We start from the raw sequence: 57,671 nt of genomic DNA, 5'->3' as shown, positions 1-57,671 counted from the left end.
CACGCTGGCAGAACTCCAAGCAGAATTGCTTCGGGTTGATAGCCGTGACGCGACGCGGCAACTTGTCTGGCCTCTTGTGCTGTCTGTTGTCGGTCTCGGGTTTATTATCGGCTGTTTTCCGTTGGCAGTATTCGGGATTTCTTGGTGGCTGGCTGCGGTGACTGAACTGTCACTTGCTGGCGCCTCGCTAATTGTTGCTACGGCGGGCTTGATTGTCGCAGCGATCGTCTTCTACGGCGCATGGCGAAGCCTGACTCAAGTATGGCAGTACTTCAATCGCTCGCGTGAAGAATTCAAGCAAAATGTCAATTGGTTCAAACGCACTCTGGCGGATCGCAGTTAATCACTGCGAGGCTGGTGAGTAGCCAATCTTTCAAGATCGCTACAATTTATTGATTTGATATCTCTATCCACCGACAAAAAGGAATTTTCCATGGTAAGTCATGCCACTGCAACAGAGCGAACGCAATCCTCGGACCTGCCAAGACCAGGCGAGTCACTTAACCCCACCGATGACGTTCTTGCCTACGTGAAAACTTACGCAAGACAAAACCCGGGAACGGCTGCACTGTGGTGCTTTGGCGTTGGTTTCATTGTTGGCTGGAAGCTAAAACCGTGGTAAGCGAATCTAAATGACGTTAACGGCCTGAAAGCGTTCCAGCAACAACTGCTCAGTAACGCCGACCCGCTGTGAAGGTAGTCGGCAACCATGGGACTGGTGTCTCTCTTTGATTTGGGGACGCCAGTCCTAATGTCGTATGCAGAGTCGATCAGTAAACTCAACGATTGCTAATCGAGCCCCTAGTGTCGACTGTGCATATAACTGTACTCGGTGTCACACAAAGAAATAGACCTTCACTCGAGTTGGTCTCGTCCGGTCTCCGATCTAATTCTCGTATGAGTCACCTCCCAGATGAATTCCACAACACCGACGATTAAGGACCATGATGTTGAATCGTCTAAGGACGAGTCTCAAACAGGCGAGCAGGACAAGACTCTGATCGGTGGGGCCGAGCCTCACCCGGAGAAAGGCTGGGAGTGGAAACCGGGTCAGCTAAGCTTAGTGATTCTGACCGGTCTGGCGATTCTGCATACTCTTTATTTTGCCAAAGCGGTGCTGTTCCCTGTTACGCTTGCGTTCGTGCTGTTCTTTCTATTTTCGCCAATCGTTCGTTTTCTAACTCGTCTCCATCTACCGGAAATTGTCTCTGCCACAATCGTTGTTTTATCCGCTTCTCTTTGTATCGGCTTGGTCGCCGCTGCACTGTTTGGACCCGCCTCAGATTGGGTCGAACAAGCTCCAGAGACACTCCAAAAAGCCCGTGAACGTCTCAGCTTTTTGATCAAGCCGATCAGCCAAATGAATGAGGCGACTGATAAGGCCGCTGCGATTGCATCGGAGAAAGAGGATGTCGAAAAGGTGGTGCTTGAACAACCTGGCGTCTCAAACGCGATTGTCAACACCACGGCTAACATTGTGGCTGGAGCAGCGATCACAATTGTGATGCTATTTATGATGCTGGCGATGAGTCACCGGACATTGAATACAATCGTTGAGTTGATGCCGAATGTGCATGACAAGCGAGGCGTTGTCGAATTGGTCCGTGATGTCGAGCAAGGCATCTCCAGTTATCTGATCACCGTGACTACCATCAATCTCGTCCTCGGCATTGTTATCGGGATCGCGATGGCACTCCTTGGACTTCCTGACACTGTGCTGATCGGTATCATGGCAGGGACCTTGAACTTTGTGCCCTTCGTCGGTTGCTTTGCCGGAGCCGGCATCACGTTCCTGATCGCAGTCGTCACACTGAATTCGACCGGCATGGCGGTACTAGCACCGATAATCTATATCTCTATCAACTCCCTTGAAGGCAATGTCATCACACCCATGCTGCTAGGAAGACGTATGGAGTTGAATCCAGCGATCGTGTTTCTAGGGATTGTTATCTGGGGATGGGTCTGGGGAATCGGAGGGGCACTGATCTCCGTGCCGCTATTAGGAATCCTCAAAATCACGTGTGACCACTTCGTGAAACTCAAACCAATCGCCCGATTTCTCAATGGCTAGCGTCCGGAGGATTCGAATCCTGGTCTTGATTGAAGGGATGCAGATCGGCAGCAATTATAAGGCGGATCAGAGCACCGGACTACTTTATAAACGTTAAAAGTTGTTTAGCCGAGGCTTTGGACTAAGAGTTGTGGACTTGATGTTCTTAGTCGTTTTGTCCGCTCGAAGAATCTCGGTATCGTCGGGTCTGTGTCATGACAAGAGTTTGCCGGAGTTTGTTGATGTTCAGTGGCTTCAGAATGTGCTGATCGAACCCGGCCTCAAAGGCTCGTTGCTGGTCATCGGGTTGCCCATATCCGGTCAGAGCGATCAGAAATAGAGACTCAAACTCCATGTTGGATCGCAACCGACGTGCAACCTCATAGCCAGAGATGACTGGCAGACCGATATCGATGATCGCCAAGTCTGGTTTTTTCTCTGCAATCAGACTAAGTCCCTCTTCACCATCGCCGGCAATAAACACTTCATGACCGTCCAGGCGAAGGAGATCGGCGAGCATTTCTCGATTGTCGGGAAGATCGTCCACCAATGCGATTCGACAGGGAACCACTTTGTCCCATTCGTCGTCGTCTGTCGGCGTCTCCGTCACATGTGTTTCTTGGCATAGCGGGATGCGGACTTCAAACGTGCTCCCGTGCCCCAATCCTTCACTATGTACATTGACCGTTCCGCCATGCAAATTCACAACGGATTTGACAAGTAAAAGACCAATTCCCAGTCCCCCACCCGCACTCTCTTTGACCCGTCCTGCTTGGACGAACAAATCGAAGATTCGATTACGGTCTTGCGGTTCAATTCCGATTCCATTGTCTTGAACTTGGATGACAGCATGATCGTCTTCAGACGTCAGTCGGAGTTTGACTTGCCCTCCTTTCGGGGTGAACCGGTTCGCGTTGGTCAGCAGATTCATGACCACTTGCTGGAGCCGCATCGGATCGCCATTGACAATTTGGGGGCTCTCAGGAATCTCAGTGCGGAATTCCACGTCTTTCAACAGATGGGTCGCCGCCTCGGCCCAATCCCTAGTTTTCTCGGCTAAATCAAATATCTGTGAATCAAGAACAAGTTTCTGACTAGTAATCCGGGAGACATCAAGTAGGTCGTCCAAAAGACGGCTCATCTGCTGAACTTGACGCGAAATGATTTTGAGCGGCCGGTTACTTGGCTCCGAGGGATCAAACGCGCGTTCTGCCAATTCCAATGCATTGACAAGTGCTCCAAGAGGGTTTCGCAGTTCATGCGAGACCATCGCAATAAATTGATCTCGTCGAGCAAGTGCATCTCGCAGTTCGTGCTGAATTTGGGAGAGTACCGACACGTCATATAGAGTAATGATGACGCCATCAATCCGGCCGTCCATTTGATACGGGAGCGTTCGCAGCAGAATAGTTTGATTATTCTCGTTCGCAAATTCGTACTCGCCGACTTCGCCGCCGTTGAAAACAGTTTTCGCATCTTCAACGAGTCGGGGAACTGCGATATCTCTCGAAAACTGCTCGATGGAAATATGCATACCATCGGGTTCGGTTCCGAGCATCTTGCCGATCAGCGGGGTCCATTTGCGAATCCGCAGATCGGAATCGAGCAATAGCATTGCGACTCCGGTGCTCTCGAGCAAATGGTCCATGTCGTTCGTCAGCACGGTCAATTCATCAATGCGATTCTGATATTCCGCATTGACTGTGTGGAGCTCTTCGTTGACCGACTGCAGTTCTTCGTTAGTGCTTTGCAACTCCTCATTCGAAGCGTGGAGTTCTTCGTTCGAAGCCTGCAATTCCTCATTGCTGGCTTCAAGTTCCTCATTACTGGCTTGGAGATTTTCTTGACTCTCGCGAAGATTGTGTTGGAGTGTTTCGATGCGTTCGTCAGAAATATTATCGAGGTTGTAGTTTACGCTCCGTTCGGCGTCCGGCCGCGTATCCGCTGTTGCTTCAAACTTGATAAGGTAACATTTTTGGTCATTATGGTTTTGTTCGAGCGGGACGACTCTTAACGTCAGAAAGGTCTCGTTGTCGTAGGGAATGTCCTGGTATTGCACCGTTGACTCTTCGCGGATCGCACGTTGCACGGCAGCGGCGACCGGAATTCGGAGTTGGTCGCAAATCAAGTCGTCCACATTCGATGAAAAATTGCCTTTCCGGATCCGCATGTATGATTCGACATCGCCGAACAAATGCAGCACCTTGAGAGATTCGTCGATGAGCAGGCTCGGTGGCATATGGTCCGTGAGCAACTGGTTGAACAACGCCGACTGCGTGCGTTCACGTTGCCGAGAGTTGTCTGCGTGCGCGACGATTTGGGTCGGCTGGCGGAGTTCCCGTGTGAATCGAAAGTCCACGGGGATTTGGACGTTTCGACGTTTTTGGAACATTCGCCAACGACCGTTGACGGTGCTGAATTCTTGCTCGAGGTCCGCAAGTGTTTCACTGGGACCGAGCCAAAGATAGCCTTTGTGTTTCAGGCCAAAATGGAAGAACGATAAAACACGACGTTGTGCGTTCGTGTCGAGATAGATCAGCAAATTGCGACAAGTGATGAGATCAAGTTTTGTGAACGGGGCGTTCTTGAGCAAATCGTGACGAGTGAATACGACGTTCTGCCGAAGTTCTTCTGAGACGCGATAGCCTTCGACAGTTTTCGTAAAATACCGTTTTCGCCGTTCTTCGGAGACACCATCAAGGGCCGCCTCGGAGTACAGGCCGCGACTGGCCCGGGCGACGCTATCTTCATGAGCATCCGTTGCAAGCACAACAAATCCGCCGCGTCGACGGTGAGCCTCAGTGAGTTCCGACAACAAAATTGCGACGGAGTACGCTTCTTCACCCGACGCGCAACCCGCCACCCAAACACGAATCGGCTCGTTGGAAGCCGCATTTTCGAAGATTCGTGGCAAGACATACTGGGCGAGTTGTTCAAACGCGTTTCGGTCACGAAAAAACTGGGTGACGCCAATCAACAAGTCCCGATAGAGCGCATTTCGTTCTTCCGCGTCATTCTCCAAATTCGCGACATACTCATCGAGGGTGGCGAAGTTCCTCATCGAGATGCGTCTTTCGATCCTCCGCAACACCGTGCCAGGCTTGTAATTATTAAAGTCGATGTTGTGGTCTTGCTGCAGTAGCTCGAAGATTCGCTCGACCCCCTCACGTTGCACAACCGGACCGTGTCCCGGTTTCATTATGGAGGAGTTACGCATGCTTGCGTTTGACACTTCTTGCCCCACGATCGCTTCGATGAGGTCTTCGGCACTGTGAACGCTCTCAATGCAACCTGTGTCGACGGCAGCCTCGGGCATACCAGAAAACTGAGCGGATTCAACGGACTCGGCGAAAACCTGCCCTCCAGCCGCACGGATGGCGCGAACGCCTCGAGCACCATCGGATCCAGTTCCCGAGAGTACGACACCAACCGCCTGCGGCCCGTAAGCTTTCGCCAGCGATTCAAAGAGATGGTCGATCGCATGGGGCGGTTCGTTCCGACGATGAATCGGTTCGACACGAAAACGACCTTGCTCGACAGTTAACTTGGTGCCCGGCGACGCGAGGTAAATCGTGTCGACTTCCAACGGGTCGCCATTCTGGGGTGTGCGAATTGGTAGCGACGTATTCCTCGCGAGCAACTCGTCCATGTAGCTCTTGTGGTTGGGCGACAAGTGCTGCATGATCACGTAGGACAGCCCGGTATTGGCTGATGCATAATTCAGAAAGCGTCCCAGTGATTGAAGACCGCCGGCGGACGCGCCGATTCCAACAATTCGGTGAGGAGTTGTTGGGTTACTCCGTTTGTCCGAAGGTGAGTGTTCAAGTAGGCTCATGTTCGATGATGCCAAGAGATGAAGATGCGACAATTCGGTATCGACACGATGTGAGCCAATCGAGGGTCATCGGTACGTATTTACAGTTTCCCAATGCGCAGGGTGGCATCTCCGGCTTTCATAGGCGGATCATACCTACCATATTCTGACCGGATACATTGGTCAACCGGCTAATTTGAAAGGTGTACTTGTCGTATTGGGATGAAGGAATACATGTGGTCGAAACTCGTCGTTCGTATCCGTACATTTTTCACCAGTCCTTCGAAATTGCCAGTGGCGATGGATATAATTTTGAAAATTCATTTCGATGACTTTCCGCGACGCCAACCGATGTGGGAAACCAAAATGAAAGTGCGGCTACGAAGTATTGCGTTTTGGACGATCTTCGTTGTCGAATCGATTACGCAATTTTCGACGTCCGCCGTTTCGGCAGCGGATCGGGTCGAGTTTGACCGGGATATCCGCCCGATTCTCTCCGATGCTTGTTTCACCTGTCACGGTCCCGATGCTGAGCAACGTGAGGCCGATCTGCGGTTGGATCTTTCAGCCGATGTGTTCGCTGAGCGGGATCCGCGAATCGTTGTTCGGGGGGCTCCTGACAAGAGTGAGCTGCTCCGAAGAATCACTTCGAAGCACGACTACGAACAGATGCCACCGCCCGAAGCGGTTCGACAGTTGAGTGATCGCGAGAGGCAACTGATCCGGACATGGATTGCCGAGGGGGCAGAATGGTCTGGTCATTGGGCTTTTCAGTCGGTCCAGGAGCCGTCGATCCCAATGGTTTCCGAAGAAGTTCGTATCGAAAACCCGATTGATCGCTTCATCCAAAGCAAGTTGGCGACTTCGCCTCTTTCACCGAGTCCAACGGCTTCCCGAGAAACGTTGATCCGCCGTTTGACGCTGGATTTGACCGGTCTGCCACCGACAACGAGCGAAGTCGACGCATTCCTGGCAGATGATTCGCCGAATGCCTACGAGAAAGTCGTGGATCGGTTGTTAGCTTCGCCACGGTACGGCGAGCGGATGGCGACGGCGTGGCTCGATGCGGCTCGGTATTCCGACTCCAACGGCTACCAACAGGAGAAGACACGGACTTCCTGGCCTTGGCGTGATTGGTTGGTGTCGGCGATCAATGCGAATATGCCATATGACCAATTTACGATCGAGATGCTCGCTGGCGATCTCCTTCCCAACGCGACAAGGGATCAGCAAGTCGCGACGGGCTTCAACCGTAATCACATGCTCAACGGGGAAGGCGGACGGATCGCGGAAGAGTCCCGGGTGGAATATGTTGTCGATCGTGTCGAGACCACTGCCACCGTATGGTTGGGCCTGACGTTGGGGTGTGCACGCTGTCACGATCACAAATACGATCCGCTCACGCAAAACGAGTTTTATCAGTTTTACGCCCATTTCAATAGCATCGACGAACGTGGCAATGTCGATCGCGGCGGAAACGCGAATCCTGTGATCGACTTGCCGAATTCCAGCCAAATCCGACGTGAACGCGAATTGCTAAAGCAAATCACGCTCGATGAACAAGCCGTCCGCGTCGCGACTTCCGAGGAAAACGTTGCAGCCTGGGCTCGTTCCGTCGAGCAACAGGCGGGGGTTCCAGTCGGGCAGAAATGGCCCGCGATTGCTGGTCTTCCGGAAGCTGTGATGAAGTCTCTGCAAGTTCCCGAAGCGAAACGAACTCGCGATCAACGAGGGGCGTTACGCGAGCATTTTCAGAAGACGAACCCGGCGGTTCAAAAAGCCCAACAGAAATTGAACCAACGCCGGGCTGCTTTGGATCGGCATCGGAAATCCTATTTGGAAACCATGGTGATGCGGGACCGAAAGGAACCGCGGAAAACGTATCGCCTTATCCGTGGCCAATGGGACAAACCTGATACCAGCGTGGAATTGTCGCCCAGCACCCCGGCAATTTTGCCACCGCTTGCCGAGAACTCACCCGCGAATCGGTTAACGTTGGCTCGCTGGTTGGTGCGGAAAGACCATCCATTGACGGCGCGGGTTGCGGTCAACAGAGAATGGCAACGGTTCTTCGGCCAAGGCTTGGTGACCACCACCGAGGACTTCGGCACGCAGGGGGAACGGCCAACGCATCCGAAGTTGCTGGATTGGCTCGCATGGCAATTCATGGAGAATGGTTGGAGCTTGAAACGTTTGCATCGACTAATTGTGATGTCAGCGACCTATCAGCAGTCGTCAGAAGTTTCACCGTTACATCTCGAACACGACCCGTACAACCGCCTACTTGCCCGTGGTCCGCGGTTTCGCCGGACTGCCCAAGTCATCCGGGATCAAGCTCTCGCCGTTAGCGGATTGTTGGTCGAACAGATCGGGGGCCCGCCGGTTTATCCCTATCAGCCGGCCGGAGTTTGGCAAGAGATGACACTTGGGAAAATCACGTATCGGCAGGATCACGGCCCGAAGCTGTACCGTCGGAGTCTCTACACATTTTGGCGACGCAGCGTTGGTCCGACGATGTTGTTCGACACACCCGCCCGCCAAGTTTGTAGTGTGCGACCAAGCCGAACAAACACTCCGCTGCACGCATTGACCTTGCTCAACGAGACCGCGTTTGTCGAAGCTGCACGGGTTTTCGCAGAGCGAATCATGGCAGAACAATCTCAGCCTTCCGATCGGCTCCGCATCGCGTTTCGACGCGTCACTTCCCGTTGGCCGACAGACGCCGAGTTGAAAACATTGATGGAGATTCTCGTCACGACTCGGAACCAATACCAGTCCGATCCCGTCGCTGCCAATGAATTGATCGCCATCGGTGAGTTCCCGCTTAGCGGGCAATTTGAACCAATGGAACTCTCGGCGTACACCGGCGTGATGAATGTGATCTTCAATCTCGATGAAGCGATCACGAAAGAGTAGAATACACACCGAACTCAAATTTATGCGTGTGAATTGATGAATCCGTTGCAGGAACATTTTCGGAATATCACCCGTCGCGAGATCCTGGGGTGGGGCGGCTACGGACTCGGTACGGCTGCTTTGGCGACGTTGCTTTCGGATCGCTCAGCGGTGGCGGATTCGTCATTGAATCGCAATGCGCTGCCGGGCTTGCCACATTTCAAGCCGCGTGCGAAGCGGGTCATCATGCTACTGCAGTCTGGTGCACCGTCACACGTCGATCTTTTCGATCACAAACCCCTGCTGGCGAAACAGCGGGGAAAGGAAATCCCCGAATCTGTCCATCAAGGGCAAAAACTTTCCACAATGACTGCCGGTCGGGGGAAACCTTGTCTCGGTGCGATCGCTCCCTTTCGGCAACACGGTGAAACAGGCACCTGGATTTCCGATTTCCTGCCCCACACAGCGAATGTTGTGGATCGTCTGTGCCTCGTAAAAAGCGTGAAAGCCGAGGCCGTCAACCATGCTCCGGCGATGACATTTCTTCTCACCGGAGCTGAACAACCTGGCCGTCCTAGCATGGGCGGGTGGTTAGCGTACGGGCTTGGTTCGGACAACGACGATCTTCCCACATTCTGCGTGATGACGTCGCGGGATCAGGAAGGAAGTTGTGGGCAACTCTTTTACGATTTCTATTGGGGAAGTGGTTTCCTGCCGACACGCTATCAGGGAGTGAAATTTCGGGGCGGCGGTGATCCCGTACTCTATCTGTCGAATCCCAAAGGCATGAGTCGCGCCGTGCGACGAAACTTGCTCGACGGGTTGCAGCGGATGAATCAACACCGTCTCGACGCCGTCGGTGATCCGGAAATCGCGACGCGAATCAGTCAATACGAGATGGCGTTTCGCATGCAACAGAGTGTCCCGGAACTTACAGACCTCTCACGCGAAACCAAAGCCACGCTGGACTTGTACGGTCCCGACGTCGAGCGACGTGGTTCGTACGCATACAATTGCTTGATGGCTCGGAAACTCGCGGAGAGTGGAGTTCGGTTTGTGCAGTTGATGCACTCCGGTTGGGATCAGCATCAGAATTTGCCGACGCAACTCATCCACCAGTGTCGCGATACCGACCAACCCTCGGCCGGTTTGGTTCAAGATTTGGCCAATCGCGGATTGCTCGAAGATACGCTTGTCGTTTGGGCCGGCGAATTCGGACGAACTCCTTTCGGTCAAGGGGATATCAATAACCCCAAAAAGCACGGTCGCGATCACCATCCCTACGCCTATACTGTTTGGATGACCGGAGGTGGCGTGCGTGAGGGGTTGTCATATGGACGCACGGACGACTATGGTTACAACGTCGTTGAGAACCCTGTTACGGTTCACGACCTGCAAGCTACGATTCTTCACTTGCTCGGAATCGATCACGAACGCCTCACCTATAAATTCCAAGGACGACGATTTCGTCTAACTGACGTGCATGGACACGCGGTGAAAGACCTGTTCACTATATGAGTACATCCGATTCGACTACCGAACTCCCCTGCCTCGTTCGTCGGGAAGTGGTGGAAACCGCTCAGACGTTGATTGTGAAAATTGGGACGAACGTCCTGTCTAACGCCGACGACACGTTGAATGTGGAACGCATTCGGCACATCGCGGAGCAAATCCATCTCGTTCGAGAAACCGGGCGGAAGGTGGTGATTGTCACAAGCGGTTCCGTCGGTGCCGGGATGGGGTTGTTGGGACTGACCGAACGCCCTAAAGATTTGCCACACCTGCAAGCCGCTGCCGCAACCGGCCAAGCGCACCTGATTCGTCTGTACGACGACTGCCTGCGCCCGCACGGTTATCACGCAGCTCAACTCTTGCTGACTACTAGCGACTTCAAAGAGCGTTCTCGCTATTTGAATGTTCGCAACACATTGCACACGCTGTTCGAATACGGTGCTGTCCCGATTATCAACGAGAACGATACGATCAGCGTGCACGAGATCAAGTTCGGAGACAACGACCACCTCGCAGCGATGGTCACTCATTTGTTTGCTCAACCACTGTTGGTGATTCTTTCGGTGGTCGACGGACTGTTTGACGGGGACCCGTCACAACCGGATAGCCATCGAATCTCACTAGTTGATCGCTGGGACAATCAACTGCTCAATTGCACGGTCGCGACCGGTAGCACGCGAGGCACCGGAGGCATGCGATCGAAGCTTCACGCCGTTCACAAGGCAACCGCCGTTGGGGAAAATGTCGTCATTGCGGACGGCACACGTCCCAACGTGCTTCAGCAAATTCTGGCTGGCGACGATATCGGCACCCTGTTCATGGCTGAAGGCATGAACGTGCCGGCTTGGAAACGCTGGATCGGCTATACCGTGGCTCCCAAGGGGCGAGTCGTCGTGGATGCCGGTGCACGACGAGCGATCGTCGAGTCGGGACGATCGCTCCTAGCCATCGGGGTCACTCGGGTGGAAGGAGAGTATGCACGCGGTGAAGCGGTTGCGATCGTCGATGAGTCCGGTCAGGAATTCGCCCGCGGACTGTCGAACTACGATGCCGCCGATACTAGAAAGATCCAAGGTTGCCACACCGAAGATTTCACGATGATTCTCGGATGTCTGCCCTACTCCGAACTCGTGCATCGAGATAATTTGGTCGTCACCGACCATTGAGAAAATTTCAGAAAAAATGAAGATTCAATTTGCTCAGGATGCAACGGCGAGCTAGGTTTCTCTCAAGTTGAACTCTCTGACAATGTTCAGCAACTAAAGCGATTCATAGGACACCGGGGCGGCCAGCCTCTCGCGGTGGACCCAGATGCGGGCTTGGCTTGTGTTTGCCAAAAAAACGTTGCATCCCATCCGGCAAAGATTTCGGTGTTTTCATGCTTGATAGCATACTTTACACACTCTCCTACTATGTTCGCTATTACGGCAACTTTCTTGCCAAGCAATGGCACAACATGACACCAATGGGTTACGGTTCGCTGCTGATCAGCATCGGTCTGTTCGGCTATATCTTGATGAAAAGCGGTACCAAGAAGCCGGGACAATAATGGGAACGACGGCGGACCTTCGACAATTCCGATCGTGTGACGGAACGACTCAAAAATGACGGCCAGAGTTTGGCATGTTCACGTTGAACATTCCGGTTAGGCAAAGCTCTCGAGATTTTGGATTTTCTGGCGTATCATCACGCCACGAATGCCGATGAATGGTCTACCGCTGAGTTCGTTCGGTTTCATATGGTGAGCAATACACCGGACAAAACTCAGTGGCATAAATTGACGATGACCGTGGTCTGGCTTGCAACGATTCCGTCGGAGGTGCCAGAAACAACTTATCGACCTGGCTTCGTCCCCCAATACGTCCGGCATTGTTCGAGACGGTTGGTAGTCAGGCGTTCTTAAAGCGACCCCACCGTCGCAATCACAAACCGGACCACGACCGCAACACCTCCATCGAGGTGTTGCGGTTTTTTTGTGTCCATCATCCACCCTGCTCCAGTGGATCGTCCGACGCCAGGTTGAAAATCCAGGCATCAGGAATGCATTGCTCGATGACCGCCCGTGCCAGATTGACCCAACGATCAGAAGTATCGAGGATGGCACTGTCGGCACTCACGACGACTTCTTTCTCGACTTTGAGCAATGCGTCTGGATCGTTGACCAATTCGGCTGACCAACACCACCGGTTCGCGGCGGCAACCTCTCGAATTAACCGTGCCAATCGACCGCTATTGGAGACGGGCCGATCGAGCAACCAGTGACAGTCCGTTATTTGGTGTTGGGACAGAAACTCTCCCAGCAACAATAGCGCCGGACGGGTTTCCTCGACCTTTCGGTAACTTCCATGCATGCTCGCCATATCGCGAGCCACATGGTCTCGCCCCATAAGCACGACTCCACCGGCCAGTGCGGCTTCTAATGTGGTGATGAGATTGAATCCATCAATCGCAAGCACCTGCCCCGGTAAATCTCTGAGTTCCACTTGGTGTCTCGCTCGGCGGTGAAGAGACCAATCGCTGCAACTAGAACGAATGACAGCGGTTCTCTGTCGATCGGTCAATTGGAATCGGTCACCGACCAGTTTGAGAGCCGAGCGAACACTGTATTCACGCGAGAGCAGCCATGAGAGATGCTCGACCGCGACTCTGTGAGTGTCCTGATGCGTTTCGCAAAAGAAGGAAGCATCGTGAGGATGCGGTCCACGGTGCTTTCTTAAGTCCGCCATAGAAATTTCAGACCTAACCAAGATTACCTGAAAAACTCCTCATCAGAACCCGAATTCTTTGCCAGGTCTTCTGAAGTCGCTGTATCTTGCGAGTTTTTCTCAACTGACTCAGTTTGACAGCCGAAATCAGTAGCTAGTGGAAAGTGAGTTCTGATCGAAATGATAGCGAGGGAGAGACGAATGGTCTGCGCATCAGATAATGACCGAGTTCGATTGGAGAATGCAATCGGCCGACTGGAGCAACTGGCAAGCCGTCTGAACGGAGGCAGCGAAGAATCACAATACAATGCCCAAACGCTCAACTCAGAATGGCATCAGGAATGGCAGGGCCGAGAAAACGAACTGATCGAAAAGCTGATGCGACTTGATATGACCCAACCGACAACGTCCACGCAAGACGGTTGGCGAGTGATTCATTGTGATGAATAGAATCTGAGAGATGGTCTTTGCCAGCGAAGTGCTGCCCGTGTGACGGATAGAAGAAAAGCCTCCGAGAAAAGAACACCAAGTTTGTTGCAAATGGGAAATGGGGAACTGGTTGCAGAGTGGGTCGAGCTGCAATCAGGGGTGAGTTTGCAACAGGTTAGGTGTTTTGGTCTTTCTCGAAGGCTTAGCTGGGCAGAATTTTGAGTTGTCCATATTGGACACCAGAAGTATGAGAGCAGGTTGTGTGCCAAAATCTTTGTTTTCTACTTGTCGAAGAAATGTGTAGATGCAGGATTAGTTGGTTTTATTCTGTAAGTTGTTGTTTTTAAAGTGTTTGTGGCATTTGGTTTGTCTGTTGTCGTTTCGTGCATCGAGCCGTCACGTATCCGGCCGATATTTTATTGGCGCGTTTTGTCGGCGCCGAGAATTGTAGTTTCGGCGCTGGGCAATTACACTGGGATCGATTGAAACTATTCTTCGGCGCAGTGAACTTTGTCCATGTTTCGATTCCGCAGTCGAATTACCCTCCTTGTCGGCGCGTTGACCTTTATCTATGCCGTCTTGGCAATCGGATTCGTCGCAACGAGTCCAGATTTGGGGGTTCGAACGGTTCTGGTTGATCGGGATCTCCAGGATGCGGTCGGGGAACCTTTGGGAGTGGAGATTCGGACCACTTCAAACATTGTTTCTAGCGGGCCACGATTGGCCTCTGGTGCCCGATTGTTGAGGATTGGCGATCAACCGATCTACAGTTCGGTTGACTTCGTCCAAAGCATCGATCGACTGAGATCAAGTAAAATCCCCGTCGGAGGGCATCTGCCGGCAGGTTTCGAACCAGGCTTGCTCCAGGAGATGGATCGATTAGGTCTCCCCACGCTGATCGATGTCACGGATAGCGGACGATGGGTGGAAGTCGAGTTTGCGTCGTCCATACTTGGGGCAGAACCGGAGAGCTGGCAAACGCAAACGACCTGGCTGAAAGTTCAGTCACTGCCATTTCAAGAGCTGGCGTTGTCGCTCGTATGGTTTGTGTTGCAGGTCGGGTTCTGTGTCTTATCAGGATGGGCATTGTGGCAGCGGCCGTTTGATCGTACGGTCCGAATCTTCTTTCTGATGTGCACGATCACGCTCGGCGCGTATGTCGCCGGGCAACACTGGTGGATTGTCTCGGCGAATTGGTGGCTGCTGTTGCCGCTCGTTATTTGTTTGGCAATGACTCCACCCATCGGATTGCACTTCTTCTTGCTATTTCCTCGCCCGAAGCGGTTTTTTCAACATTTTCCCGTCTCGACACTGACCGCGATCTATGCCATTCCCGTTGGAATGATCTTCCTCGCTGTCTATCAGTTGGCTCGAATCGGTTCGCTTCACGAGGCGGGATCAGAGAAAACCGGTGAGTTGCTGCTTCAACTCCATGCTTTGCGGTCGTTGGTGCGAATCTATTCGGCGGCAGCAGCGGCCTACTTGGTGTTGAATTTGGCGACCGTGTTTCTGAGTTACCGGAACGTTCGCGATGCGTCTGAGAAGAGCCAACTGCGTTGGATTTGTTTGGGAGGCGGAGTGGCTGGCTTGTTGCTCTTCGCGACATTGGTCATTGGGCTGACGCGAGAAAGCGATTTTGCCACCGGAGCGGCCAGGTGGCCTTTGTTCTTGGCGAGTCTGGCGTTCATGTTCGCGTACTCGGTCACGATTGTCCGTCACAAGTTGATGTTCGTCCGGCAGTCGGTTAGTCGCGACGTTCTCTACTATCTAGCGAGCAACCTGTTGACGGCGGTGATTAGTCTCACGATTGGGGCGAGCATTCTGCTGCCGCAATGGTTGCGAATCACGATTTCCGTGCAGCAAGCACTCATTATCGCAATGGTTTGCTCGGTCTGTGTTCTGCTTCTGCTGTGGCTGCGCGACTTGGTGCAACATCTGATCGACCAACGCTTTTTTCGTGAAAATTCGAGATTGGATACCGTCGTCAGTCAGATCAACGCTGCCAAAGGACGGCTTGGCGATACGCAGTCCGTCAGTGAGATGGTTCTTCAGTTTTGCCATGATGGTTTGGGGGTCGAACGTGGGCTGTTGTATTTGCAAACAGAACCGGATGGCCCGTTCTATCTGAGTGCTTCACGAGGTGTCTCTAGCGCTGACCCAAATATTCGGCCGCAAGTTTCGTTCTTGGAGCATGTTCGAGAGGAGGGCGCGATCCAGCGTGTGCCCGCTTCTGGAACAATCCTCCCACCCGAGCAACGGGTCATCGACGAATTGAAGATGGATCTCGTCTATCGCTTGCGAGCGGGAGCACAAACGGAGGGACTGATATTCCTGGGCGGCAAGCGGTTGACCGGGTTCAGTTCCGAAGACCTGGCGTTTCTCAATTCGGTCGCGCAGATTGCCACGTTGGCATTGCAAAATGCTCGCATTGTGGATCAGAACATCACGCGGCTCAATGATGAATTGAACGCAAGATTCTTGAAACTCAAAGAGCAACAGCAGTTAATTCATGTGCTCGAAGGAGAACTCGCGCGGGTTCATCAACCGGATATTGAAGTGAAGGAGTCTGCGGGGGCACCAGCGTTCCGCCGCGATTCGTTCAAGGGAAGTAGCCCGCGTATTCGATCCGTTCTTGACACCGCTCAGAAGGTTGCTGCGAGTGAATCGTCAGTGTTGATTCGCGGTGAAAGCGGCACGGGTAAGGAAATTCTCGCGCGGCTTCTGCACGACAATAGTCCGCGAAAAGATGGCCCATTGGTCCGTGTGCACTGTGCGGCACTTTCACCGGGATTGTTGGAAAGTGAACTCTTTGGCCACGTCAAAGGGGCATTCACCGGCGCGAGCGACAACCGAACTGGGCGGTTCGAGTTGGCCAACGGAGGCACGTTGTTCCTTGATGAAATCGGCGACATTTCTCTGGAAACGCAAATCAAATTGCTGCGGGTCTTGCAGGAACGGTGCTTCGAGCCAGTGGGGGGAAATCGCACGGTGCATGTCGATGTCCGCCTGATTACAGCGACCCACCAAAACTTGGAACGACTAATTTCTCAAGGGAAGTTTCGGGAAGATTTGTTCTATCGGCTGAACGTGATCAGCTTGACGCTCCCGCCGCTTCGAGAACGCCGGGGAGACATTCCGGAATTGGCTATGCACTTTCTGACGCAGGTGGCCAATCGGCAGAAGCTCCCGCGTCGCAATTTGCAATCGGAAGCGATGGCGGCCTTGGAACGATATGATTGGCCAGGGAATATTCGGGAACTGGAAAACGTCATCGAACGGGCCAGTGTGCTCGCCGAAGATGGTCGGATCACCTTGAAAGAGCTTCCGCTACCGATATCGAAAGCGAACCCGCGACGCGAGCGGTTAGAAACACTCCCGACGGAGATTCCAGAGCATCAGGAAGCCGTTGCGGAGTCCGAATCCAGTGACGAGGAGTCGCGGAAGATCGTGAAGCGTCCACCAAGGCGTAGTCGGCGGGGACGTCCGGAATCGAAGAGTGCTCAAGAGCGGGAGTCACTTGAGCAAGCATTGAATCAATGTGACGGCAACAAAGCCGAGGCTGCTCGCATGCTGGGTATTCCGCGAAGCACGTTTTACAGCAAGTTGAAAAAATACGAGTTGTCGTAAGACCACGCGAAGCTCACGGGCTCGCTTCTTGTTCCCGCTGTTTGACGAATTCGATGATGGCTTCGGCTCCTTCTTTGAGCGGCCGCAAATCGTGACCGTGTCCACGAAGTTGGTGTGCCGCCATTCGACATCGTCCACCCGCTCGGCAGAATAGGTAGGCAATCTTCCCCTGTGGCAAAAGGTCGTGGATGTTCGGCGACGAAGGGGCATCGAGAATTTGGCTCAGAGGGATTCGTTCGGCTCCTGGCACCGTCGATTCCTCCCATTCCGATGACTCGCGGACATCGACAAGCACCGCGTGACCAGCTTGAACGTGTTGGAAGACGGTTTGCAACGAATCTTCGGTATGGGGCGGCGCTTGGAACCAACTCCCGCGACAAGCCGCTTTAACGAGACGAGCAAGAAATCGGAGCGAGACCATTTTCATCCTAAGGAATGGTTAAGAATTCACCGTATGGTAGATTCTTGCGGCAGCCGCTGGAATAATCTGGATTCGCACAGTTCCCGCCAATCAGGACTTTCTACCATGCACCTTCATCAATGCTGCTTGATTTTGTTTGCGATCATGCTGAATTGGTCCAAGGCGATTGCATCGGACTGGCCTCAATTTCGAGGGCCGAATGGAAACGCAACGGCCGCGGATGCGAAGATTCCTACCGAGTGGTCAGCGACTCAGAATATTCGCTGGAAGACGGCACTTCCCGGTCGCGGTTCGTCGAGTCCCATCATTGAGGGAGATCGGGTCTTCTTGACAGCATACTCGGGATATGGTGAGTCGGTCGAGAAACCGGGTCGAAAGAAAGATCTCAAGTTGCATGTCTTGTGCTTTCGATTGTCGTCCGGTGAGCTGATCTGGGATCGGTCCACCCCTGGCAGCCTCGAGACTCAACGTGTGACCAATCGCGTGGTTGACCACGGATTCGCAACGGGAACGCCGACGGCTGACGGTCAGGCCGTGTACGCATTCTTTGGCGTTTCCGGCGTGGTCGCCTACGATTACGACGGCAACAAGCTTTGGCAGACTTCGGTCGGAACCGGCACCGCCGGGTTTGGTTCAGCGTCTTCGCCGGTGGTCTTTGAGGACCTTGTGTTCGTCAATGCAAGCATTGAGAGCCAAACGCTTTATGCATTGAGTAAGTCCACTGGCGAGGTTGTTTGGAAAGCCGACTCGATTATTCGATCGTGGACAACGCCATGTGTTGCTGCCGTTCCTGGAGGCGGTTATGAAGTTGTGCTGAATCAGACCGATCAGATTCTCGCGTTCGATCCAAAGACCGGCGAGAAACTTTGGACGTGCGAAGCCATTGATGACTATGTCGTGCCGGTTCCTATTTCCCATGACGGTGTCGTGTATTGTCTGGGGGGACGAAGTAACCGGGCGGTCGCCGTCAAGTTGGGTGGACGCGGTGATGTTACCGAGACGCATCGGCTTTGGCGGGTCAACACGGGAGCGAATGTGACCAGCCCGGTTTACTTCGACGGGCGGATTTATTGGGCGAGTGATAAAGCGATCGCGAACTGTCTAGACGCGAAAACCGGTGAGATTGTGTATCGCGAACGGTTACCGACGCGGGCACGAATTTATGCCTCGATCGTGCGTGCGGGCGAGTGGTTCTATATCACCACGCGGGATGCTGGTGTCGTCGTGGCGAAGGCCGAACCGACTTTCAAAGAGCATACACGAAACGTCATCGAAACCGACTCCGGTCTCCTGAATGCCAGCCCCGCGATTGGCGATGATGTCATGTTGTTGCGGACCGACTCATACCTTTACGCGATCGGTCACGATTCAAAATAGTTTGGACTCCTTTTGTTTCTGGGGAATGTTGGAAGAATGCGGAAATTTTTTGTTTGGATGTCTGTCATGGTCGTCATGAGCAACTCTGCTTTCGCGGAGCGACCGTTGATCATTGCTCACCGTGGGGCGTCGCACGCTGCCCCGGAAAATACGTTGTCCGCTTTTGAGTTGGCGTGGAAGCAGAACGCCGATGGAATCGAAGGCGATTTCTATCTCAGTGCTGATGGCGAGATCGTCTGCATTCATGACCGAACAACGAAACGAACGGGCGATCGGAATTTGAAAGTCGATCAATCGACACTCGCGGAACTGCGTGCGGTCGATGTTGGAAAGTGGAAGGACTCGCAATACGCCGGAGAGAAAATTCCAACTCTCAAGGAAGTTCTCAAAACAGTGCCGGATGGCAAGCTCATCTACATCGAAATCAAATGCGGTCCGGAAATCGTCCCCGTGTTAAAGCGTCAACTCACCGAAACGCAATTTCCGCTGGAGCAAGTCCGCGTGATTTCGTTCAACGAGGACGTGGTAAAAGCAATCCGAACTCAGATTCCGACCGTCACGATCAATTGGCTGACCGGGTTCAAACGCAAAATTGGACGCTGGCAGCCGTCCCCAAAATCTCTTCCAACAAAGCTCGAGCAACTTGATGCCAGCGGGATTGGAACGCAGAACAAGCTGGACGCGGTTTCCGCGGAACTCGTGCAAGAAATCCACGAAGCCGATCGGCAGTTTCATGTCTGGACCGTGGATGACGTGGCGGAGGCGAGTCAGTGGGTGCAATTGGGAGTCGATTCCATTACCACCAACAAACCGAAACTGTTGCTCGACGCCCTTGCACGATAAGAACGGAACCCACGCACGCTGTCGCAACGCAGTTTCTTGAGACTCAACCGGCCTCGGTCTTCAACTGACGCAGTAAGCGACTCGTCGGTTTCAAGGTTCGACTTCGAAATTGCACTGAGACGCAACTCATCAAAAAACGGACCTGTGTGAAATCGCCTTGCTGGCAATTTCTCACAGGTCCGCGTTGTTTGAACGACAGACTACTGGAACGGCTGGTTCAGTTGATAGAATTCATCTGCAGACCCGCCTTGAGAACTTGTTGGATTCGCTGCTGACTATCCATCAAGTGGGCTCGCGAGTAATCGTCGAGTTTTACCTTGTCATTCTTCAGCAACTCGGTCAGTTTGGCATCGAGATTTGTCAGATGCATCCGCGCGAGTGCGCGAGCATCTTCGGGATAACCGTAGCCCCGAGTGACCAGTGCTGCAAAGTCTTTGAGAGCCATTCGCTGCAATCCTCGGCGAAAACTCGAAACATACGGTTTGCGAACGGTGTAGTCGCCAGCGGTCGGTGTGGTCCACTCCGAGAAGATGCTATCTGAGAGCGTTCGCAAGTGCTCTGCAAGAGTGTATGCCTCGGTGTCCGCTGAGACCTTGAGTTCACCATCATGCAGTCGGCTGAGAGTTGTGGAACTGAGCAACTCACCCAGAATTCTTGACTGCATCATTTCGACGTAGTCATGAATCGGGTAGTCAATTCGACTGGAGAAGTTCATTCCCCAGTGGTTCCAGCGTGATGCGGCCAAGTGATTCAGTAATTCGGGGTCGTACTTCGGAGTTCCGAACGTAGTTTCGGTGAGGAGTTTCATCGCCTCACGCTGTTTGGCGGCTTCAACCACCTGGAATGGTGGGCGAGCGTTCTTGTCGCCTTTGTGGTCGCGATGCACGTACAGTCCGCCCGGGAAACGCGCGGCAAACAAGGCCGTCCGCCAGTACTCGCTGAACAGCATCCCGAATGCTTGTCGAACCTTCTGGTACCCTTCACCGTCTTTGCCGACACGCTCCAAGACCTTCGACAACAACTTCGTCGAATGATCCATTCGTGCGCGAGCAAATTCAATTGGGTTTTCACCCAGGTCGAATCGGTTTGTCAGTGGATCGGAATCGTACGAACGGGTGTCTTCGTCCGTCAGGTAATCCAAGCCATCTTCCGCACCACGGCTGGCGATTTTGTTGAGTTCTTCATCATTCGCATCGACTTTGTAACCATATTCGATAGCCCATTCATCGTATGGACCAATCGTCGGCGTGTAGTACGGCCCTTGTTTGCTTCCTTTGGGAGCGATGTTCGCAGGCGTATAATCCATAACACTGGCGACCGTCGGCTGATCCGAGTCGACCGGCAAACTGTTAATCTCTTTCAGGGATTTCCAGCTTGAAGCTTTGAAGTTGTGTCGCAAGCCGAGTGTATGACCAACTTCGTGCATCACCACTTCTTTCAACGCCTGATGGATGAACTCATCGGGAAGTTTTCCCTCAGAGTCGGCCTTCTGCATTGCGATGAGCGCCGTCGCCGCAAAGCCCATTTGTTGTTGCATACCGTGACCAAGGGAGCAATCTCTCGCGGCGATTTCTGCTCGCTTGGATTCCGGGAGAATCTGCGGAATGCCGCCACGACCGTCTTGAACGGGAAGCGATGACGGATTCTTCTGCGTGGGCAACACGCCATTCGTGATGCGTGCGACTTGTTCCGGGCTGAACACTTCCCAGTCTTCCGTCCAGTAGCGGAGAAAACTTGCGTCGAAAATGATATCCGCATCGAGGATTTGCCCGGTCATAGGATTAACGCGACTCGGTCCCATTGCGAAACCCGCTTCGGCAGTGATCCAGCGGAAGGTGTTGTAGCGAACGTCTTCCGGATCCCAATCGTCTTCTTCACGTTGTTGGCGAACTTCGATTGCTCCGTCGAAGCCAAGTTTTCGGAATGCCTTGTTCCACTCCAGAATTCCGGCTTTCACATACGGACGCAGCTCAATCGGCACAGTCTTTTCGATGTAGAACACGATCGGTTCTTTGGGTGGCGAGAGTTCCGCGTCGGGGGCGGCCTTCTCAAGCTTCCAGCGATTGATGTATCGCACGAAGTGTTCTTCGTCATCGTTTTGCGAGAAGTCTTTGACGGCCGTCAGGAAGTAACCGACACGGTCGTCGGCCAAACGTGTGTGATATCCGTTTTCAGGGAGTACGCTGATCGAATAGTGAACATTGATTTGCACGCCACGAGGATCGGCGACGGTCTCGAGATTTCGACTCCCGGTGTAAACGGCGGCGACTTGCAGTTCGACATTCTTCGGGAACGCTTTCAGCTTGGCCCATGTGGATCGATCCGAAGCGAATCGCAAACCGTGCGACGAACCGATTTGTTGGTCGTCACTCATGAAGATGCGTGTCATGTCGACCAGTACGCCGCCTTTTTCCTCAGCGATGATCGGCAAGGAATACAACACGCTGTCGGAATACGCCAGCTTGACGGCATCTGCTTCGGGCGTCCCAGCTTTGGCTTTGAACCGAACATTCCGACGGAGAACGTGCAGTTTGTCACCGACTTTCTTGAACGTCCAAATCGCATCGTCGCCAAAACCCCAACTGTACCCGCCCAGCAGCGAACCACTACTGATCCCGCGGGCAATTGAAGTGGCGACAAAATAATTCTTCTTCAGATCGCTGTTCTTAATCAGGACCAGCAGTTTTTGCTCGTTGTGATAGAGCGTGAACATGCCGTCCACGGTCTTGAGATCCTTGGTGGCCTTGGTGAACTTCGATTCCGTCTTGGCGTCTTCAGCGTGCAACTGCGACGCGAAGACAAAGCTCGCCGTCACAGCGACGCACGCCATGGAAGCGAGCCACCTTGTGTGTGTTCTCATCGCAATCTCCTCTGAATCAATGAGTATGTAAGCCGAAGGCGGGGATAGGAGTGTCGGAAGTGCCAGCGGATCATCCTAACCGGGGTGGTCCGACACCGTTGTTCAATACGTAGGAATCTGAAAAATTGTGGAGGAATTCCCCAAAATAACAAGCGGTTTTATGGGGAAAACCAAATTTGATGGTAGCCGATTTTACCCAGATTACTCAAGTTCGGCGAGTTTCTCCGCAACTTCGGCCACATGCCCTTTCACACGCACTTTGGGCCAAATCGCAGCGATTTTGCCGGTTTTGTCGATGAGGAAAGTTGCTCTCTGCACCCCCATGGATTTCTTGCCATACATGTTTTTCTCAACCCAAACGCCGTATTTCTCACAAATCTTGTGGTCTTCGTCGGAAAGCAGCGGAAATGGCAGGTCGAATTTCTCGGCGAATTTTTTATGCGAAGTCAAAGAATCCGTGCTCACACCGAGCACGACAGTTTCGTCCGACTCGACACTCGCGAGATGGTCGCGAAAGTCGCACGCTTCGGTGGTGCATCCAGGCGTGTTGTCCCGAGGGTAAAAGTAGAGAACCACGTTCTTTCCCTTGAGCTTACTCAGCATGATTTTGCCCTCGGGGTGGGCGGGCAGCGTGAAGGCGGGGGCTCGCTTGCCAACTTCGGGAAGGGTGTTGCTCATGGTGTGAACTTTCTAGAATGCTTGGTTGTTTCCACGATTTGATCAGACATCTGCGTCACAATTTATAGACGCAGCCGAATGCTTTCCATCTCGATTGAGGATGTCGAATGCCAGAAACCAGCGAATTATACAATGAGATGGTGCGGGAACTTCAGGCGGGGAAGCTTCTGCAATCTTGTGGCGCGGTCTTGGAGTGGGATGAACGCACCAAGATGCCTCCCGGAGGTGCATCGCATCGTGCCAAGCAACTGAGCACGCTGTCCGGATTGGCTCATGAGCGGTTGACGGCTCCTCGACTGGGAGAGTTGCTTCAAGAATTGCAGTCCCGAGACGATCTCGGTGATGCCGATTCGCCGCAAGTTGCCAATGTGCGTGAAGCACTTCGAGACTACGAGCGAGCAACGAAACTGCCACGTCGGCTCGTTGAAGAACTCACGGAAGCGGAATCCGCGGGTCAACAAAATTGGGTGATCGCACGAAAAAACGAAGACTACGCACACTTCTTGCCGTTTCTCGAGCACATCCTGAAATTGAAACGCGAGCAAGCTCAAGCCTACGGTAGCGAGAGTGGTGTGCTTTACGATGCGCTCTTGGAAACCTACGAACCCGGAGGTCGGCAGGCGGAAATTCAGGCGGCCTTTTCGGCGTTGCGTGACGAACTGGTGCCCTTGGTGCAGTCCATTCGCGACGCCTCGAAACAACCGGACGAAACCATTATCACCCGGAGTTACCCGATTGAGGCTCAACGCCGATTTGGAGTGGACGCCGCGACGAAGATTGGATTTCGATTCGAAGATGGCCGTCTTGATGAATCGGCTCACCCGTTCTGTTCCGGGACAGGGCCGGGCGATTGTCGCTTGACGACCCGTTACGACGAACATCATTTCCCCGGAGCATTCTTCGGCACGTTGCACGAGGCCGGACATGGAATGTACGAGCAAGGTTTGGACAAAGCCCAGTTCGGTCTGCCAATGGGGGAATCCGTTTCACTGGGAATCCACGAATCGCAGTCGCGGATGTGGGAAAACTTCGTTGGTCGTAGCCCGGCGTTCTGGAATCACTTTTTCGAACCGGCGAAACTGGCTTTTCCGGAAGCTCTGAGCAATGTCGGACGCGATGATTTCGTCTTTGCAATCAATGATGTTCGACCAAGCTACATCCGAGTGGAAGCGGATGAAGTGACGTACAATTTGCATATCATGCTGCGATTCGAATTGGAACCCGCCCTGCTCTCCGGTGACTTGCCACCCGCGGATTTGCCAAGCGTGTGGGACGAAACCTTCGAGCGGTTTTTCGGAATGCGTCCGCGGAGTGTCTCGGAAGGCTGCCTACAAGATATCCATTGGAGTGCCGGTTTGCTCGGCTACTTCCCGACGTATGCACTCGGTAATATGTACGCCGCCCAGTTCTTCGAATCCGCAACGGAGCAACTTGGTGATCTTGCTCCGCAATTTGCCAATGGGGAGTTCACGCCGTTACGAGAGTGGCTGAATCGTGAGATTCACCAACGCGGTCGACAGTTTCCGGCTCCTAAGTTGGTCGAAGTTGTGACCGGCAAACCGCTCTCGCACGAACCACTCATGCGGCATTTGAAAACGAAATACGAGGCATTGTATGAACTCTGAAACCACTGGGCTCGAGCAACCGGTGCCTCCGTCGCGATCGAGTTTCTGGGTGTTGGTTATATTGACGGTTGGCGCAGCCGTTGGGTTCTCCTTTTGGCTGCGTGCGAGAAACACATCAAATGTTGGTGGTTTGGATGTTGGAAAACCAACGCCACCGCTGGTTGCGTCCGGTTGGATTCAGGGAGAACCGCCGTCGGCTGAATCTCTCGACGGCGAGGTTCTTGTCGTCCACGCTTGGTCTCCTGAGTGCGTTCACTGTTTCCGAGAAGCTCCGGAACTTATTGAACTTCAGCGGAAGTACCAAGACCGTGTGAAGTTCATCGGGCTGACGTTTCGTGATGTCGATCGCATTGAAGCGATCCGCGGGTTTCTTGAAACCACGGGAATCGACTGGCTCAACGGCTACGGTGCCCTCGACACACTTCGTGGGTTTGAGGCGGAGTATCTGCCGACGGTCTGGGTCGTGGGGCGTGACGGCACGGTCGTCTGGAACAAGGACGAGTCGGCTAGCTTGGAAGACGGCATTGAGCGGGCGTTGGCCCAGAAATAGCCGACGGAAAGACATCAGGGTGACCCGCTTAACGGAGCGAGTCACCCTGATTGACTCAATGCGACTAAGCACTTGGCGAGCTTTCGTCTCCCAGATTCCAATGGAGATAACTCTCCAAGAACGAATCAAGGTCGCCATCGAGAACGGCATCCGGTTGGCCGGTCTTGTGACCGGTTCGGGCATCCTTGACGTACTGCTCAGGGTGAAGCACATAGTGACGGGTTGTTTCGCCGCCAAAACCGATTTTTGACTTCTCTCCCCGTCGGGCTGCCACTTCATCGAGTCGGCGTTCGAGTTCCAACTGATAGAGTTTCGACAGCAGCATTTTTCGCGCGGTGGCTCGGTTCTGGTGCTGACTCCGTTCGCTTTGACATAACGCGAACACACCGGTTTCCAAGTGCGTGACCCGCACGGCCGATTCGGTCTTGTTCACGTGCTGCCCGCCCGCACCGCTCGAACGCAGCGTATCTTCACGCACGTCTTTGTCCCAATCGATATCGATATCAATGTTATCGTCGACCTCGGGAGTGACATCGATCGCTGCAAACGACGTTTGTCGCCGACCGGCTGCATCGAAGGGACTAATGCGAATCAGTCGGTGATTTCCATTTTCGCCCTTGAGCCAACCGTATGCGTACTCGCCACTGATGAGGATAGTCGCGTTGCGAATTCCTGCTTCTTCCGCATCGGATCGGTCGATCATCTCGACTTTGAAGCCACGTTGCTCCGCCCATCGCAGATACATCCGCAGCAACATCTCCGCCCAGTCGGACGCATCGGTTCCGCCTTCCCCCGCTTGGACTTTGAGAAACGCATTTGACGCATCCGCGGGATCGCTCATCATCGCTTGCAGCTCGACCGCTTCGAGTTTGGGCATCAACTGCGGTACGGTTTCGGCAAGCTCTTTCTCGGATGACGGATCATCCTCCGCGAACTCCAAGAGCACACCGATATCTTCGGCGGATTGAATCAATTCACCGAGCGGTTTCACATTGGCGTTCAACCGGCTCAATTGTCCGACGGTCTGTTGAGCGCGTTCCTGATCGTCCCAGAAATCCGGGGCGGCCATCTTTTGGTTGATCTCATCGACATCCTGCAATTTGGCATCGTAGTCAAAGAGAGTCCCGTAGATGCACAATGCGCTGGATCATCTGTTGAGCTTGATCGCGAAGTTCTGGGTTCATAGCCATGATTTAGTACTCTCTATCCATGCGGTCGATTTGTGACCGAGTTATTCGTCTTTGCCACCGCCGAAGGTGACAGTGATTCCGTAGTCTTTTTGAAGTCGTGCGTGGGCTTGGCTTGCGTAGCCATCCTTCGGGTATTTCTTGCAGACTTGCTGGAAGGCACGAATCGCGGCTTCCTTGTTGCCAGACTTTTCGTAGCAGTCGCCAATCTGAAGCAACGCCCAAGCCGCCCGGTTTTGATTTTCTGCGCTTCCGACAACCTGAGCGTACGACTGGATCGCCGATTTCCACTTCTTTTGTCGACGATAGCAGTCCGCAATCTCGATCACATTCTGCGGGAAGTCGCTGGTGGATTGATACTGGCGGATCGCGTCATCATAACGGGCTGCATCACGCAGGGTGCGACCGATCTCCATTTGCCAACGTGTCGGATTGTTGGCGTCATCGACAATCAGTTCGCGGTAAACCGCAATTGCGGGATCCGGTTTGCTCGCGCGACGATAGTTGCTCGCGATAGCGGGCTTCCACTTGAGCGGATTTTCCGGGTCGAGTGCGAGTACCTGTTGATAGGCGTTAGCCGCTTTCGCGTACTCACGTTGTTGATAGTAACTCTCGGCAATCCGCGATTGCCCTTTGATCTGGTCTTCAAATTGATTGTAGGTCTGACGAGCCGCATCGAATTTGTCTTGCGACTTTTGCCAGCCAGCCAAGTGATCAAGGATTTCGTCGTCCTTGCCAAACCGATCCTGCATTTGCTTATACAGATCGACGATTTCCTGATCACGTTCGATTGCGCGGTTGAGATCGACGATTGCAAACCAGCGTTTCTTCGCGGCCTGCTTGAGTTCATCATCCGCAAGATCGGTTGGCGTCTCTCGTTTCAACCATTGGATTCCGTCGTCAACGAGTTTTTCTGCCTCGGTTTGTTTCTTCGGATCTTTGTGAAGCGTCGTCGCGGCGGACTTCGTGTACTCGAAGACTCGATTCGGCAAGTCTGCGTCGGTGTAGCTCGTTTCCAGGGCTTTGACACCGTCGTTGAAGGCCGCTTCGTGAAAGTAATAGGACGCCAACTCTTGCGATGCCTTCACGCAGAAATTGCTGGAATCTTTCGTGCGGGGAGTGTCGAAGGTCAACCGCTTCCAAAGCTCAACACGCCCGTCGAGATCGCCTTCCACTTTGCTGATGTCAATGAGATCATGCAACGCATAGACAGCAACAAGATGTTTGGGATGATTCTTGAGAACTGCGGCGTAAGCTTGTTTCGCTTTCTTCGGTTCGCCGATGTTCTTGTAGGTTTGGCCGATGAAGTACGCCGACGAAGTCGCTTCCACAGATTCCGGCCAATAATCAATGACGGATTGGAATCCTTCGCTGATTGCTGTGTTCTGTTTCCGCAGTTGGAGTTGGCACAATCCCCACTTCAGTAGTGAATAGGGAGCGGCTTCGCTGGTTTCGTAAAGGGTCAGAAATTTTTCGTATTCGTCGGCTGCGATCTTCCATTTCTTGTCGCGGTAGTACTCCTCGCAAATTTTCAGTTGGTATCGTTCCACTTCCCGAAGTTGCTTCCAGCGATCCAACGACAACTCATCCAACTTGGCGGCGTTACCAAGAGTTGGGACGAGTATGAGCCAGAGAAGACTGAGCAAGATGCCGGCTCGACTGATTGCGTTCTGCATGGGAACCTCCAAGTGACAAATCGCGATTTGCTCGTCCAACTTTATCGTTTGGAACGGCGATTTACAACGTGCGATCTCGGAGGTGAATGGGAACCTTCGCTTTGAAAACTCGTGTGGGTCAACGAAAATCGACGACTATTCCCGACGACCGTGCGATGCATTGACGGGCTGGTTTGACGGTGTCTCGGCTGTCGACTCGATTCACGCGTGCCGACGATGAACCAACGCGTAAACACACGGTACAAGGATCAACGTGAGAACCGTCGAAGCCAGCATTCCCCCCAGTAGTGCTCGCGCGAGCGGAATCATGGCTTCGTTGCCGGGAGCAAGTTGAAACGATAACGGCAACATCGATGCAACTAGGGTTAGCGAGGTCATCAAGATGGGACGCAACCGCACCTGAGCTGCCGACAGAGCCGCCTCAGATGGGGAGACGCCATCCAAACGGCGACGATTGGCGAACTCGACCAGCAAAATCGAATTGTTCACAACCACGCCGATCATCATCAGGATTCCCATCAACGATTGGATGTTGAGCGTTGTGCCCGTGAGGAACAGAACAACCAACACTCCGCCCAATCCGAGTGGCACGGCGAGCATGATGATCAGCGGATCAACGAACGAACGGAACTGGGCCATCAACACCAAGTAGACAAGGATTCCCGCCACCAGCAAGCCGACACCCAACAGGTTCATTCCCGATTTCATCGTTTCCACCGGCCCGCGAAGTGTGGTGGAGACTCCGCTGGCAAATTCCATCTTCGCCAACGCATCTTCGACATCCCGAGCCACGGAACCGACGTCTCGTCCTGATACGTTCACATGCACGTCGTTCACGCGAGCGATGTTGTAGTGTGCAATTTCTCCGGGAATCGTCACGCGATCGACAGTGGCGATATTCGACAAGGGAATGGTGACGGGACCAGTTGGGGTTTCGAGCGAAATCGGAATGTTGCGGACTTCATCGAGCGACTGAAAATGGTTGTCTTTGTATTGCACCCCCATGAAGAAATCGACGCCAGTTTTGGGGTCGATCCAAATTGTCGGCGAGTAACCCACACTCGATCCAAGAGCCGTCAGAACGGTTTGAGCCACCTCTTCCTGGTCCACACCAAGATACTTCGCGCGAGTTCGATCCACCTGCACGTCGAACTGTGGATAGTCGAGTGACTGCGCGATTTGCACGTCCTCCGTGCCAGCGATTTGCTCGACGACTTCCACAATTTCTTCGGCAGCGTCCCGACATTGACCAATCGTCCCAGCGGATACTTGCACACTGATCGGGGTCGGCACGCCTTCGTTGAGGGCCATGTTCACGATGCCACCGGAGACGAACAAGAACTGCTCGAGTGGGTAGTCTTCAGCGAACTTTTCACGGAGTCGGTTAATATACGTCTTCGAACTTGTTGTCCGGCCAGATTGCTTGAGGTTGACGATTAGATACGCGGTGTCCGGTCCGGAATTCGAACTGAGAACCGTCGAGAACCCCGCCCCTTTGCCGACCGGCAATCCGATGTTGGCGATCAGCGTTTCGATTTCATCTTCCGGAATGACCTCTTTGATTGTGTCCTCGATACGCGCAACCAATTGCTCGGTTTCCGCGAGTTCATTTCCGGGAACCGTTTTCAGACGAATCTCGAACGTTCCGGCATCCACATCGGGAAAGAGTTCCGAACCAATGAACGGCCAAAGTAGGAAGGTCGCACCAACGCCGATCACAACGATCAATACACTCAACGCAGGCAATTTCAGGGCGGTCTGAAGGAACCGTCCGTAGAACCCTCGAGGTGCGTCTTTCTTAGGTTCCGAATCGGACGTTCGAGCGTCATCGTTCGGCTGGAATTTCTCACGAACAAACGTGGCACAGAATGCAGGGACAACCGTCAGGGCTAGGACGTAAGACGCGCCAATGGTGAAGGTGGCCGCCAATGAGAGCGGTTCGAAAAGGTATTTGATCATCCCGGTCAAAAACACAGCAGGCAAGAACACCGCGAGCGTGGTGATCGTACCCGCGAGGATCGCACCGGAGACTTCCTGCGTGCCTTCGCGAGCGGCATCAAGTGTGGACTTGCCCATTCGCTGATGCCGAATCACATTTTCGACGACCACGATTCCGGCATCCACAACCGTACCGATCGCGAGCGCGATACCGCCCAGTGTCATCACGTTGATCGTTTGTCCGGTAAACGCAAACCCCAAGCCTCCGATCAAAATCGCGAGCAGAATTGTCGACACGATGATCAAGGTCGGAAGGAACCGACGGAGAAACACCAACACGACAACCGCTACCAACGCCGCCCCCAAACCGATTTGGTTTAACAGGTTCGACATCGCGTTACGAATGTAATGGGATTGGTCGGAAACGAGTGTTACTTCGGTCGCTTCGGGGATGTCCCCGCGTTCTTTCATCTTGGGAATTTCGGTGGCGATTCCTTCGGTGATTCGGTCGACGACGGCAATCGTGTTCTCGCCGGGTTCACGCAATAAAGGACAGTAAACGCTGCGTTTTCCGTTGACGCGGACGATGTTGTATTGCAAGGCGGCATCGTCTTCGACCACACCGACGTCGCGAATGAAAATCGGTCGTCCATCACGCACGGCTACGGGAATCGCTTCGATCTCCTCGATGGTAGGCAACGTATTTCGCGGATGGATTTGGTAGTCCGTGCCACCCAATCGGGCTGTTCCCGCCGCCAAGACCAAGTTGGATTTCCGAAGGGCCTCAACGACATCGGTCGCGCTAACGTGGTACGCCTGAAGTTTTGCAGGATCGACGTAGACCATCATCTGACGAAATTTTCCGCCAAACGGATGCGGAATCTGCACGCCTTTCAATCCACCCATTTTGTTGCGGACTGCGTAGTAGCCGATGCTGTAGAGTTCCGACTCACTCAATCCCTCACCGGAAATCGCGGCGAGCACCACCGGCAAATTCGACGGTTCGCTTCGCAATGTGAACGGCCATTCGATTCCAGGCGGCAAATGGAACATATCACTCGCTTCGAGGTTGACGATGTCGTTCATCGCCGAACTGGAGTCGGCACCAGGTTGGAAGAACACTTTGATGACGGCCGCACCGGGAACCGTCCGCGATTCCTGGTGTTCGATTTTTCCCGCCAACGTCAATGCTCGTTCGACCCGAGAGGTGACAGACTTCTCCATGTCGAGCGTGGGCAGACCGGGATATGAGAAGAAGCTGACCACCACGGGTTTTTTGAAATCCGGCAAGATGTCGACTGTGATGCCCGGAATGACGGCTGCACCGAGCAGGCACAACGCAATCGCGGCCGCGAGAACGGCGTAGCGGTTCTTCAGCGAAAAATTGATTAGACCCATAGCGGTTTCTTTGTTTTCAACTCACGCGGTGAATGCAGGGCGTATTTTTCAACGACAGTGGGGGCTCAATTGGCGGGCAATGGCTGGACTGTTTGGCCGTCCGTGAAGCGTTGCAAATGGGCGTCGATCACCATTTGACCCGCTACAACCCCCGATAGAATTTCAATCGAATGGCCCATATCGATGCCGGTCTGAACTTCCTGAACGCTGACGGTTTGGTCATCCCCGACCACGTAGACGTAGGCTTCTCCGGTTTCGGCAAATCGAACTGCCCTTGCAGGCAACATGTTGGCGGCGACTTTTGTCGACAGGGTAATGGTCGCTTCGCCAAACATGCCGGGCAGGAACTTTCCGTCGGGATTTTGCAATTCCGCCTCGACCAACATTGTGCGTGTGTTGGGATCGAGGTCACCGGCCAATCGACTCACTTCGGCTGTGATCGACTCTTCACCAGCAAACGAAGGAAAACGCAACGTCATCTTGTCACCACGATTGACAAATGCCGCATCGACTTCGGGCACCGGAACACGCACGCGGACCGGATCAACCTGAGTAACCACGAACAGCGGCGATCCTTCGCCGACTTCACTCGACTCCCGAACCAAGTCACCGGGATCAATTGCTCGATGAGTGACCAAACCCGCGAACGGAGCCTTCAAAGTGGCATAGTCGATGAGAACCTGAATCTCTTCGAGTTGTTTCTCTGCGATGGTTGTCTCCGCCTTCGCGGCTTCCAAGTCAGCTTCTGCCGAAGTCAATTCCGCCTGAGAAACCGTCACCTTCGCGCGGGCGGAGTTGATCGCCGAATTGACGGCGTCTCGGTTGGCTAATTCGGAATCGCGTCTCTTGCGGACTTCGTCCAGCACTCGGTTTTGTAACGACTGTCGTTCGACCAAATCTTGTGTTCGACTGAATTCCGCTTCGGCAGCAGCGAGACTTGCGTCCGCACGTTTGAGTTCGGATTGAGCCTGCACCAGTCCCGCTTCCGCCGATTCCACGTTCGCCTTCGCCAATGCGATTCCGGCTGTTGCTCGCGTTTCTTCCGCTTTCGCTCGAACCAGTCGGGCTTCGATGATCTGCAACTGCTTTTGCATTTCGGGGACGGCAATTTCCGCCAACGGTGTTCCCTCTTCGACGACATCGCCAATATCCGCATGAATTGCCGCGATATATCCACTAACTTTCGCCCGAATTTCGGCACGATAGTAACCGTGAATCGTTGCCGGTTGTGTGCTGGTCCGGCGGACGTCTTGCGTCGCAACGGCGACCGTTTTGACCGGCACAGTTTTCGTTGTTTTCTCCGGCGGTTCACCAACGGCCTTGGCACCACAACCAGAGGAAATCGTTACCCAACTCATCAGTGCTGCGAACATCAAGCAGCGGCAGTTCGGAAAGCGAACCATCGAACAGCATCCTACTCAGACAAACTTGGAAGAATGAGACGAGTTTACCGGTCAGGTTAAGAGAAACATAGGAAGACTTTCACTTTCGCCAGTGGTCTTTCGCGAATTGATCTGTCCACAGATGATTTGACCTGTTTTACCTAAGTCACCAAGTCCACATGACCGGTACGATCTGAACGGAGAACCCGCAAAACTCGCACCATCCGTCCATTCGGCACTGTTTATCGGCGTTGGCTGACCGATCCCTCTATTGTGGAACCGTTGCGGTGATCCGTTCGGACGAGACCCTGCGAGAGGCGACCTGGTATGCGACGTAAATGGATTTCGACTGGCGTTCTCTTTGCGACACTGGGGGGATTTTCCGGCTGTGCGAACACGAGCCGAGTCGAGCCATTGGCAACACCGGAAAGTCGCGGCGGAACGTCGAGCCACGGGGAGTCCGCAACGGGATTGTCATCGACACCAAATTCCCTACCCGCCTGCCGTCCGATTCGCAGCGTCAAGGAAAGCCAAAACACATCCATTCAACTTGTAGACGATCGTAGCCGCGGGACCGAGGATGCAATGCCGTTGGTCCCGGCACCGAACGCAGTGCTGGATGCGAAGACCGAGAACCTTTCCGTCGAAATGGTTCCAGAAGCCGTTCCGTCCGATGCGATTCAGATGAATTTGCCGACGGTGCTCTCGATGATTGGCGGTCAACATCCGGTTGTGGGGTTTGCTCGGTGGCGAGTGCAAGAAGCTTATGCGGAGTTGGATCGGGCTCGGGTTCTTTGGTTGCCTTCGATTCAACCAGGATTCAGTTATCACAAGCACGACGGGAACTACCAGGCGAGCGACGGTGATATTGTCGACGTCAACCGAAACTCGTTGCAGTATGGTCTCGGTGCCGGTGCAACGGGGGCGGGCACGACGAATACCAGACCCGGCCTGATTGCTCAATTCCATCTGGCCGATGCAATCTTCCAACCCGAAATTGCCGAGAAAACCGCCTGGGCTCGTGGACACGCCGCGAGCGGTGTCCTCAATGATCAACTCCGTGATGCCGCCCTCGCCTATCAAAACCTTCTGGATGCCGAACAAGATTTGCGGATTATCGAAGACACCCGCAGCCGAACGGCCGATCTTGCGAAGATCACAAACGATTACGCGGAAGCCGGTGAGGGTCTGCAAGCGGACGCCGATCGACTGAAAACAGAGCTCATGCTGGTCGACAACCGTTTGGTCTCCGCACGGGAGCGGATCGAAGTTGCGTCGGCGAACTTGGCGCAGACTCTCAGTATTGACGCCGGTCGTCCGATTGTCCCTCTAGATCCCACTGTGATGCCGTTGGAATTGGCAACGCTCGACGCGGAACCTTCAGCATTGATTCCGATTGGGCTATCCAACCGGCCGGAATTGAAGGAAGCCCAAGCCCTTGTCGCGGCCGCTTGCGAGCGATATCAACGCGAAAAATACGCACCGCTCGTGCCCAGCTTGCTGATGGGGTTCAGTACCGGCGACTTCGGCGGCGGATTAGGCACCGAAGTCGACGACGTGGCGAGTCGTTACGACTTCGATGCCGTAGTGACGTGGGAAATTCGACAACTTGGCTTTGGTGAGTCAGCGGCTCGACGGGAATCACAGGCACTCGTCGAGCAAGCGAAATACGCGAAACTTCGCACGATGGATCGGGTGGCGCGTGAGATCGTCGAAGCCCATTCGCAGGTTCGTCATCGTCGTCATCGCATCGAAATCACTCGGCAGGCCATCGAAACCGCCGAAGATTCCTACGAACGCAATCTGAGTCGAATTGAGGATGGGCAAGGTCTTCCGCTGGAAGTTTTGCAGTCTGTGCAAGCTTTGGAAGACGCACGGCGGGCGTACCTTCGTGCCGTCATCGAGTACAACGAAGCCCAATTTCGCTTGCAATGGGCACTTGGTTGGCCCGTGGACTCGACGAATCACTTTTGAAGTCCGGTGGCAACTCGGTTAAAATCGACAAAAGAATAATTCGTACTTCACCGAAACGTCATTCCGAAGGGAACGTGCTTAATGTCTCAATTGAATCGGCCATCGCGTCGTCAGTTTTTGCAAGGTCTTGCGGCCGCCGGAGCCGCGGGCATGGTTCTGCCGGCAAGTGAACGTGCCTTCGGTTATGAGTCGCCCAACGAACGCCCTGTGTTTGCAACTATCGGGCTTCGCAATCAGGGGTGGGGAATCACGAACAAATCGTTTAAATTCGCGGATTTCGCCGCCTTGGCCGACGTCGATGCCAATGTCCTCGAACAGAATGTCGCCAAGACCGAACAGCGACAAAAGAAGAAACCCGACGCTTATAAAGACTATCGCAAAATTCTCGATCGCAAGGATATTGATGCGGTCATGATCGCCACGCCGGACCACTGGCACACAAAAATTGCCGTGGAAGCCATGCTCGCTGGCAAAGATGTGTACTGTGAGAAACCGCTGACACTCACGATCGACGAAGGCAAATTGATCGAAAAAATGGTCAAAATGACCGGCCGCGTCTTCCAAGTCGGCACGATGCAACGGACTGAGTCCGGCCAACGCTTTTTGAAAGCGATTGCTCTGATTCGTGCGGGACGGATCGGCAAAGTCAAGAAAGTGACGTGTGGCATCAACGGGATGATTGGTTCGCCAGAAATTCCCGAAGCCCCCGTGCCAGCCGGGTTGGATTGGGATTTCTGGTTGGGACCAGCCGAGAAAGTTGCTTATCGCGCTCTGCCGGAAATGCGAAAAGGCTACGGCGGCGGCGTGCCACTTTACAGCAACTGTCACTACTCATTCCGCAACTGGCATGAGTATTCCGGCGGAAAGCTGACCGACTGGGGGGCCCATCACGTCGACATCGCCTGCTGGGCGCTCGGGGCCAGCGACACGGGACCAAGCAAAATTACTCCCATCGAGTACAACCTGCCCGTCGAATACAAAGACGGCAACCCGGTTGTGCACGACCGATACAATGCGGCGACCAGTTTCCGCATTCAGGTCGATATGCCCGACGACGTGGAAATGATCATCACCAGCGAAGGCGATAACGGCATCCTCTTCGAAGGTACGAAGGGCCGGTTCTTCGTCAATCGTGGCAAGATCGTCGGCAAACCTGTCGAAGAACTCGCCGACAACCCGCTTCCCGATGGTGCCATCGAAGAAGTTTATGGCGGCAAAGTCAGTGCCAACCACACGGCGAATTTCATCGAAGCGATGGAGTCACGCAAGCAACCGATTTCCGATGTTTGGTCGCACAACCGAATGCTCGAAATCTGTCACTTGTCTAACATCGCCATGCGACTCGGACGCCCATTGAAATGGGATCCGGTGAAACGCCAAGTCATCGATGACGAGCAAGCGAACTCATTCCTTTCGCGGGAAAATCGCAAAGGTTTTGAGATTAATATCTAATCAGCATCGTCACGGTGCTAGCAGATGCCGAGTGAGAAACTCCATGCGGATTCGATTTCCGTATGGAGTTTCTGCTGCGCCATGCCCGGCTCCGATGATCGGCATGAACTCGAACCGCTTCCCGGCTTTTTGGAGTGCGCCGACGACCTGCATTGTACTCGCGGGATCGACATTCCGATCGAGTTCACCAACAATCAATAGCAATTCGCCTTCGAGCTTGTGTGCATCGACGGCGTTTGAGTTTTGCTGATAACTCTCGTCGATCGGCCAACCCATCCACTGTTCGTTCCACCAAATCTTGTCCATGCGATTATCGTGACACCCGCAGTCCGCGACCGCGACTTTGTAGAAGTCGTGATGATCGAGCAATGCTCGCATCGCATTTTGTCCGCCTGCACTTCCGCCATAGATTCCAACTCGCGATAAGTCCATCCAAGGACGACTCTCGGCGGCGGTTTTGATCCAGGCGATGCGGTCGGGAAACCCGGCATCCTTGAGGTTCTTCCAGCACACGTCATGGAACGTCTTGCCCCGATGATTTGTGCCCATACCATCGATTTTCACGACCACAAAGCCAAGTTCGGCAACGCGGTACAAGCCGGTCATTCGACCAAAATCTTTTGGCACATGAGCTGAGTGCGGACCGGCGTAGATATTCTCGACCACCGGATACGATTGGCTCGGGTCAAAGTTCGATGGCTTGATCAGCAAACCGTGAATCTCGGTTTTGCCATCACGCCCGGCGGCCACGAACCGTTCCGGCATTGACCAACCAGTGTTTAACAGCGGTTCGATGTCGGCTTCTTCAAGTTGGCAGACGAGACTTCCATCGGCCGAACGTCGCAATTCGTGCACCGGCGGATGATCAACCCGCGACCAACGGGCGATGAAGAATTTGCGGTCTGGTGAAAACTCGATGTGATGATTGCCGTCTGCAGTCGTGAGTTGTCGAAACTGACTGCCATCGAAATTCACTCGGCAAAGATGCAAGTGATAGGGGTCTTCGTCCGTCCTAAGTCCACTCGCCATGAACCAAATTTCTTGCCGGTCTTCGTCCACGTGCAGCACTTCTCGAACCGGCCAGGTGCCCTGTGTAATTCGGTTTTTGACCTTCGCAGTGTCGACATCATATCGCCAGAGATGACACCAGCCGTCGCGTTCGCTCATCCAAATGAGTTCGCCGGAATCATGTAGCCAACGCCGCCACCCCTTCCCACTGTAGTTGATGAATGTGTCCGAGGTTTCTTCAACGATTATTCGCACATCACCCGTCTCGACATTCGCGGCGAGAACTCGATATCGTTGATGACCTCGCTCGTTGTAATTGAAGTAGAACTCACGGCTATCCGGCGACCAAATCACCGGCAAAGAATCCGATTGCGTGAATGGATTCGGAAACAATTTGGTGGATATGGCCTGCCATTGATGGTCCGCGTCATTAACTCGAAACAAGACCGGGACAGGCTTCGGCAGTGGATCACCGGGTTTGGTGTATTTGAACTCGACCCGTTTGGGTTGAAGTTGATCGGTCGGGGATGACTCGACGATCGTCACTTCACGGCGGGAGACCGGGGCCGTATTACTGACAACGAAAGCAGACGAGTTCGGTGCCCAAAAGATGCGGCCACGGTACGGCGATTTTCCATCGAAGTCCGTTTTGAGTTGGGTCGTCTCTCCCGTTTCTCGATCTTCGAGCATGACAATCCCGTCATCGACCCACGCAGACCATCGACCATTGGCGGAAGGCGTTCCACGGGGTTTTCGTCGTTTCTCTGTCTGTTCCCGCGACCGCATTTTGCCGTCGATTTCCACAATTCGGGAAGTCTCGCTGGCCTCGATGGTCGCGAGTTCTTCACCGGTGGAACTCTCGATCAACCAGACGTGCCCGGCGAACGTGTGTTGAGGACGCGTGTCGCTTGGTTTGATCAACCCGTAGGGAATGCGGCGGCCGTCGTGATTAAGCCAATAGATGCGAACATCCATTTTGAGTTGATTGACGAAAATGATTTCCGATTCATTTCCATTTCGTCGGGTCCGTCGGTGCCGAGCCGTCAACTGAGACGTGCGTTCCGGATTGGCCTTCGGAAGTTCGAGTTCCGGCAAACGCTTCGCGGTCTTGCGTTCGCCTGTTTTCGCGTCGATCAGTACGAACTCATGCGATTGCGAGCCAGTTTGCACTCGGTACCAGAATGCCTCATTTCCCGGTAGCCAATTCGGAGAGACGCGATCGCGGAAGACCGTGTTCGCCGTTCGACTTCCAAATGAGAGCGCGCGTTCAATGCGATCCTCAGCAACAATTCCTGAGACGCTGCCGAGTAGAATTCCAAGGACGATAACACAACGCATTGTTTGCAGACTCATTGAGGAAGGGCACGGAACCGGTGTTGTTGGAAGATCAGCTTGATTCGTCGTGCCGTCTAAGGAAGTTCTCTGACGATTCGAAAACCAGTGTAGACAGTTGCGTCAGCCGCTTCGGCGAACGTGCGGATCGAGCACCGAACGGCCGCGGGCGCACATGTCCAACCACCGCCGCGAATCGAACGCCAATCACCGAATTCGTGTTGTTCTGTTTTTTCCAGAAACACTGGATCGGTGACGACGACATCTTTCCGCTTCTGACGAGGGACCCCGTCGAAATAGCGTTCATATTCATCGGAAGCCCAGCGGTCTTGGCACCATTCCCAGACGTTGCCATGCATATCGAAAAGCCCCCACGGGTTCGGTCGGTAACTTCCAACCTTTGCCGTGAAGACGACACCGTCCCCCTCGTCTGCTCCGAGTCGAACGGCACGTTGGTATTGTGTAGTCTTAGGCTGTGCGGCTTCCAATGCTCCATCCGCAACGTTGCCATGTTCGTAGGCCAAATCGGGATCTTCTCCCCAGGAATACCAAGTCGATTTTCCGGCACGGCACGCGTATTCCCATTCCGCTTCACTCGGCAAGCGGTATTTCTGACCGTCCTCTTTCGAGAGCCACTGACAAAATGCGTTTGCATCGTTCCAGCTCACACAGACGACGGGATGTTCGTCCGATTGTTCAAACCCCGGAGTTCGCCAAGTGATCTCCGGAGATTTATGGAAGCGATCAACGTAATCCCGTTCATCTGGAAAGCAGCCGAGTGCTCCGCCGTTCTTTTCCGCGTCCGTTTTGTGATTCGTTGCTTCGACGAACTTGCGAAATTGAGCCACAGTGACTTCGGTCGCGGCGATGGCAAACCCCTTGCTGATCTTCACACGATGCGAGGGCTTCTCGTTTCCGAAGTTTTGCGAGTTACTGTATTGGTGGACGATCGCGAAATGTCGTTCACGTTGGTTTGAGGACTCAAACCCCCGCACGTATTCACCCGACGCGACCGAAACGAATTTCATGTCCGGAAGCGTCTTCGATGACTCGTTCGGTCCATCAGCGGCACTGATCCTGTTGTTCTCCGGGCCGCAAATTCCAGCAACGAGGAGAGACAGTAACAAGGTGATCAGTCGATGTCGTCCTGGTTTCGATTGGCCACTCATCCGACGAGTTCTCCGATCACGCCCGTGCTGTCTTGGTACTTCGTCTCGGTGGGGACGCCCATTTTGTCGATCATGGTATGCCACACCGAAGCCAACGGTGTTTGCTCTTTGAGTTCCAAATGCGTTTGATGATTGATCCCCAAACGGCCACCACCGGAAAGGACTGTCGGCAGAAGATCTTTGCTGTGACCAATCCCCATGCCACTGGAGAAACCGAGCATCGTGTGGTCGAGCAACGATCCGTCACCGTCTTGAATGGAAGCGAGACGGTCGAGGAAATAGCTCCAATGTTTCATGTAGATGGTATCAACCTTAGCGAGCTCTTCGAGATTCTTCGGATCATTGCCGTGATGCGTGAGTTCGTGATACCCCTTCGACACGCCAAACTCAGGATAAACCCCACCGGCGAGTTCGGTCCGTACGACATAGGAGATCACGCGGGTGGAATCCGTTTGGAAGGCCAACGCGATTAAGTCGTACATCAGTTTCGCGTAGGTGTCGTAGACGAATTTACCGTTGCCCTCTGGAGTCGGGGCATTTTCATAATCGCCGTACCCCTTGAGGTTCGGCGTCGGTTTCGGACGGTCGGCCCAATCGATTTCCCGTTTGAGGGTTTGCTCAACTTCACGGATCGAGTTGAAATACTGATCGAGTTGCCGACGATCGGCTTGGCCGAGTTTGCCTTCGAGTTGTTTTGCGTCGGTCAGAATGGCATCAAGCACACTACCGCGTTGGCGGAATTCGTCCCCTTGACGGGCTTGCTGCTCCTCACTATTCGGCTTGAACAACCGATTGAAGATGGTTTGCGGATCGTTCTCGGCGGCCAACGGAACACCTTGCCGATTCCAGGAAATGGTCGCCAATACTTGGCTTCCAAATCCCGTGCCACGTTTGACGGAAAACTGAAGCGAAGGAAACCGCGTGTGCTTTCCGTGAATCTCAGCAGCGAGCTGATCCGGTGAGATCGTTTGCTTCTCGCCGCGTGCAATCGAAGTCGCAAACGGATAGGCACCATCGTGTCCGCCGCCTTCGTTGAGCCACGTATTGGACAGCACGGTGAAGTTGCCCCGATGGTTTTCCATCGGCTTGAGAATTCGGGACATCTTCGCGTCGGGACCGAATCCTTCTGGATAGAACTGTCGCATGTTCATTCCCGTGCCGAAGTAGAACATCCCCATGCGTGGCACGACCTCTGGTGACGAGGCGGCGAACGCACCACGGGGCATCATCGCTTCGAGCCAAGGCAACGCGAGACACGCACCGGTTCCGCGGAGGAAGGTACGTCGATCAATCGGTTTTGCATTTAGAAAGTTCATTTGGTCACGAACGCCTTGCTATTCACGAGTGATTGAATGAGTGAACGAAACGTATCGCCGTTGGCCTTCAAGTCGGAAACGGCTTTTGAGATTGCGGGGTCGTCAGTTGGTTCGATTGCCCGCCCGAGAGCATAGACGAAGAGTTTCTCCGCGAGTGCCCGGCGGAAACGGTCGTCTTGTGAACGCAGCAATTGACGGAATTCCTCGAAGTTGCCGAAATCGGTTCCGTTGGGTAGGCGACCGCTGGCATCAATGGTGGGGCGGTTGTTTCCGCGAAAGTTCTCGCCATCTTGAGATTCCCGCCATGCTCCGATGACGTTGAAGTTCTCAAGTGCTAAACCGTAAGGGTCGAGCGACCGATGACATGCGGCACAAGCTTCGATTTCTTGATGCTGCAAGAGCCGCTCTCGCACCGTAAGCCGTTCGCCCTTGATGTTCGGTTCGACTTCACCAGCATTTGGCGGCGGTGGATCGGGCGGATCGTTGAAGAGGACTTCCCGTACGTAGACGGCTCGCGAGACGGGTTTCGTGCGAATGCCATCCGATCCCGCTTGATGCACACCCGCCATCGCCAGCAAGCCGCCACGACGCGAATTCGCCGGCAGATTCACGGTTCGGAATTCCTCACCTTCGACACCTTCAATCCCATAATGTTCAGCCAACCGATCATTGATAACAAGAAAATCGGAATCGAGGAAATTCAGCGCGCTCAGGTCGTTCTGCATAATGGTGCGGAAGAACTCAAGCGGTTCCTGAACGACGGCGTCCGCGAGTCGGTCGTCGTATTCTCGGTACAGATATTGGTCGGGAGTAAAGTTGAGAAAGGTCTCGGTTCGCAGCCACTGTCGGGCGAAACCTTCGACGAACCGATTCGCTTTGGGATCGGCCAACATGCGATCGACTTGAGCGGTGCGTTTGGCGGGGTCCGTCAGATCACCTGCTTTTGCCGCCTTGAATAGTTCCTTATCCGGCATTGAACTCCACAAGAAGTACGATAATCGCGAGGCAATCTCGTAGTCGTTGAGTTCACGAAATTGACGAGCGTCGGTCGATTGTGGCTCGACGAGATAGAGGAACTTCGGTGAGGTCAGTGCTGCCGCCAGACCGACGCGAATGGCTTCATGGAAGGTTTCCTCATGCTCCAACTCGGTTTTCACGACACGCAGGATCGGTTCAATTTCCGCTTCGCGAATCGGTCGTCGCCATGCGCGGGGTAGAAAGCGACGGAAGATTTCGCGAGCGTATTCCATATCTTCGCGAGCATCTTCGCCACGGAATAGAAGCGTGGTGTGACTTTTGGGCGGCCACTGATCATAGAGTGGCCCTTCAACTTCGAGGTAGTCTAAGAACACCCGTGGAAATTGGGTGATGTCTAGTTTTTCGGGATCGGGGGTCGAGCGATCCCCTCCCCAACCTTCCGCGATTTTGCGCCCCTTCAGTCGCAGTGTCTCGGCAAAATTGCCTTGCTTGCCAATCTCGCCATTGCGACGCATAAAGTTTTCGCCCGGCCGCTGCCCCATGTACAACTTGGTTTCGTTCAGAATCCGAATGTTGAGTTCGCCACCAAGTGTGTCTCGCGGAACAACAACCGTGTACTCCTTCGGTTTGTCCCAGGGGGCTTTCACATCGAATTCCATAATCGTCCGCATGTTGTCATCGGGATGACTGTGGCTGAGTCGCAATCGTGGAACCGTGCCGTCCGCCCCCGGGTGAGCAGCTGCACGAATGGTGAAGCGATAGTATCCGTTGACCGGCGCGACGTTGTTGTCTCGTCGTCCGGGATAACGCAACATGCCGAATGAGCGTGTGGAACCCTCGATGAGTTGCAGCCCACCGGGAACTGTCTTCATGCCCAACCGTGTCACGAGATAACCAATGGCGACGCTGTCGGCCATCTCTTCGTATTCCAACCGCATGGTTGCGGTGGGGAACTTGGGCGGTCCATCCACAATGGCTCGGTCTGCGATCCGGCGTGCAACTTCGTAATAATGCGACATCAACGATGGATCGAGCAGCAACGCCGTACTGACTTTATCGAAGCCTTCCGCTGTCCCATCCGGTGGCAGCACATCGAGCGGACTCTCGCCGGTGGGGAACTTCATCGCTAGCAAGTCGGCGATCGTATTTGTGTATTCGTGTCGATTCATCCGCCGCAGCAAAATTCGCCCATCGGTGCTCGTGCGATTTCGCTCCGCTTCTCGCAAGCCAGCGGCAATCCACTTCGAAGTCGATTCCACCCACTTCACCGATGGCTTTGGCTCACCATCGGGCGGCATCTGGCCCAGATTGATTTGGTTTCGCACCTCAATCCAAGCCAACGCGTTGTCTCGATCGGAGAAATCCTGAGTGAGCTGATCCACTCGAAGATTTCCCTCGGCCAGATCGGGGCCATGGCAGTCGAGACAGTACTGCTTTAGGATCGGTGAGATTTCCGCCGGGTACGAATCGGCCCAGGCAGGAGTCGCGAGCGATGCAAAGAATACGAGAAGGACGCGTGTGGTCATGTTGTCGAAAGGGTCGGAGGACTTTTCAAAGTTTTGTCGGCGTCGAGCGAAACCGATCCCAACGGAATTTGCACAGAGGAATGGAGAGCGTTTCGCTCAATCTGCTGATTCTACCCAATTTCGTTGAAGAATTCATCAAACGCGACATTGGCGGACCAACGTGTCTGACGCCTCCGGACTGTGAAACTGGGGTGTTTTGGCCGTTGATTTCGGTTTTGCTCTCGGAAACGACCGCATAACCGATAAATTCTTCCTGACAGGTCAAACTCGAATGCCCCCAACAGCCGATACAACCTGCACAGCCCTCCGAAACGCCGGATGCGGTTGATAGGTCGCCGCATGGATTGATTCACGCGGCGTCGGCAACTGAGCCGGACAACATGGTTTTCGCTGATTGACGAGGAGCAAAAATGGTCCGTTCTGACCTTTGGACGAATCTACGTCGTTGGGCCTGGTCGGGTGTCGGTCTCGCTGGAATGGCTGTCTTATCCACCGGACCAATGACCTCGTCGGCACTTGGTGGCGATACCAAGTCCTGTGCGGCGACATGCATCCCGCAATCGGCTGTGCAAAACGGGAAAGTCTCGTGTGCGACAACGGCCATCCCGTACGTTGGCACGACGGCACCGGGAAAGAATTCATGTGCGGACGTCTGCGTTCCGCCGGCGAGAGTCACAGTCGGGACGAAAGGCTCTTGCACGGACGTGTGCATTCCGTCGAGTTGCGTAACGCATGCAGCCATTGCGAATCCGAGTCTTCTGCCGGTTTCGACAATCAAACAAACAGCCGCGGTTAAACCTCAACAGCCTTTCCAACCAAAATCGACCGCACCTGCCGTGACGGAAACGAAGGTCAAGACCGCTGCAGCCGTCGATGTCGATCCATTCGCCGACTGGCTACCCGCGGGGGCAAAAAGTCACAAACCGGCACCGCCGAAGACTGCGGACTTGTTCGATCTTCCGACAAAGTCTGTGCCGGAAAAAACGGCCGCTACGAACGCACCGAGCAAGCCGGTTGAAGTCAAACAACCGCAGAAAACGGTGAAGCCGTTGAATGTGTGCTTGGTCGCCCTTCGTCTTGAAAAACGACTGGTTCCGACCAACAAAGCCTATTCGACGGATCATGGCTCGAAGACGTATCACTTCTCTTCGGCACAGGCGTTGGCCGAGTTCAAATCCAATCCCGAGGCATACGTTCCCGTCGCGGATGGACACGATGTCGTGACGCAAGCCGGTCACCAGACCGCAACACCGGGATCGGTCGAGCACGCCCTTTGGTTCCGAAACCGACTGTATCTGTTCGCCAACGCAGCGAATGCAACACGATTCTTTAACAACCCTGCCCAGTACGCGGTCACACGCTAACTGCGAATGAGTGCAGGAACTTAGCATTCTCGACAACGCCCTGGTCCAATTCGACCAGGGCGTTGTTTCGTTGATCAGGCCGAGTTGATACGATGATCGAGCAGGGACCGCAGCCACTTTGAATTTCTCGCAGAGAAGGCCCACGTTCATGGCGACCTATCAATTTCCACGTTGCATCGTGACTCCCTTGCCGGATCACCGGACCGAAGTTTCCATCGACGGCAGAACGCGTGTGTGCTGGCGGTTCGGCAAAGACTATCCCCGGCCATTTCTGTTCCCCGTTAATGGACCCTCGGGGACGAGTCTCACGCGGATGGGCCACCCGGGAGCCGAGAACCACGATCATCATCAATCGGTTTGGTTCGCGCATCACAAGGTGTTGGGCATTGATTTTTGGGGCAACGGGAGTGATGCCGTCATTCGCCAGAAGAATTGGTTGGTCTACGAAGACGGGGATACCGAAGCCGTCGTAGCGGTGTCACTCGGTTGGTACGACGGTCATGATCCCAAAGAACTACTGACCCAAGAATTGATCATGACAATCCGCCCCGGATTGACCGATTCCGCCGAAACGATGATCGACTTGCAAAGCCGATTTGTCCCGACCGCTGAGTCATTAGAGTTTCAAAAAACGAACTTCGGGTTTTTAGCAGTCCGTGTGGCCAAGAATATTTCCGCGTATTTCGGTGGCGGACAGCTAACAAACAGTGAGGGGCAGGTCGACGAAAAGAATATCTTTGGCCAGCGAGCCAAGTGGGTCGACTACAGCGGACCCGTTCCGGGGACGATCGCAACCGGTGACCTGAATACGGATCAACCTTGGGAGGGGATCACATATTTGGATCACCCAGAGAACCCCACCTTCCCGACCCGTTGGCACGTTCGCGAAGACGGTTGGATGGGGGCTTCGTTGTGCTTCGACGAACCGATCGTCACCACGCAAGCGGAACCGTTACTCACTCGATATCGATTGCACATTCATTCCGGCCCAGTGGACGCGGCCGAAGCGACCGCTGTACTCAAGGATTTCGGCAGTCGTCCGGCTTATCGCATCGAAAAAGCCACTGGGGTCAAACACACCCAATGGCTCGTAAAGAAGTCGTAGGGGCGATACGTTCGACGTAGGTGCTAGGAGCGAACTGTCGCCGCAGAAGTTCCGAGTGCCAAACGATTCGATATGATGTTCAAAACCATGGGCCAACGACATCAAACACAGGATGTTATCGAGAGTGTGCGAATTCCCTTTGCCGTGCTCGTTGGTTGAAACGAAGGTGGCGTCGTCCAGCATGCTGCCGCTACGGTCCGGTTTGCGGGACAACTTGTGCTGACCCTCTTGAATTCCCACTCAACGCAATCTTTCGGTGACCCATCCGACATGGTTGACCGACTGAGTGGAGAGAATGGCTGATGTCTGCCCGACATCGCCATCAAGGTGGACTACGTTCAATCATGTGGTCAAATTTCGGTGTAATTTGCGCTGAACGTTCGCTGTTTGATAAAACACGCATTTCCGATCACGATTAAACGGAATCCGTTGCAATCCGAAGGCTTGCGGACGGGGAGAAGTTGACGAGACCAGTTTGAACGGTGTAAATTGGATCAACACCAAATTATGCTTCATGAACCCATCAACAGAATTGACATGATGCAGCAATCAAAGCGTTTCCTCGCCGGGTTCCTACTCGCAGCCCTCCTCACCCCGAATTTCCTCTACGCTCAGGCCTATCCCGCGTGGGCGGAAACCACCGACGCTACCCATCAAGATGCCTTGCTTCACGATTCTCCAGATCTCTTCTGGGACTTCAGTGGGGCGAAAACCGCGGTCGACCGCATTGGGAAATTGGAAGCGAAGCCATCCGGAGCCGTTCGGTTCGGGGAATCTGGTCCGCGACCCCCGCACTTCCCGAAGTTCTCATTGAACTCGTCAGCCATCGGAATTGATGGCAACGGAGTGCTGAAGGTCAGCGACCCAGGTGATGAAAGTATTCTTGATTTCCAGAACGGCGATACCATTACCATCGAGGCTTGGGTCAATCCGACGTCGATTGCCGAAGGTCAACATGCTCACATCGTGTGCAAGGGCCGCACCAATCGGAAAGGGTTTCCACGCGATAACCTGAACTACGCTCTGCGGTTAACTCGCGCTGGTGGTACCGCTCGACTGAGTTTCCTCTTCCGCTCCGCAGGCAAAGGCTCGCAGTTTCACCGTTGGACGTCCGACGACGGCTTCATCCTCGGCAGCGGTTGGCATCAAGTGGCCTGCACATACACATTTGGCGAACCTGACAGCCTCTCTGGAATGATTGACGGCCGCAAAGTCAAAGGGAAATGGGACTTAGGTGGAAAGACCACAAAACCACCGGTGGTCGATAACGATGAACTTTGGATCGGTTCGGCGATGGGACCGACATCGTCGAGCACTTTCCACGGAAAGATGGCCCAATTGGCGATTTACCGCCGCAGGTTAGAAACTCAGCAAATCGCTCGACGGTATTCCAAGTTGTCGCTGGAGCGGTTTGTCCCGCCCGTTACGATTCCCGACGGCAAAGTGCTTGTCGAAATTACTGAAGGGATCCCCGATCGAGCGAGTTGGGATGGTTTGGAGTCCAAGCCGCAGGAAAGTTATGTCACAAATTCCTTTGCTTTCAGAGAAGTTCCTCGGAAATACAATCGGCAAGGACTGATCACCGATCGCACAAGTCCATTGCTGCTGAAGGCAACGGGACGCGTTGTGATTCCAGAAGGTGAGCATCGATTGCTGCTGCGAGCACGAAACGGAGCAAGGTTGTGGATTGACGGTCAACAAGTCACGCAGGCTCCGTTCCACCGAATCAACACTGGGGGGCACGGTCGGATTCGTGACGTATCGGTTCTCAAGGAGCCAGGCGTTCGACCGCTGCAGGTAGGTGACAACGAGGTTGTGACCACGATCAAAGGCGACGGAAAGTCGCATACCCTCCGTCTTGAAATGTATCTCGGCGGCCGAAAGCGACGACCGGAACTCGGCGAAACATCCGTGAGTCTGGAAAGCGCACCGGGCACGTTCATCGTCTTGAGTCCTACGAAAACTCACGAGTTTCCGCTGACTGACGAAGGCTGGACGGCCTTCCGTCGGGCTAATCAAATGGAGATGATTGCACTCAACGCGGAACGGCGTCAATCGGCCAGTGAGGCGGAAGACGAGTATTGGCGGCAGCGTCATGAACATGCCAAATTCGTCTGGCAGTCCAAACCGTCTCCCAAAGTCCCGGAAATCGTCTGGCCTGGGCAAACGACAAACGAAATCGACCAATTCATCAATCATGCTCTGCACGAAGCGGGGAAAACGGCGTCGGAATCGATCGACGACATGGCCTTCCTCCGACGCGTCACGTTGGACGTGATTGGAACCATTCCCACGCTTGAGCAAATCGAAGAGTTTCAAGCAGACCAGTCTCCCGAACGACGTGCCAACGCGGTCGATCGATTGTTGCAGCACCCGGGTTGGGCCGATCATTGGGTTGGATATTGGCAAGATGTGCTCGCCGAGAACCCGAGTTTGCTTAAACCCACTCTGAACAACACCGGGCCGTTCCGTTTCTGGATTCACGAAGCGTTCTACGACAACAAATCGTTCGACCGCTTCGCCACCGAGCTAATCCGCATGGAGGGGAGCCAATATGGTGGAGGCCCGAAAGGGTTTGAAATGGCCTCGCAAAACGATGTGCCCATGGCCGCCAAGGCTCATGTGATCGGTAAAGCGTTCCTTGGGTTGGAAATGAAGTGTGCTCGATGTCACGACGCACCTTTCCACGATTTCGAACAGCGTGACTTGTTTAGCTTGGCAGCCATGCTGGCACGCAAGTCGCAATCGGTTCCCTCCACAAGTCGTATTCCCGGTACACCGGACGAACTTGAAAACTTGATCGTGCAAGTCACGATTGCCCCTGGCGAAAAGATCAAACCGGAATGGCCGTTCGATGAACTTAGTCAGCACGGTTTGGACGGAGAATTGTCGCGGGCCGGTTCCGACACGCGTGGGCAAGTTGCGGAATTTCTGACATCACCCGAGAACGAGCGTTTCGCTCAGGTGATTGTCAATCGGCTCTGGCAACGTTATCTCGGACGTGGGTTGGTCGATCCTGTCGACGATTGGCAAGATGTCGAACCCTCTCACCCTGAGTTGCTTGATTTCCTGGCTCGTGAACTCGTCCTTGCCGATTACGACTTGAAGCACGTGGCCCGACTCATTTTGAATTCGCACACCTATCAGCGGTCTGCGTATGGTGGAGTCGTTGACGAACCATATTTGTTTGCCGGTCCCGTGCGTCGGCAAATGTCGGCAGAGCAAATTCTCGACTCGCTGTTCGTTGCGTGTGGCAAGGATCTTCATGCAGGGCTTTTGACCCTTGATCCCGACGGTGCTCAGAACGGCAGAACATTCGTCAATTTGGGATCGCCTCGACGGGCATGGGAGTTCGCATCTCTTTCCAATGAACGGGACCGCCCTAGTCTGTCGCTTCCGATGGCTCAGGACTTCACCGACCTGTTGAAGACGTTCGGTTGGCGACCGTCCCGTGCGGAACCGATCACCGTTCGCGACGTGCAACCGACGGTGCTGCAACCAGGAATCTTGGCGAATGGGGTGATTGGTCGTCGATTTACTCGAATGTCCTCTGATAGTGCATTCACCGAACTCGCCCTGAAAGACGTGGCAGTGGATGAGTTTATCGACTCGGTCTACTTACGAACTCTGACCCGTGAACCGACCCCCGAAGAGCGAATCGCGTTTCGCGAGCTGCTCAGTGACGGATTTGAGAAACGTGTCCGAGAGCTGCCGGCAAATGCGATTGCCACTCCCCGTCCTTACAACCGTGGGGTGTCGTGGTCCAATCACCTGAGTGAAGACGCGAACTCCGTGATGATCGACCTTCAAAAAGCGGTTGTTGCCGGTGATCCGCCGACAAAACGATTGGACGATAATTGGCGAGCACGGGCGGAAGACCTACTTTGGTCCATGATCAACACGCCGGAATTTATCTTCGTTCCGTAGTCGCCACCGTAACGCTTTCGACACGGCACAATGCATTCAACTTTCGAGATCATCTAACTAGGAAAACGCGAATTGATGTCCACACGCCGCGAATTTCTTCAATCTTCCACCGCTGGAATTGCTGCCGCCTCCACAATTCCGGGCGTTTTGGGAGCGATGGAAACACCATCCGTCGAATTGCCACTAGGCCAAGCCGAGCATTGCATCATGGTTTGGCTCGGTGGAGGCGCTTGCCAAGTCGATACGTGGGACCCAAAACGACTGGGCGATGCAAAGACGAAGAAGCCAGGTTCCTATTACAAGAGCATCGAGACGGCAATTCCCGGTGTCGAAGTTTGTGAGCACCTTTCGAAATGTGCTCCCATTCTCGATCGATTCAATCCGATTCGTTCCGTTCATCACGATGTGATTGACGAACACGCGGCCGCGACCAATCGCATGCACACCGGACGACGGACAAGTGGTACGATTGTGTACCCGTCGATCGGTTCGATCATCGCCCACAAACGCGGGGCGGCCGGTGAAGGTGTTCCGGCTTATGTGTTGATCGGCTACCCCAACATCACACGTGGCCCAGGTTTTCTGGGGGCTTCAGCCGGGTATGTATATCTCACGGACACGTCCCAAGGTCCCGCGGGGCTCTCGCGACCGGTGGGGATCGGTGATGCCCGTCAGCAACGGCGAGAACGTCTGTTGGAAACCGTCCGGAATGCGAATCGCCGCAAATCTGCGAGTGATCGAAAGGTCTCGGGCTACGATGAAACCGTCTCCGAGGCTCTGCGGCTATCGGGGCCGGATTTCATGAAGGTCTTCGACTTGGATCGGGAAGATAGTTCGCTGCGGACCGAGTACGGCGGAGAATTTGGTCAACGGTGCTTGCTGGCCCGTCGCCTCATCGAAGCCGGAACTCGGTTTGTGGAAGTCTCGCACAACCTGAACTTCGTCAATGGCACCGGATGGGACACCCACAACGACGGTCAATTGAAGCAACACCTGCTGATTCAAGAACTCGATTCCGCTCTGTCGACGTTGGTTCTTGATCTAGAGAAGCGAAAACTGCTCGATAAGACTTTGATTGTCGTCAATACCGAGTTTGGACGCCCCTCTAAATTCGATGGTGGCGGCGGACGGGGGCATCAGGGGAAGGCATTCACCGTGACCTTGGCAGGCGGTGGGCTCAAAACAGGGCAAGCCATCGGTACCACAGACGAGCTTTGCACGGAAATCGTCGATCGCCCCGTGTCCGTACCGGATCTGTTCGCAACGATGTGTCACGCTCTGCAAATCGACACCAAAGAACAACTCTACACCCCCAGCAATCGGCCAGTCCCAATTACGGACGGCGGGGTACCGATCCAAGAATTGTTCATCTGAGCTGTCACTAAAATAAAAAAGCGGAGCGAAGACCATATCAGTCTCGCTCCGCTTTTTTAGTAGACACTTGTCAGCAATGGCCGAGGCGGGACTTGAACCCGCACGAGGTTTACCCTCACCGGATTTTAAGTCCGACGCGTCTGCCTATTCCGCCACTCGGCCGTTGGTTTGCTCATTTGATCACTGGGAGGCGTTTGCCTGATCCACGTTGAGTATGGCGAATTGATCGCTGGGGTGGTCAGATTCTAGCTAGAAACGCCGTTGGGAGCAAAGGTTCGCGGCAATTTGCGGAGGAAGTTCTGGAATCCGGGATTGGCACATTCCTCTTGACCCGATGCTCTTGTTGGATTAACAGGCCCGCTGAATCACCACGAATCACCGTTGCCGCTGTGAGTGTCTGCTCATGATCGGTCAAATGTTCGTGTCTCGAAGGGCATCCTCATGCGAGTTCTCTACACGTCCGACATTTTTGCACGGCAAGCTGTGGGTGGGATTTCACGGTACTTTGTGGAGCTTATTCGCGAATTGCTACGGAACGAGCGAGTCGATGTTGATTTGTCTGTCCGATGGCATATCAACGAACACTTGCGGGAACTTCAAGAGACGGAGAAAGTCGCTGGTCGATTCTTGCCGAAGTTGAGATCGATCCGTCATTTCCTGCCAGCTGTGAACGCACTTCCGTATTGGAGTTCAAGTGCGGGCACGGATTCGCCGCAGATTATCCACCATACCTATTATTCTTGGTTTCAACCGTCGACCGTTGGGGGTTTGGTTGTCACGGCCCATGACGTGATGCCAGAGTTGTTCTGGAACCGGTCACATCCACGCACCAAAGGGCTTCTGTTGGCGAAGCGACGATCGCTGGAAGCAGCGGACCGCATTATTGCCGTTTCGCAACACACAAAGAATGACATCATTGACATCTACGACCTTGAGCCAGATGTGATCGATGTGATTCCCCATGGAAATCCGATGGCTGAATTCTCGAAACTCTCGACAGTCTCACTTGAAGTGGACGATGTTTCTCGGAAAGGCCAGCGGCCATATCTGCTGTATGTGGGGGCACGGGGCGGATACAAAAACTGGGAAGCGTTCATCGACGCATTCGCGGCGTCGGAGTTCTTGCGAAAGGAATTCCGGATCGTGTGTTTTGGTGGCGGGCCGTTGGGACGTGCTGAACGTGAGTTGCTAGAAAAGCTGCGAATCTCCTCGTCGGTCACACAGGAGTCTGGAGACGATCACGCACTTGCCAAGGCGTATTGTCAGGCGACTGCGATTGTTTATCCATCGCGATACGAAGGATTCGGGCTGCCACCATTGGAGGCGATGAGTTGCGGTTGTCCGGTGATCTGTTCGGATGCAGCCTCGATTCCCGAAGTTGTGGGTGGAGCGGGTGTGTACTTCGATGCTGACGACCTCGATTCAATTCGCTCAGCGATGGAATCCACGCTTGGAGATTCCGCGAAACTCAAACGGCTTCGCCAAGCGGGGCTGGAACGCGAGAAGCAATTTCGTTGGCGAACTACCGCGGAACTGACACTCGCGAGTTACGAGCAAGCCATCGGATTGGCCGCTCCGATTCCTTCCGATTCGAAGCGGGCTGCCGCGTAAGCCGACAGGAAAGCGAAGTTACCATGCGTGTTTTCATGGAATGCACCGCCACCTATCAGCAGGATTGGCACACGGGGATTCAACGGGTCGTGCGGAATCTCGTGAACGCCTCGCGGACAATCGGTCCCGAAATGGAAATCGACTGTCAACCAGTTGTGTACGATGCACGTCGGGGGATGATTACTATTGATGGTCTGCAAGTCCACGGTGGTCATTCACCCGCAGATACCGCTGTGCCTCGCAATACCATTCGGCGTGTCAAATCCACGTTGAAACGTCTCGGTTTGTTGCGACTTGCGCAGCGGGCGGATCTGATTCGACGGCGGGCAGTGGATTGGGGGTTTTCGTCCCTGCGGAGTGACGCAAAGACACAAATTGACTTTCAGTCCGGCGATGTCGTGGTGATGCTCGACGGCACTTGGCAAGCACCGTATTGGCGAGATCTGGAACAAGCTCGCCGGCAGGGCGCGAAAGTCGGGGTTCTCATTCACGACGTTTTCCCACTGACAATTCCGCAGTTCTATCCGGCACACACCACCAACGTCTTCCGCAATTGGTGGTTACGGGCGTGTCAGTCTGCCGACTTCTTAGTCTGTGCGACGCGAGCGGTGGCGGCGGATGTGCAGTCTGTCTTGCCGACGGGCACGAATCCGCAGATCGGATTTTTTCGCCTGGGCATGGAACTCGATGGAGTTCAAACAGGTTCCGCTGTTCGATCTGAGTTGAGTGAATTCTTTCAGCGGGACACACCTACGTATCTTGCGGTGGGAACACTCTCTCCGCGTAAGAATGTTTCGTTGTTGCTCGACGCATTCGACCGAATGGATCAGCAAACGGATGGCAGTCAGCTGGTGATTGTCGGCGGAGAAGGTTGGGACGCGGAAGCGTTGGTTCGTCGAATTCAGTCGCATCCGGAGTACGGTCAGCGACTACGTTGGTTCGATGACCTCAACGATGGCGAACTCGATTTCTGCTACAAACACGCTACCGCGATGGTGACAGCTTCGAACGCTGAGGGCTTTAACTTGCCGATTGTGGAAGCTTTGAGCCGAGGATGTCCCGTCCTTGCGAGTGATGTCCCGGTCCATCGGGAAGTGGGTGGTCGATGGGCGAAATTCTTTCCAGCAAACGATGCAGACGCGCTCACCAACGTGCTTTCCGATCCTGCGACATTGGCTGCGATGCGGTCCAGTCTCGACGGATACCATTGGCCGAATTGGCAAGAGAGCTGCCGCGAACTCCTGACAACGCTCTACCAGATGGAAGCTCCCGCATCGAAAGCCGCGTAGCAATCGCTTTGAGAATCACTGATCTCGTGGAAACGGTCTGAGATTTTCGAGAGTCACCGTGGACATCGAGGACCCAAATGCGGTCTAATTCGCTGTCATGAGTGATTCGAAAATTCCAGTGAACCGGACCCTCGTCGGGTTGCTTGCTCTCGCGTGTCTGCTGGCAGCGGGTTATCTATTTTTCTTTTCCGAAGCTGAGCAATCTTCGCGGACGATGATGTGGTCCGGGGCGTTTGTGCGTGTCGGACTGCTGACCGGAGCGTTTTGGTTGGCGTTGCCGACGAAAACTCGCGATGCAGCGTGGGCCGGTGTCTCTCCGTGGCAATTTGTCGGCGGACTTCTGGCGATTGCGGCGGTAGCGATTCGTCCGCGAGTCGCAATCCCGTTTTTGCTCGCGCTCGCGGTTGTTGGTTTCTTTCTCCGCCCGAGACCGAAACAGCGTCCCCCTCGACGATAACACGTCCTGAGTGAATTTATCGGGGATGGTTTCTCGTTAACCAGCATGGTTCCAATTTGCACGTCCGGTAGTCCTTGACAATTTGCGTCAAGTTCGTTCATCTGTCGGCGTTTAGAAGCCTGAAGAAGTTGGCACGCCGATTGCGTGGGTTTCTAACACCTGACATGCTGCAACCAACGAACTCAAATCCCTTGCGAACAGACAACTACGAATTGAGGCCATCTATGACGTTGCCGGAACGCGGGCGGAGCCGTGTGATTATCACGGGGGTGTCTCCGCAAGTCGAGGATGGAAGTTTCCCGATCAAGCGTGTTCAAGGGGATCTGGTTCGGGTCGGAGCCAACATCTTCACCGACGGCCACGACCGTATCTCGGGGGTTTTGCAGTACCGTAAGTCTGGCGAGGCGGTTTGGCGCGAGACGCCACTGATTGCGACTTACAATGACCGTTGGCATGCGGAATTCACGGTCGAGGAACTCGGCCGATACGATTACTGTGTGCTGGCTTGGATCGACCATTTTGAAACCTGGTTTCAAGATCTGAAAAAGCGAGTCGCCGCCGGACAGAATGTGGAAGTCGATTTGGCGATCGGTGCCGAATACGTGGAAGAGACCGCGAAGCGTGTGCAAGGCACTGATGCCGAACGTCTGAGCGAGTGGGCGAAACGACTCAAGAGTTCCGAGGCGTCCCAGAATCCGCAGCCCATCTGCGAGGACACTGAGTTAGAGGCATTGATGCTCAAGCACTCCGAGCGTCGATTTGCCACGAGATACGATCGGGACTTGCAAGTTAAGGTCGATTGTCGACGTGCCGAGTTCAGTACTTGGTACGAGTTCTTTCCCCGGTCAACGGGTCCTGACGGACAGCATGGCAACTTCCGCACCGCCGCCGATCGTTTGCCGTACGTTGCCAATATGGGGTTTGACGTCGTTTATTTGCCGCCGATTCATCCGATTGGTGACAAGTTTCGCAAGGGCCGAAACAATTCCGTCACTGCTGAACCGGGCGATGTCGGAAGCCCATGGGCCATTGGTTCCAACGATGGTGGCCACAAAGCGATCCATCCGCAGTTGGGGTCGATGTCCGATTTTCAGCGGTTCGTCGGGATGGCAAACGAACTGGGAATTGAAGTCGCCTTGGACGTGGCGTTTCAGTGCTCGCCCGATCATCCCTACGTGAAAGAGCATCCGGATTGGTTCAAGAGTCGGCCGGACGGCACGATTCAGTATGCCGAGAATCCTCCGAAGAAATATCAGGACATCTATCCGTTCCACTTCGAGTGCGCTGACTGGAAAAATCTCTGGAAGGAACTCAAAAGTGTGTTCCTGTTCTGGATTGATCGTGGCGTGCGGATTTTCCGCGTCGACAACCCGCACACCAAACCGTTGCCGTTTTGGCATTGGTGTATCACAGAGATTCACAAAGAGCATCCCGATATCATTTTCCTCGCCGAGGCGTTCACACGGCCACGGATCATGGAGCAACTGGCCAAGTTCGGTTTTAATCAGTCCTACACGTATTTTGCCTGGCGGAACACGAAAGCGGAACTGATTGAGTACATGACCGAGTTGACGAAGACCGGCGTCTCCGAATACTTCCGACCAAACTTCTGGCCGAACACTCCGGATATTCTTACCGAGTATCTCCAAACCGGCGGCAAGGCGGCGTTTCAAGCTCGTGTGACACTCGCAGCAACCTTGACGGCGAATTACGGAATGTACGGCCCGGCGTTTGAGTTGCAGCATAGCACACCGGCGAAACCCGGCAGCGAGGAGTATCTCGATTCCGAGAAGTATCAAATCCGACACGACGATTTGAACCACCCGGGAAGTCTGCGGGAATTCATTGGCCGACTCAACGCGATCCGCAACGAGTTCCGATGTTTGCAATCCAACCGGAACTTGGAGTTCCACGCCATCGACAATGACCAACTTATCGCGTACACGAAACGCACCGAAGACAACAACGAGTTGTTACTGACGATCGTGAATCTCGATCCCAGGTACAAGCAGTCCGGGTTCGTGCAATTGCCACTCGAGGACTTGAGAATCGATCCCACACGACCGTTTCAGGTGCATGATTTATTGAGTGGCAACCGTTATATGTGGCAGGGATCAAGAAACTACGTGGAACTGAACCCGCACATCACGTCATCCCACGTCTTCCGGGTTCGTGGGGATGTGCATTCCGAAACTGATCCTGGCTTCTACGCATAATTGAACCGATCGAAAGCGACCGTCCGAGCCAACCCTCAATTCGAATCGACTCCATGCCCCGTTTAGCCGAGACGCACACGACAGCCGGTCAAGCTCAGTGGTACAAAGACGCCATCATTTACCAAATTCACGTCCGTGCGTTTGCGGACAGCAATGGTGATGGAATCGGTGACTTTCGCGGCCTGACTTCCAAGCTGGACTACATTCAAGAACTCGGTGTGACCGCCATTTGGTTGCTGCCGTTCTTCCCGTCGCCGTTGCGTGATGGCGGGTACGACATGTCCGATTATCGGGGCGTGCATCCGAATTACGGCACGCTTCGTGATTTTCGCGGGTTCCTGGAAGCCGCCCATGAACGGGGCATCCGAGTGATCACCGAGATGGTGATGAACCACACGTCCGACCAACACGAGTGGTTTCAGAAGTCTCGCCAAGCGAAACCGGGCAGTCCATGGCGTGATTACTATGTGTGGTCGGACTCACCGGATCGCTACCAAGATGCGCGGATCATCTTCCAAGATTTTGAGTCGTCGAACTGGACTTGGGATCCGGTTGCGAATGCCTATTTTTGGCATCGGTTCTACTCCCATCAACCGGACTTGAATT

Annotated in this window: 36 protein-coding genes, 1 tRNA gene and 1 pseudogene (2 of these 38 cut by a window edge); 23 read left to right on the top strand and 15 right to left on the bottom strand. The window is 54.1% G+C overall.

What is annotated here, in order from left to right; genetic code table 11:
• Together G6R38_RS00340 and G6R38_RS00335 are read left to right on the top strand one after the other, a co-directional pair.
• Positions 1 to 343: the 3' portion of a phage holin family protein gene (locus tag G6R38_RS00340; RefSeq protein ID WP_166819709.1), read on the top strand. Its footprint begins 35 nt before the window's first position; 343 of the gene's 378 nt are visible here — the last part of the coding sequence; its start codon lies off the left edge, out of view; the stop codon is at positions 341 to 343.
• Between the two features lie 570 nt (positions 344 to 913).
• Complete coding sequence (locus tag G6R38_RS00335; RefSeq protein ID WP_166819708.1) at positions 914 to 2,071, top strand: AI-2E family transporter; 1,158 nt, start codon at positions 914 to 916, stop codon at positions 2,069 to 2,071.
• 145 nt (positions 2,072 to 2,216) lie between these two features.
• On the opposite strand, the gene G6R38_RS00330 is transcribed toward G6R38_RS00335, so the two are convergent.
• Positions 2,217 to 5,885 (bottom strand): CheR family methyltransferase, encoded by a 3,669-nt coding sequence (locus tag G6R38_RS00330; RefSeq protein WP_166819707.1) that lies wholly within the window; start codon positions 5,883 to 5,885, stop codon positions 2,217 to 2,219.
• Positions 5,886 to 6,176: 291 nt separating this feature from the next.
• On the opposite strand from G6R38_RS00330, the gene G6R38_RS00325 reads away from it, so the two are divergent.
• From G6R38_RS00325 to G6R38_RS00310, 4 genes are all read left to right on the top strand, one after another.
• On the top strand, positions 6,177 to 8,780 hold the full coding sequence (locus tag G6R38_RS00325) for a PSD1 and planctomycete cytochrome C domain-containing protein (RefSeq protein WP_206028410.1): 2,604 nt from the start codon (positions 6,177 to 6,179) through the stop codon (positions 8,778 to 8,780).
• 36 nt (positions 8,781 to 8,816) lie between these two features.
• On the top strand, positions 8,817 to 10,277 hold the full coding sequence (locus G6R38_RS00320; protein WP_166819706.1) for a DUF1501 domain-containing protein: 1,461 nt from the start codon (positions 8,817 to 8,819) through the stop codon (positions 10,275 to 10,277).
• Complete coding sequence (gene proB, locus G6R38_RS00315; protein WP_166819705.1) at positions 10,274 to 11,437, top strand: glutamate 5-kinase; 1,164 nt, start codon at positions 10,274 to 10,276, stop codon at positions 11,435 to 11,437. Before G6R38_RS00320 ends, proB begins: the two co-directional genes overlap by 4 nt.
• A gap of 212 nt (positions 11,438 to 11,649) precedes the next feature.
• Complete coding sequence (locus tag G6R38_RS00310; RefSeq protein ID WP_166819704.1) at positions 11,650 to 11,820, top strand: hypothetical protein; 171 nt, start codon at positions 11,650 to 11,652, stop codon at positions 11,818 to 11,820.
• A gap of 433 nt (positions 11,821 to 12,253) precedes the next feature.
• Here G6R38_RS00310 and G6R38_RS00305 read toward each other — a convergent pair whose 3' ends face one another.
• Together G6R38_RS00305 and G6R38_RS28320 are read right to left on the bottom strand one after the other, a co-directional pair.
• Positions 12,254 to 12,754: a DUF434 domain-containing protein gene (locus G6R38_RS00305; protein ID WP_240928008.1), complete on the bottom strand. Its 501-nt coding sequence runs from the start codon at positions 12,752 to 12,754 to the stop codon at positions 12,254 to 12,256.
• A gap of 24 nt (positions 12,755 to 12,778) precedes the next feature.
• Positions 12,779 to 12,997, bottom strand: a pseudogene (locus G6R38_RS28320) (DUF434 domain-containing protein); the annotation flags it as partial.
• A 180-nt stretch (positions 12,998 to 13,177) separates the two neighbouring features.
• Between G6R38_RS28320 and G6R38_RS00300 the strand changes: the two are divergent.
• Positions 13,178 to 13,426, top strand: coding sequence for a hypothetical protein (locus tag G6R38_RS00300; RefSeq protein ID WP_166819702.1), 249 nt, complete (start codon positions 13,178 to 13,180; stop codon positions 13,424 to 13,426).
• A 495-nt stretch (positions 13,427 to 13,921) separates the two neighbouring features.
• Entirely contained in the window at positions 13,922 to 17,032 is a 3,111-nt protein-coding gene (locus tag G6R38_RS00295; protein ID WP_166819701.1) for a sigma-54-dependent Fis family transcriptional regulator, read from the top strand.
• Between the two features lie 13 nt (positions 17,033 to 17,045).
• On the opposite strand, the gene G6R38_RS00290 is transcribed toward G6R38_RS00295, so the two are convergent.
• Entirely contained in the window at positions 17,046 to 17,453 is a 408-nt protein-coding gene (locus tag G6R38_RS00290) for a rhodanese-like domain-containing protein (RefSeq protein ID WP_166819700.1), read from the bottom strand.
• Positions 17,454 to 17,558: 105 nt separating this feature from the next.
• Between G6R38_RS00290 and G6R38_RS00285 the strand changes: the two genes are divergently transcribed.
• Together G6R38_RS00285 and G6R38_RS00280 are read left to right on the top strand one after the other, a co-directional pair.
• Positions 17,559 to 18,830, top strand: a complete 1,272-nt coding sequence (locus G6R38_RS00285; RefSeq protein ID WP_166819699.1) for an outer membrane protein assembly factor BamB family protein — start codon at positions 17,559 to 17,561, stop codon at positions 18,828 to 18,830.
• A 36-nt stretch (positions 18,831 to 18,866) separates the two neighbouring features.
• Positions 18,867 to 19,673 (top strand): glycerophosphodiester phosphodiesterase, encoded by an 807-nt coding sequence (locus tag G6R38_RS00280; protein WP_166819698.1) that lies wholly within the window; start codon positions 18,867 to 18,869, stop codon positions 19,671 to 19,673.
• Between the two features lie 217 nt (positions 19,674 to 19,890).
• On the opposite strand, the gene G6R38_RS00275 is transcribed toward G6R38_RS00280, so the two are convergent.
• On the bottom strand, positions 19,891 to 22,533 hold the full coding sequence (locus G6R38_RS00275) for a zinc-dependent metalloprotease (protein WP_166819697.1): 2,643 nt from the start codon (positions 22,531 to 22,533) through the stop codon (positions 19,891 to 19,893).
• Between the two features lie 201 nt (positions 22,534 to 22,734).
• Positions 22,735 to 23,211, bottom strand: coding sequence for a thioredoxin-dependent thiol peroxidase (gene bcp, locus G6R38_RS00270; RefSeq protein WP_166819696.1), 477 nt, complete (start codon positions 23,209 to 23,211; stop codon positions 22,735 to 22,737).
• 107 nt (positions 23,212 to 23,318) lie between these two features.
• Between bcp and G6R38_RS00265 the strand changes: the two genes are divergently transcribed.
• On the top strand, positions 23,319 to 24,836 hold the full coding sequence (locus tag G6R38_RS00265) for a carboxypeptidase M32 (protein WP_166819695.1): 1,518 nt from the start codon (positions 23,319 to 23,321) through the stop codon (positions 24,834 to 24,836).
• Positions 24,826 to 25,386 (top strand): TlpA family protein disulfide reductase, encoded by a 561-nt coding sequence (locus G6R38_RS00260; protein WP_166819694.1) that lies wholly within the window; start codon positions 24,826 to 24,828, stop codon positions 25,384 to 25,386. The genes G6R38_RS00265 and G6R38_RS00260 overlap by 11 nt, the downstream gene beginning before the upstream one ends.
• Positions 25,387 to 25,450: 64 nt before the next feature.
• Here G6R38_RS00260 and prfB read toward each other — a convergent pair.
• From prfB to G6R38_RS00240, 4 genes are all read right to left on the bottom strand, one after another.
• Positions 25,451 to 26,570 (bottom strand): peptide chain release factor 2 gene (gene prfB / locus G6R38_RS00255; RefSeq protein WP_206028466.1). Its coding sequence is split into 2 segments (ribosomal slippage): positions 25,451 to 26,500 and positions 26,502 to 26,570, totalling 1,119 coding nucleotides; the frame shifts between segments, so codons are not numbered across the junction.
• Positions 26,571 to 26,617: 47 nt separating this feature from the next.
• Complete coding sequence (locus tag G6R38_RS00250; protein ID WP_166819692.1) at positions 26,618 to 28,249, bottom strand: tetratricopeptide repeat protein; 1,632 nt, start codon at positions 28,247 to 28,249, stop codon at positions 26,618 to 26,620.
• 201 nt (positions 28,250 to 28,450) lie between these two features.
• A complete protein-coding gene (locus G6R38_RS00245; protein ID WP_166819691.1) occupies positions 28,451 to 31,585 on the bottom strand; it encodes an efflux RND transporter permease subunit in 3,135 nt (1,044 codons plus the stop codon).
• Positions 31,586 to 31,650: 65 nt separating this feature from the next.
• Positions 31,651 to 32,988 carry an efflux RND transporter periplasmic adaptor subunit gene (locus G6R38_RS00240; RefSeq protein ID WP_166819690.1) on the bottom strand — a complete coding sequence of 446 codons (1,338 nt, stop codon included), beginning with the start codon at positions 32,986 to 32,988 and terminating at the stop codon, positions 31,651 to 31,653.
• A 306-nt stretch (positions 32,989 to 33,294) separates the two neighbouring features.
• On the opposite strand from G6R38_RS00240, the gene G6R38_RS00235 reads away from it, so the two are divergent.
• Both G6R38_RS00235 and G6R38_RS00230 read left to right on the top strand, forming a co-directional pair.
• Entirely contained in the window at positions 33,295 to 34,941 is a 1,647-nt protein-coding gene (locus G6R38_RS00235) for a TolC family protein (RefSeq protein ID WP_166819689.1), read from the top strand.
• An 81-nt stretch (positions 34,942 to 35,022) separates the two neighbouring features.
• Positions 35,023 to 36,393, top strand: coding sequence for a Gfo/Idh/MocA family protein (locus G6R38_RS00230; protein WP_166819688.1), 1,371 nt, complete (start codon positions 35,023 to 35,025; stop codon positions 36,391 to 36,393).
• Positions 36,394 to 36,402: 9 nt separating this feature from the next.
• Here the strand turns inward: G6R38_RS00230 and G6R38_RS00225 are convergent, their stop codons facing one another.
• The 4 genes from G6R38_RS00225 to G6R38_RS00210 all read right to left on the bottom strand — a co-directional run bounded on the left by G6R38_RS00225 (position 36,403) and on the right by G6R38_RS00210 (position 43,722).
• Complete coding sequence (locus tag G6R38_RS00225) at positions 36,403 to 38,739, bottom strand: prolyl oligopeptidase family serine peptidase (RefSeq protein ID WP_166819687.1); 2,337 nt, start codon at positions 38,737 to 38,739, stop codon at positions 36,403 to 36,405.
• A gap of 71 nt (positions 38,740 to 38,810) precedes the next feature.
• Positions 38,811 to 39,902, bottom strand: coding sequence for a formylglycine-generating enzyme family protein (locus tag G6R38_RS00220; RefSeq protein ID WP_206028409.1), 1,092 nt, complete (start codon positions 39,900 to 39,902; stop codon positions 38,811 to 38,813).
• The gene (locus tag G6R38_RS00215) at positions 39,899 to 41,218 is read right to left on the bottom strand and encodes a DUF1552 domain-containing protein (protein ID WP_166819686.1); all 1,320 of its coding nucleotides are present in this window, start codon (positions 41,216 to 41,218) and stop codon (positions 39,899 to 39,901) included. The genes G6R38_RS00220 and G6R38_RS00215 overlap by 4 nt, the downstream gene beginning before the upstream one ends.
• Complete coding sequence (locus tag G6R38_RS00210; protein WP_166819685.1) at positions 41,215 to 43,722, bottom strand: DUF1592 domain-containing protein; 2,508 nt, start codon at positions 43,720 to 43,722, stop codon at positions 41,215 to 41,217. The genes G6R38_RS00215 and G6R38_RS00210 overlap by 4 nt, the downstream gene beginning before the upstream one ends.
• A gap of 410 nt (positions 43,723 to 44,132) precedes the next feature.
• Between G6R38_RS00210 and G6R38_RS00205 the strand changes: the two genes are divergently transcribed.
• The 4 genes from G6R38_RS00205 to G6R38_RS00190 all read left to right on the top strand — a co-directional run bounded on the left by G6R38_RS00205 (position 44,133) and on the right by G6R38_RS00190 (position 51,492).
• A complete protein-coding gene (locus G6R38_RS00205) occupies positions 44,133 to 45,086 on the top strand; it encodes a hypothetical protein (RefSeq protein WP_166819684.1) in 954 nt (317 codons plus the stop codon).
• A gap of 148 nt (positions 45,087 to 45,234) precedes the next feature.
• Positions 45,235 to 46,191 carry a DUF6807 domain-containing protein gene (locus G6R38_RS00200; protein WP_166819683.1) on the top strand — a complete coding sequence of 319 codons (957 nt, stop codon included), beginning with the start codon at positions 45,235 to 45,237 and terminating at the stop codon, positions 46,189 to 46,191.
• A gap of 537 nt (positions 46,192 to 46,728) precedes the next feature.
• A complete protein-coding gene (locus tag G6R38_RS00195; RefSeq protein ID WP_166819682.1) occupies positions 46,729 to 50,118 on the top strand; it encodes a DUF1553 domain-containing protein in 3,390 nt (1,129 codons plus the stop codon).
• A gap of 72 nt (positions 50,119 to 50,190) precedes the next feature.
• Complete coding sequence (locus G6R38_RS00190; protein WP_166819681.1) at positions 50,191 to 51,492, top strand: DUF1501 domain-containing protein; 1,302 nt, start codon at positions 50,191 to 50,193, stop codon at positions 51,490 to 51,492.
• Between the two features lie 77 nt (positions 51,493 to 51,569).
• Here G6R38_RS00190 and G6R38_RS00185 read toward each other — a convergent pair.
• Positions 51,570 to 51,654 (bottom strand) — tRNA-Leu (locus G6R38_RS00185).
• 279 nt (positions 51,655 to 51,933) lie between these two features.
• On the opposite strand from G6R38_RS00185, the gene G6R38_RS00180 reads away from it, so the two are divergent.
• The 5 genes from G6R38_RS00180 to treS form a co-directional block, all read left to right on the top strand.
• Positions 51,934 to 53,103 carry a glycosyltransferase family 4 protein gene (locus tag G6R38_RS00180; RefSeq protein WP_166819680.1) on the top strand — a complete coding sequence of 390 codons (1,170 nt, stop codon included), beginning with the start codon at positions 51,934 to 51,936 and terminating at the stop codon, positions 53,101 to 53,103.
• 23 nt (positions 53,104 to 53,126) lie between these two features.
• Complete coding sequence (locus tag G6R38_RS00175; RefSeq protein ID WP_166819679.1) at positions 53,127 to 54,392, top strand: glycosyltransferase family 4 protein; 1,266 nt, start codon at positions 53,127 to 53,129, stop codon at positions 54,390 to 54,392.
• Between the two features lie 118 nt (positions 54,393 to 54,510).
• A complete protein-coding gene (locus tag G6R38_RS00170) occupies positions 54,511 to 54,849 on the top strand; it encodes a hypothetical protein (RefSeq protein WP_166819678.1) in 339 nt (112 codons plus the stop codon).
• A 224-nt stretch (positions 54,850 to 55,073) separates the two neighbouring features.
• Entirely contained in the window at positions 55,074 to 57,065 is a 1,992-nt protein-coding gene (locus G6R38_RS00165) for an alpha-1,4-glucan--maltose-1-phosphate maltosyltransferase (protein ID WP_166819677.1), read from the top strand.
• Between the two features lie 53 nt (positions 57,066 to 57,118).
• Positions 57,119 to 57,671, top strand: the beginning of a protein-coding gene (treS, locus tag G6R38_RS00160) for a maltose alpha-D-glucosyltransferase (protein WP_166819676.1). Its footprint extends 2,822 nt past the window's final position; only the first 553 of its 3,375 coding nucleotides appear in the window; the start codon lies at positions 57,119 to 57,121; its stop codon lies off the right edge, out of view.

Origin of the sequence: Thalassoroseus pseudoceratinae, assembly GCF_011634775.1 — a bacterium.
In the GTDB taxonomy this organism is placed as follows: domain Bacteria; phylum Planctomycetota; class Planctomycetia; order Planctomycetales; family Planctomycetaceae; genus Thalassoroseus; species Thalassoroseus pseudoceratinae.
The sequence above is the reverse complement of the archived record's forward strand: the minus strand, read 5'-3'. Positions and strand labels throughout refer to the sequence as shown.

Coding starts and splice junctions, on each gene's coding strand:
- G6R38_RS00335 (WP_166819708.1), top strand. CDS start 914: ATGAATTCCACAACACCGACGATTAAGGACCATGATGTTGAATCGTCT.
- G6R38_RS00330 (WP_166819707.1), bottom strand. CDS start 5,885: ATGAGCCTACTTGAACACTCACCTTCGGACAAACGGAGTAACCCAACA.
- G6R38_RS00320 (WP_166819706.1), top strand. CDS start 8,817: ATGAATCCGTTGCAGGAACATTTTCGGAATATCACCCGTCGCGAGATC.
- proB (WP_166819705.1), top strand. CDS start 10,274: ATGAGTACATCCGATTCGACTACCGAACTCCCCTGCCTCGTTCGTCGG.
- G6R38_RS00310 (WP_166819704.1), top strand. CDS start 11,650: ATGCTTGATAGCATACTTTACACACTCTCCTACTATGTTCGCTATTAC.
- G6R38_RS00300 (WP_166819702.1), top strand. CDS start 13,178: ATGGTCTGCGCATCAGATAATGACCGAGTTCGATTGGAGAATGCAATC.
- G6R38_RS00295 (WP_166819701.1), top strand. CDS start 13,922: ATGTTTCGATTCCGCAGTCGAATTACCCTCCTTGTCGGCGCGTTGACC.
- G6R38_RS00290 (WP_166819700.1), bottom strand. CDS start 17,453: ATGGTCTCGCTCCGATTTCTTGCTCGTCTCGTTAAAGCGGCTTGTCGC.
- G6R38_RS00285 (WP_166819699.1), top strand. CDS start 17,559: ATGCACCTTCATCAATGCTGCTTGATTTTGTTTGCGATCATGCTGAAT.
- G6R38_RS00280 (WP_166819698.1), top strand. CDS start 18,867: ATGCGGAAATTTTTTGTTTGGATGTCTGTCATGGTCGTCATGAGCAAC.
- G6R38_RS00275 (WP_166819697.1), bottom strand. CDS start 22,533: ATGAGAACACACACAAGGTGGCTCGCTTCCATGGCGTGCGTCGCTGTG.
- bcp (WP_166819696.1), bottom strand. CDS start 23,211: ATGAGCAACACCCTTCCCGAAGTTGGCAAGCGAGCCCCCGCCTTCACG.
- G6R38_RS00265 (WP_166819695.1), top strand. CDS start 23,319: ATGCCAGAAACCAGCGAATTATACAATGAGATGGTGCGGGAACTTCAG.
- G6R38_RS00260 (WP_166819694.1), top strand. CDS start 24,826: ATGAACTCTGAAACCACTGGGCTCGAGCAACCGGTGCCTCCGTCGCGA.
- G6R38_RS00250 (WP_166819692.1), bottom strand. CDS start 28,249: ATGCAGAACGCAATCAGTCGAGCCGGCATCTTGCTCAGTCTTCTCTGG.
- G6R38_RS00245 (WP_166819691.1), bottom strand. CDS start 31,585: ATGGGTCTAATCAATTTTTCGCTGAAGAACCGCTACGCCGTTCTCGCG.
- G6R38_RS00240 (WP_166819690.1), bottom strand. CDS start 32,988: ATGGTTCGCTTTCCGAACTGCCGCTGCTTGATGTTCGCAGCACTGATG.
- G6R38_RS00235 (WP_166819689.1), top strand. CDS start 33,295: ATGCGACGTAAATGGATTTCGACTGGCGTTCTCTTTGCGACACTGGGG.
- G6R38_RS00230 (WP_166819688.1), top strand. CDS start 35,023: ATGTCTCAATTGAATCGGCCATCGCGTCGTCAGTTTTTGCAAGGTCTT.
- G6R38_RS00225 (WP_166819687.1), bottom strand. CDS start 38,739: ATGCGTTGTGTTATCGTCCTTGGAATTCTACTCGGCAGCGTCTCAGGA.
- G6R38_RS00220 (WP_206028409.1), bottom strand. CDS start 39,902: ATGAGTGGCCAATCGAAACCAGGACGACATCGACTGATCACCTTGTTA.
- G6R38_RS00215 (WP_166819686.1), bottom strand. CDS start 41,218: ATGAACTTTCTAAATGCAAAACCGATTGATCGACGTACCTTCCTCCGC.
- G6R38_RS00210 (WP_166819685.1), bottom strand. CDS start 43,722: ATGACCACACGCGTCCTTCTCGTATTCTTTGCATCGCTCGCGACTCCT.
- G6R38_RS00205 (WP_166819684.1), top strand. CDS start 44,133: ATGGTCCGTTCTGACCTTTGGACGAATCTACGTCGTTGGGCCTGGTCG.
- G6R38_RS00200 (WP_166819683.1), top strand. CDS start 45,235: ATGGCGACCTATCAATTTCCACGTTGCATCGTGACTCCCTTGCCGGAT.
- G6R38_RS00195 (WP_166819682.1), top strand. CDS start 46,729: ATGATGCAGCAATCAAAGCGTTTCCTCGCCGGGTTCCTACTCGCAGCC.
- G6R38_RS00180 (WP_166819680.1), top strand. CDS start 51,934: ATGCGAGTTCTCTACACGTCCGACATTTTTGCACGGCAAGCTGTGGGT.
- G6R38_RS00175 (WP_166819679.1), top strand. CDS start 53,127: ATGCGTGTTTTCATGGAATGCACCGCCACCTATCAGCAGGATTGGCAC.
- G6R38_RS00165 (WP_166819677.1), top strand. CDS start 55,074: ATGACGTTGCCGGAACGCGGGCGGAGCCGTGTGATTATCACGGGGGTG.